This is a genomic window from Nocardia sp. 852002-51101_SCH5132738, assembly GCF_001665695.1.
Lineage (GTDB): Bacteria > Actinomycetota > Actinomycetes > Mycobacteriales > Mycobacteriaceae > Nocardia > Nocardia nova.
Map to the genome: position 1 here is coordinate 1 of NZ_LZML01000211.1, position 57671 is coordinate 57671.

56 protein-coding genes and 2 pseudogenes are annotated in these 57671 nt (G+C 68.2%); 32 read left to right on the forward strand and 26 right to left on the reverse strand.

All coding sequences use genetic code 11. The annotated features are described in order from the left end of the window. Nucleotides 1–122 precede the first annotated feature (122 nt). Nucleotides 123–680, reverse strand: coding sequence for a hypothetical protein (locus A5789_RS33455; RefSeq protein ID WP_064902426.1), 558 nt, complete (start codon nt 678–680; stop codon nt 123–125). 713 nt (nt 681–1393) lie between these two features. Between A5789_RS33455 and A5789_RS33460 the strand changes: the two genes are divergently transcribed. The 3 genes from A5789_RS33460 (at nt 1394) to A5789_RS37100 (ending at nt 2879) form a co-directional block, all read left to right on the forward strand. After that, nucleotides 1394–2272, forward strand: a complete 879-nt coding sequence (locus A5789_RS33460) for a helix-turn-helix transcriptional regulator (protein ID WP_064902425.1) — start codon at nt 1394–1396, stop codon at nt 2270–2272. Next, the gene (locus tag A5789_RS33465) at nt 2269–2481 is read left to right on the forward strand and encodes a DUF397 domain-containing protein (RefSeq protein ID WP_064902424.1); all 213 of its coding nucleotides are present in this window, start codon (nt 2269–2271) and stop codon (nt 2479–2481) included. Before A5789_RS33460 ends, A5789_RS33465 begins: the two co-directional genes overlap by 4 nt. Before the next feature lie 254 nt (nt 2482–2735). Continuing rightward, nucleotides 2736–2879: a hypothetical protein gene (locus A5789_RS37100; RefSeq protein WP_156747587.1), complete on the forward strand. Its 144-nt coding sequence runs from the start codon at nt 2736–2738 to the stop codon at nt 2877–2879. A 26-nt stretch (nt 2880–2905) separates the two neighbouring features. On the opposite strand, the gene A5789_RS33470 is transcribed toward A5789_RS37100, so the two are convergent. Continuing rightward, nucleotides 2906–3241 carry a cupin domain-containing protein gene (locus A5789_RS33470; protein WP_064902423.1) on the reverse strand — a complete coding sequence of 112 codons (336 nt, stop codon included), beginning with the start codon at nt 3239–3241 and terminating at the stop codon, nt 2906–2908. Between the two features lie 72 nt (nt 3242–3313). On the opposite strand from A5789_RS33470, the gene A5789_RS33475 reads away from it, so the two are divergent. Continuing rightward, complete coding sequence (locus A5789_RS33475) at nt 3314–4264, forward strand: GlxA family transcriptional regulator (RefSeq protein WP_064902422.1); 951 nt, start codon at nt 3314–3316, stop codon at nt 4262–4264. A 31-nt stretch (nt 4265–4295) separates the two neighbouring features. Here the strand turns inward: A5789_RS33475 and A5789_RS33480 are convergent, their stop codons facing one another. The 5 genes from A5789_RS33480 to A5789_RS33500 all read right to left on the reverse strand — a co-directional run bounded on the left by A5789_RS33480 (nt 4296) and on the right by A5789_RS33500 (nt 9388). Next, entirely contained in the window at nt 4296–5543 is a 1248-nt protein-coding gene (locus A5789_RS33480) for a cytochrome P450 (RefSeq protein ID WP_064902440.1), read from the reverse strand. An 11-nt stretch (nt 5544–5554) separates the two neighbouring features. Further along, on the reverse strand, nt 5555–6808 hold the full coding sequence (locus A5789_RS33485; RefSeq protein ID WP_063011230.1) for a cytochrome P450: 1254 nt from the start codon (nt 6806–6808) through the stop codon (nt 5555–5557). Nucleotides 6809–6979: 171 nt separating this feature from the next. Beyond that, complete coding sequence (locus A5789_RS33490; RefSeq protein WP_064902421.1) at nt 6980–7714, reverse strand: MerR family transcriptional regulator; 735 nt, start codon at nt 7712–7714, stop codon at nt 6980–6982. Between the two features lie 29 nt (nt 7715–7743). Next, nucleotides 7744–9132, reverse strand: coding sequence for a serine hydrolase (locus A5789_RS33495; protein ID WP_197516791.1), 1389 nt, complete (start codon nt 9130–9132; stop codon nt 7744–7746). Between the two features lie 61 nt (nt 9133–9193). Next, nucleotides 9194–9388, reverse strand: a complete 195-nt coding sequence (locus A5789_RS33500) for a hypothetical protein (protein WP_064902419.1) — start codon at nt 9386–9388, stop codon at nt 9194–9196. 176 nt (nt 9389–9564) lie between these two features. Here A5789_RS33500 and A5789_RS33505 point away from each other — a divergent pair, with 176 nt between their 5' ends. Continuing rightward, on the forward strand, nt 9565–10425 hold the full coding sequence (locus A5789_RS33505; protein ID WP_064902418.1) for a haloalkane dehalogenase: 861 nt from the start codon (nt 9565–9567) through the stop codon (nt 10423–10425). Nucleotides 10426–10826: 401 nt separating this feature from the next. Continuing rightward, a complete protein-coding gene (locus A5789_RS33510) occupies nt 10827–11270 on the forward strand; it encodes a hypothetical protein (protein WP_155525648.1) in 444 nt (147 codons plus the stop codon). 11 nt (nt 11271–11281) lie between these two features. Here A5789_RS33510 and A5789_RS33515 read toward each other — a convergent pair whose 3' ends face one another. Then, entirely contained in the window at nt 11282–12082 is an 801-nt protein-coding gene (locus tag A5789_RS33515; protein ID WP_064902416.1) for a nuclear transport factor 2 family protein, read from the reverse strand. A gap of 100 nt (nt 12083–12182) precedes the next feature. Between A5789_RS33515 and A5789_RS33520 the strand changes: the two genes are divergently transcribed. Together A5789_RS33520 and A5789_RS33525 are read left to right on the forward strand one after the other, a co-directional pair. Next, nucleotides 12183–13037: a class I SAM-dependent methyltransferase gene (locus A5789_RS33520; protein WP_155525647.1), complete on the forward strand. Its 855-nt coding sequence runs from the start codon at nt 12183–12185 to the stop codon at nt 13035–13037. A gap of 89 nt (nt 13038–13126) precedes the next feature. Beyond that, complete coding sequence (locus tag A5789_RS33525) at nt 13127–14074, forward strand: NADP-dependent oxidoreductase (RefSeq protein ID WP_064902415.1); 948 nt, start codon at nt 13127–13129, stop codon at nt 14072–14074. A gap of 8 nt (nt 14075–14082) precedes the next feature. Here A5789_RS33525 and A5789_RS33530 read toward each other — a convergent pair. The 3 genes and pseudogenes from A5789_RS33530 to A5789_RS33540 form a co-directional block, all read right to left on the reverse strand. Beyond that, nucleotides 14083–14454 (reverse strand): annotated as a pseudogene (locus A5789_RS33530) (LLM class flavin-dependent oxidoreductase); the annotation flags it as partial. Between the two features lie 106 nt (nt 14455–14560). Further along, nucleotides 14561–14899, reverse strand: coding sequence for a ferredoxin family protein (locus A5789_RS33535; protein WP_064902438.1), 339 nt, complete (start codon nt 14897–14899; stop codon nt 14561–14563). Beyond that, entirely contained in the window at nt 14899–16494 is a 1596-nt protein-coding gene (locus A5789_RS33540; protein ID WP_064902413.1) for an FAD-dependent oxidoreductase, read from the reverse strand. The genes A5789_RS33535 and A5789_RS33540 overlap by 1 nt, the downstream gene beginning before the upstream one ends. A 244-nt stretch (nt 16495–16738) precedes the next feature. Between A5789_RS33540 and A5789_RS33545 the strand changes: the two genes are divergently transcribed. Next, complete coding sequence (locus tag A5789_RS33545) at nt 16739–18067, forward strand: LLM class flavin-dependent oxidoreductase (protein WP_064902412.1); 1329 nt, start codon at nt 16739–16741, stop codon at nt 18065–18067. A gap of 27 nt (nt 18068–18094) precedes the next feature. Here A5789_RS33545 and A5789_RS33550 read toward each other — a convergent pair whose 3' ends face one another. Next, nucleotides 18095–19471: a lipase family protein gene (locus A5789_RS33550; protein ID WP_227462815.1), complete on the reverse strand. Its 1377-nt coding sequence runs from the start codon at nt 19469–19471 to the stop codon at nt 18095–18097. After that, nucleotides 19468–19683, reverse strand: a complete 216-nt coding sequence (locus A5789_RS33555) for a hypothetical protein (RefSeq protein ID WP_064902411.1) — start codon at nt 19681–19683, stop codon at nt 19468–19470. Before A5789_RS33555 ends, A5789_RS33550 begins: the two co-directional genes overlap by 4 nt. 240 nt (nt 19684–19923) lie before the next feature. Here A5789_RS33555 and A5789_RS38155 point away from each other — a divergent pair. Both A5789_RS38155 and A5789_RS38160 read left to right on the forward strand, forming a co-directional pair. Next, nucleotides 19924–21330, forward strand: a pseudogene (locus A5789_RS38155) (MFS transporter); the annotation flags it as partial. 18 nt (nt 21331–21348) lie between these two features. Beyond that, nucleotides 21349–22275, forward strand: a complete 927-nt coding sequence (locus tag A5789_RS38160; RefSeq protein ID WP_227462816.1) for a collagen binding domain-containing protein — start codon at nt 21349–21351, stop codon at nt 22273–22275. A 39-nt stretch (nt 22276–22314) separates the two neighbouring features. Here A5789_RS38160 and A5789_RS33565 read toward each other — a convergent pair whose 3' ends face one another. Further along, nucleotides 22315–23175 carry a helix-turn-helix transcriptional regulator gene (locus A5789_RS33565; RefSeq protein ID WP_064902409.1) on the reverse strand — a complete coding sequence of 287 codons (861 nt, stop codon included), beginning with the start codon at nt 23173–23175 and terminating at the stop codon, nt 22315–22317. Nucleotides 23176–23345: 170 nt separating this feature from the next. Here A5789_RS33565 and A5789_RS33570 point away from each other — a divergent pair, with 170 nt between their 5' ends. Both A5789_RS33570 and A5789_RS37540 read left to right on the forward strand, forming a co-directional pair. Continuing rightward, nucleotides 23346–24185, forward strand: coding sequence for an SDR family NAD(P)-dependent oxidoreductase (locus tag A5789_RS33570; protein ID WP_063011256.1), 840 nt, complete (start codon nt 23346–23348; stop codon nt 24183–24185). A gap of 93 nt (nt 24186–24278) precedes the next feature. Then, complete coding sequence (locus A5789_RS37540; protein WP_064902408.1) at nt 24279–24566, forward strand: hypothetical protein; 288 nt, start codon at nt 24279–24281, stop codon at nt 24564–24566. Here A5789_RS37540 and A5789_RS37545 read toward each other — a convergent pair. Further along, complete coding sequence (locus A5789_RS37545) at nt 24512–24940, reverse strand: helix-turn-helix domain-containing protein (protein WP_064902407.1); 429 nt, start codon at nt 24938–24940, stop codon at nt 24512–24514. The genes A5789_RS37540 and A5789_RS37545 overlap by 55 nt on opposite strands. Between A5789_RS37545 and A5789_RS33580 the strand changes: the two genes are divergently transcribed. Both A5789_RS33580 and A5789_RS33585 read left to right on the forward strand, forming a co-directional pair. Beyond that, nucleotides 24931–25428, forward strand: a complete 498-nt coding sequence (locus A5789_RS33580) for a hypothetical protein (RefSeq protein WP_082955823.1) — start codon at nt 24931–24933, stop codon at nt 25426–25428. The two genes, A5789_RS37545 and A5789_RS33580, sit on opposite strands and share 10 nt — an antisense overlap. Nucleotides 25429–25520: 92 nt before the next feature. Then, nucleotides 25521–26297, forward strand: coding sequence for an ATP-binding protein (locus A5789_RS33585; protein WP_063011259.1), 777 nt, complete (start codon nt 25521–25523; stop codon nt 26295–26297). On the opposite strand, the gene A5789_RS33590 is transcribed toward A5789_RS33585, so the two are convergent. The 3 genes from A5789_RS33590 to A5789_RS33600 are packed head-to-tail and all read right to left on the reverse strand — an operon-like array spanning nt 26290 to nt 29426. Continuing rightward, on the reverse strand, nt 26290–28155 hold the full coding sequence (locus A5789_RS33590) for a CheR family methyltransferase (protein WP_064902405.1): 1866 nt from the start codon (nt 28153–28155) through the stop codon (nt 26290–26292). The genes A5789_RS33585 and A5789_RS33590 overlap by 8 nt on opposite strands. A gap of 20 nt (nt 28156–28175) precedes the next feature. Then, nucleotides 28176–29213: a chemotaxis protein CheB gene (locus tag A5789_RS33595; RefSeq protein WP_064902404.1), complete on the reverse strand. Its 1038-nt coding sequence runs from the start codon at nt 29211–29213 to the stop codon at nt 28176–28178. A gap of 9 nt (nt 29214–29222) precedes the next feature. Next, entirely contained in the window at nt 29223–29426 is a 204-nt protein-coding gene (locus tag A5789_RS33600; RefSeq protein WP_064902403.1) for a hypothetical protein, read from the reverse strand. Between the two features lie 285 nt (nt 29427–29711). On the opposite strand from A5789_RS33600, the gene A5789_RS33605 reads away from it, so the two are divergent. The 4 genes from A5789_RS33605 (at nt 29712) to A5789_RS33620 (ending at nt 33626) form a co-directional block, all read left to right on the forward strand. Next, entirely contained in the window at nt 29712–30920 is a 1209-nt protein-coding gene (locus A5789_RS33605; protein ID WP_063011342.1) for an alcohol dehydrogenase catalytic domain-containing protein, read from the forward strand. Nucleotides 30921–31058: 138 nt separating this feature from the next. After that, nucleotides 31059–31571, forward strand: a complete 513-nt coding sequence (locus tag A5789_RS33610) for a hypothetical protein (RefSeq protein ID WP_064927429.1) — start codon at nt 31059–31061, stop codon at nt 31569–31571. Between the two features lie 34 nt (nt 31572–31605). Then, a complete protein-coding gene (locus A5789_RS33615) occupies nt 31606–32328 on the forward strand; it encodes a hypothetical protein (RefSeq protein WP_064902402.1) in 723 nt (240 codons plus the stop codon). A gap of 149 nt (nt 32329–32477) precedes the next feature. Next, on the forward strand, nt 32478–33626 hold the full coding sequence (locus A5789_RS33620; protein ID WP_063011265.1) for a cation:proton antiporter: 1149 nt from the start codon (nt 32478–32480) through the stop codon (nt 33624–33626). Nucleotides 33627–33633: 7 nt separating this feature from the next. On the opposite strand, the gene A5789_RS33625 is transcribed toward A5789_RS33620, so the two are convergent. Continuing rightward, the gene (locus A5789_RS33625; protein WP_064902401.1) at nt 33634–34440 is read right to left on the reverse strand and encodes a methyltransferase domain-containing protein; all 807 of its coding nucleotides are present in this window, start codon (nt 34438–34440) and stop codon (nt 33634–33636) included. A 21-nt stretch (nt 34441–34461) separates the two neighbouring features. Continuing rightward, entirely contained in the window at nt 34462–35010 is a 549-nt protein-coding gene (locus A5789_RS33630) for a TetR/AcrR family transcriptional regulator (protein WP_063011269.1), read from the reverse strand. 110 nt (nt 35011–35120) lie between these two features. On the opposite strand from A5789_RS33630, the gene A5789_RS33635 reads away from it, so the two are divergent. Beyond that, nucleotides 35121–35609: a hypothetical protein gene (locus tag A5789_RS33635; RefSeq protein WP_082941130.1), complete on the forward strand. Its 489-nt coding sequence runs from the start codon at nt 35121–35123 to the stop codon at nt 35607–35609. Between the two features lie 28 nt (nt 35610–35637). Here A5789_RS33635 and A5789_RS33640 read toward each other — a convergent pair whose 3' ends face one another. After that, nucleotides 35638–37032 (reverse strand): glutamine synthetase family protein, encoded by a 1395-nt coding sequence (locus tag A5789_RS33640; protein WP_227462734.1) that lies wholly within the window; start codon nt 37030–37032, stop codon nt 35638–35640. A 180-nt stretch (nt 37033–37212) separates the two neighbouring features. Next, the gene (locus tag A5789_RS33645; protein ID WP_063022904.1) at nt 37213–37710 is read right to left on the reverse strand and encodes a DUF6764 family protein; all 498 of its coding nucleotides are present in this window, start codon (nt 37708–37710) and stop codon (nt 37213–37215) included. Nucleotides 37711–38054: 344 nt separating this feature from the next. Here A5789_RS33645 and A5789_RS33650 point away from each other — a divergent pair, with 344 nt between their 5' ends. Genes A5789_RS33650 through A5789_RS33660 form a run of 3 tightly spaced genes read left to right on the forward strand, consistent with a single transcriptional unit; the run spans nt 38055 to nt 41675 of the window. After that, nucleotides 38055–39182, forward strand: coding sequence for a polyprenyl synthetase family protein (locus tag A5789_RS33650; RefSeq protein ID WP_321190225.1), 1128 nt, complete (start codon nt 38055–38057; stop codon nt 39180–39182). A gap of 11 nt (nt 39183–39193) precedes the next feature. Next, complete coding sequence (gene crtI / locus A5789_RS33655) at nt 39194–40732, forward strand: phytoene desaturase family protein (RefSeq protein WP_064902400.1); 1539 nt, start codon at nt 39194–39196, stop codon at nt 40730–40732. Between the two features lie 10 nt (nt 40733–40742). After that, nucleotides 40743–41675, forward strand: coding sequence for a phytoene/squalene synthase family protein (locus tag A5789_RS33660; protein WP_063011281.1), 933 nt, complete (start codon nt 40743–40745; stop codon nt 41673–41675). Here the strand turns inward: A5789_RS33660 and A5789_RS33665 are convergent. Genes A5789_RS33665 through A5789_RS33675 form a run of 3 tightly spaced genes read right to left on the reverse strand, consistent with a single transcriptional unit; the run spans nt 41670 to nt 45257 of the window. Further along, the gene (locus tag A5789_RS33665; protein WP_064902399.1) at nt 41670–43142 is read right to left on the reverse strand and encodes an SDR family oxidoreductase; all 1473 of its coding nucleotides are present in this window, start codon (nt 43140–43142) and stop codon (nt 41670–41672) included. The two genes, A5789_RS33660 and A5789_RS33665, sit on opposite strands and share 6 nt — an antisense overlap. A 24-nt stretch (nt 43143–43166) precedes the next feature. After that, entirely contained in the window at nt 43167–44489 is a 1323-nt protein-coding gene (locus tag A5789_RS33670; RefSeq protein ID WP_064902398.1) for a deoxyribodipyrimidine photo-lyase, read from the reverse strand. Nucleotides 44490–44546: 57 nt separating this feature from the next. Continuing rightward, on the reverse strand, nt 44547–45257 hold the full coding sequence (locus A5789_RS33675; protein ID WP_369817495.1) for a lipocalin family protein: 711 nt from the start codon (nt 45255–45257) through the stop codon (nt 44547–44549). A 222-nt stretch (nt 45258–45479) separates the two neighbouring features. On the opposite strand from A5789_RS33675, the gene A5789_RS33680 reads away from it, so the two are divergent. The 3 genes from A5789_RS33680 (at nt 45480) to A5789_RS33690 (ending at nt 48332) form a co-directional block, all read left to right on the forward strand. Next, nucleotides 45480–46346 (forward strand): MerR family transcriptional regulator, encoded by an 867-nt coding sequence (locus A5789_RS33680; RefSeq protein WP_064902397.1) that lies wholly within the window; start codon nt 45480–45482, stop codon nt 46344–46346. 179 nt (nt 46347–46525) lie between these two features. Further along, complete coding sequence (locus tag A5789_RS33685) at nt 46526–47557, forward strand: hypothetical protein (RefSeq protein WP_064902396.1); 1032 nt, start codon at nt 46526–46528, stop codon at nt 47555–47557. Between the two features lie 4 nt (nt 47558–47561). Continuing rightward, on the forward strand, nt 47562–48332 hold the full coding sequence (locus A5789_RS33690) for an SDR family NAD(P)-dependent oxidoreductase (protein ID WP_064902395.1): 771 nt from the start codon (nt 47562–47564) through the stop codon (nt 48330–48332). 8 nt (nt 48333–48340) lie between these two features. On the opposite strand, the gene A5789_RS33695 is transcribed toward A5789_RS33690, so the two are convergent. Further along, nucleotides 48341–50455, reverse strand: coding sequence for an MMPL family transporter (locus A5789_RS33695; protein WP_064902394.1), 2115 nt, complete (start codon nt 50453–50455; stop codon nt 48341–48343). 98 nt (nt 50456–50553) lie between these two features. Here A5789_RS33695 and A5789_RS33700 point away from each other — a divergent pair, with 98 nt between their 5' ends. The 6 genes from A5789_RS33700 (at nt 50554) to A5789_RS33725 (ending at nt 57562) form a co-directional block, all read left to right on the forward strand. Continuing rightward, nucleotides 50554–51069, forward strand: a complete 516-nt coding sequence (locus A5789_RS33700; protein WP_063011292.1) for a MarR family winged helix-turn-helix transcriptional regulator — start codon at nt 50554–50556, stop codon at nt 51067–51069. Nucleotides 51070–51202: 133 nt separating this feature from the next. Further along, nucleotides 51203–52402 (forward strand): CdaR family transcriptional regulator, encoded by a 1200-nt coding sequence (locus A5789_RS33705; protein WP_064902433.1) that lies wholly within the window; start codon nt 51203–51205, stop codon nt 52400–52402. Between the two features lie 174 nt (nt 52403–52576). Next, nucleotides 52577–54031 (forward strand): dihydrolipoyl dehydrogenase, encoded by a 1455-nt coding sequence (lpdA, locus tag A5789_RS33710; RefSeq protein WP_064902393.1) that lies wholly within the window; start codon nt 52577–52579, stop codon nt 54029–54031. Between the two features lie 11 nt (nt 54032–54042). Further along, the gene (pdhA, locus tag A5789_RS33715) at nt 54043–55218 is read left to right on the forward strand and encodes a pyruvate dehydrogenase (acetyl-transferring) E1 component subunit alpha (protein WP_227462735.1); all 1176 of its coding nucleotides are present in this window, start codon (nt 54043–54045) and stop codon (nt 55216–55218) included. Nucleotides 55219–55237: 19 nt separating this feature from the next. Beyond that, nucleotides 55238–56221, forward strand: a complete 984-nt coding sequence (locus A5789_RS33720; protein WP_197040003.1) for an alpha-ketoacid dehydrogenase subunit beta — start codon at nt 55238–55240, stop codon at nt 56219–56221. A gap of 12 nt (nt 56222–56233) precedes the next feature. After that, nucleotides 56234–57562, forward strand: coding sequence for a dihydrolipoamide acetyltransferase family protein (locus tag A5789_RS33725; protein ID WP_193615468.1), 1329 nt, complete (start codon nt 56234–56236; stop codon nt 57560–57562). Nucleotides 57563–57671: the final 109 nt, after the last annotated feature.

Genomic DNA, 57671 nt, shown 5'->3' on the forward strand with positions numbered 1-57671 from the left:
CACACCTGTCAGCACAACCAACCAAATGAAAGGGCCACGGCGCTACACGCCGCCACCACCCATTTCGCAACAGCCCGTTTTCCGCATAAGTGACGGAGGTTTGCACGAAAAGTTCGGCCACATCAGTCCACCTCGTCCAGTGCCGACAGCGCCGCGCTCGCGGCCAGTCCGGCCAGGCAGCCGGGGAAACAATCCCGGTGGATCTCCCACAATCGGCGCGCACAGTCTCGTTCGAGGTGGGTGGGCTCCCAGGTGCAGTCGTTCACCGGTGGCGGCTCCACGACATACGGTTGCGTCATTCCACGCAGCCACAACCGAGGTGGTGCGACCGTGGCCAAATCGAAGTCGGCGGTCACGCGTTCGGGCAGATCGTCGATGTGGGCCAGGTCGAACACGAGGATGGCCGCCGCGCCCATCCCCGCCGCGATCGCGAGGATGTCGCCGATCGGGTCGCGCATCCCCTCGGGTGGGCGCAATGTGCACAGCCAGCGAAATCCGAGTCGATGAGCGAAACATTGGATTTCGAGGTCGTGCGCCGCTGCGTCGGGACCCGAGATCTCTGTACGTACCAGCCCGACAGCTTTGCTGCGCGCGACCGACATCACTGCCAGCGCACCGGCGACCTTCCGCAGCGCGGCCAGCGATTCCGCCTCTTCACCGGTTGCGCTCCAGCCCGTCATGTCCCGGTCCTTCGCGATCGACGTTCGAACAGCAGCCCGTCCGACACGGCCGGGAAGGCGATGGCGAGGACCCTCGTCCGGTGCGGATCTCGCGCCGTGATCAGGCGAGCATGCGGCGCCTTCGGATGCAGCGCCTCGCATCGGGTTCGCATCTTTCACCGAAGGTTCTCCCCTCCTGTCACCGGTGCGCAGCCGGCCGAGGCGGCTATGTCTGCCCAGTAATCACGCTTTACGTTGTCCCACAATCGATTCCACTTCGGATGCCGTTCACGCGCCTGAGCGAGGTCCGTACCGGGCGCGAACGTCGCAACCTGCCGCGGTCGCGCGTCCGCATCGAGCACGGCCGTTATCTCGATGCGGCCGAGAGGATTTCGCGTCGATCGCCATACCGCACGCAATCCGTCGGCCTCGGTGATACGCTCGCCAACTGCCGCGTGATCTCGTCCGTGTGTGCGTGCCAACGAATCCTCCAACTCGGGCCGTTCCACTCGATCTGCTGTCATCACTGCGATGCCTCGGTTCGATGGGAGGGGCCGACGCTGTGCAGCAGGCTCGGCCCCAAAAGCGTTCCCAGCACAGTGAATTGACGGCGAGCTCACAAGCAGCGATGGATAATCCGTTCCGATTCATCAGAAGTCCAAGCTCGTCGTCCCAGAACCGCGCGGTGCCCATCCACAACCCCGGATCGCCGCATCCAAAGGAGGCAGCTCGTCATGGTGGATATCAGTTCGACGCTCCCCCGCCGTCAGCTCGGACGGTATCTGCGGGAGCTACGTCAGGGATCCGGACTGACGATCGCGGAACTCGCGCGCCGCATCGAACGCGGCGCCACGACGGTCCAGCGGCTCGAGACCGGCACCGCCGACCGGATCCGGTTGTGGGACGTCGACGCGATCTGCCAAGTCTGCGGCGCCGACGAGACGACAACCGAGGCGCTCAAAGGGCTTGCCCAGCAGGGAAACAGCAAGAGCTGGTGGCATCAGTACGGAGATCTGATACCGGTCAGCTTCGACGTCTACATGGGCCTGGAAGCAGCTGCCGCGAAGCTGATTTCATTCCAAGAACTCATACCTGGGCTGCTTCAGACACCCGACTACGCGCGAACCGTCACCCGGCAGGCGCATCCGTCGGAATCGGACGGCGAAATCGCCCGTCGGGTCGAGATGCGGGTGCGTCGCCAAGTTTTGCTGACCAAGAAGTCGGATCCCGTACCGGCCGACATCATCCTCGACGAGTCGGCGCTGCACAGGGTCATCGGGAACCGGCGAATCATGGATGCACAACTGCGCTACCTCGCCGATGCCGGAACTCGACCCAATATCCGAATCCGAGTTCTGCCCTTCGCCGCCGGCCTCCCGCTGGGTGACTTGACCGGTCCTTTCACGATCCTGAGCTTCGGAGAGTCCGGTGACGGCCGCCCGGTCGAACCTCCCGTCGTATATGCCGAGGGTTATACGGGAGCGATGTACTTCGACGATGCAGATCTCGTGCAGCGGTATCGCACTGCGCACGCGGCCCTTGGACAGGTAGCGTTGAACGAGCAGGACAGCAGAAAATTGCTGCGGGACAAGGCAAGGGAGTTCGCGAAGTGAGCGCTGATCTATCCACGGCTCGCTGGTTCAAGAGCAGCCACAGCGGCGGCAGCCAGGACTGCGTCGAGGTCGCCTTCCTCGCCGACGGCATGGTCGGTGTGCGCGACTCCAAGAATCCGACAGGACCCGCACTCGCCTTCACTCCAGCGGACTGGGATGCCTTCACCGCCGCCGTAGAACACGGCAGGCTCACCGATCCGACTGCCTAGCGGCCCCGCCGCGCATATTCGCAATCCCGTCACCGGCCACCGATTGTCACGCGTCTCGTAGGTCACGACCCCAATGAGACGCGTGCCGATCGACACCGGAGATGCGAAACGCTCCCGAATCCGCGCTGCGCGCAAACCAACACCGGGACACCGAGCGTTCTCAGGCGGCTTCTTCGTGAAGCTGTAGCCGGAACAGCCCTCGCGAAATGCTCTCTACGCCCGGGTTCCAACTCGCTTACACGCTTATCCCCAAAGTGAAGCCTCCGGACCCCGGCATCACCGTGCTGCACCGCGCCAACTACGTCCTGGCCGGCGCCTGGCCCCCCACCCACACCGGTGCGGTGACCATCAATCACCCGTTCCCGATCAGTATCCCGTGGTCCGACCTGGAGTTCTGAGCCGATTGCGGCCGTCGAGGACCTGACTACCCCTCGGGATAGAAGAGGAACAGGGTGCACCCCGTCTCGCTCGCCGGAACATGCCAGCTTCCCGCCGGGGCGTGGATGAAGGTGCCTGCCGGATAGTCGCGCGCGCCGTCGTTGAAGGTGCCGGTCAGGACGTAGACCTCCTCGGGTCCGGGTTCGTGCACGTCGCGGCGGGGCCAGGAGGTGCCGGGGTCCATTTCCAGGACGTGGGCGTGGGCGCCGTTGTCGCCTTTCCACAGTCGGCGTTGCCGGATGCCCGGGAAAAGTTCGCGGCTGGGCGCGTCTGCGAGGTTTGTCCAGGTGTAGCCGGGCTGGGCGAGGATCTCGGGGTTCATGGCTGCCACGGTGCCGGATGCCGATGGGTCCTCGACAGTGTCTGAGATGACGTCGAGGGGTACATTCTTGCCATGCATCGTGTGGTGGCGTTGGTGCGGCCGGTGCAGTCGACGTTCGAACTCGGTTGTGCCGTGGAGGTTTTCGGTACCCCCAGAGAGGGGGTGCCGCAGCACTACGAGTTCGAGGTGTGCACGGAGGCGCCGGGCGCGGTGCCCACTACTGCGGGCTATGCGATATCGGTGACTCGGGGGCTGGCGGCGCTGGACTCGGCGGATACCGTGATCATTCCGGGGTGGCTGCCGGTGGAGACGCCCCTGTCGGGTGCGGTGCGGCGGGCGCTGGTTCGCGCGCACGGCCGTGGGGCGCGGCTGGTGACGATCTGTTCCGGGGTGTTCGCGTTGGCGCGGACCGGACTGCTGGACGGGCGTTCGGCGACGACGCACTGGGCGCGGGCCGGGCATTTGGCGCGGGAGTTTCCGCGGGTTCGGGTGGAGCCGGATCGGCTGTATGTGGACCATGGCGATGTGGCCACGAGTGCGGGGGCGGGTGCGGGAATCGACCTGTGCCTGCACCTGGTTCGCACGGATCACGGGGCCGCGCATGCCGCACTGATCGCGCGGCACATGGTGATGCCGCCGCATCGGGATGGTGGTCAGGTTCAGTACGCGCCGCCGTCGCCGGTCGAGGACGGATTCGACGGTCTACTGCAATGGGCCGAGGCGCGGCTCGAGACATCGCTGTCGGTCGCCGATATGGCCGCGCATATCAACGTCTCCCCGCGGACGCTGGCGCGCCGGTTCGCCGATCAGCTCGGTACCAGTCCGGGCGGGTGGTTGCTGGAGCGTCGGGTGGCGCGGGCGCGAGTGCTGTTGGAGGACACGGACTTACCGGTCGACGCCATCGCCGTCCGGGCAGGGCTGGGCTCGGCGGTCAATCTGCGCCGCCGCTTCCGCGACCAGGTCGGCACCACGCCGGGCGCGTATCGGCGCGCGTTCCGCACACCGACCGCCGGCCCCGCGTAGATATCGCCTCTCGCACAGGCAGTCTCGGCGATCAGGATTTGTGCGCCGTCCGGTGAACCGGAACCTCGCGATGCCCATTGGTGACAATGCTCGGAATCGGCCGCAGCTCAGCAGGATCCACCGCGAGTTCCATATCGGGGAACCGCGTGAACAGAGCAGGGAGCGCTATCGTCGCCTCGAGCCGCGCCAGCGGCGCCCCCAGGCAATGATGCACCCCGTGCCCGAATGCGAGGTGTTCTTTCGACCGTCGCCCGGCATCGAACGCATCGGCGTTGTCGCCGTGCAGTTTCCGATCACGCCCCGCACCGGCCAGGGACGCGATGATCACATCTCCCCGGTTGATCCGCACATCGCCGGGATCACCGGCGATGTCGATGTCTTCCACCGCGAATCGCATCGGCATATGCGCCAGCGGCGCATTCCATCGAAGCCCTTCTTCGACCACCTCCGCCCACGGAATCTGTTCTGCGAGAGCGGCCTTCCGCTGTTCCGGATGGGTGAGCAGGCCGATAATGCTGTGGTCCAGTAGATTCGCGGTGGTTTCGTGGCCGGCGGTGATGATCAGCAGCAGTGTGTCACGCAACTCCTGTTCGTCGAGCCGTGATCCGTCCGCGTCGTCGTGGGCGTTCATCAGAACCGTCGTGAGGTCGTCGCCCGGGTTCTCGCGCTTGTGCCGCAACAGTTCCTCCATGAGGACGAACAGTGCCCCGAAATGCGCACCGACCTCGGCGGGGTCGAGGCTGGTATCGAGAATTCCGGCCGCGTGGATGCGCAGTTGATCATCCATCCCGTCCGGAACGCCCATCAGTTCGCCGATGACGCGAATCGGCAGCGCGGTGGCGAAACCCGCACGCAGATCGACGATTTCGCCGTCGGTGACAGCGGACAATTCGTCGAGCAGTTCGGTGACGAACGCTTCGATCCGCGGCCGGAGTGCCTGGGTGCGTTTGTTCGTGAACGCCGGTGCCACGAGTTTGCGCAGCCGCTGATGCTGCTCGCCGTAGGTGGTGAGCATATTTCTCGCCGCCACCCACGGAAACATCACCCAGTCCGGGCCGATCTCACCGTCGATGAACCGCGGCCAGTGCTGATGTGCGTCCTTGGAGACACGCGAATCGGTGAGCAGCTGCCTGAGCACGGTGGCGTCGGTGACCGACCAGGCCGGCACGCCGCCGGGCAGCACCACCTGGGCGACCGGGCCGCGAGCGCGAATACGGGCCAGCTCGCCCTGGATGTCGGCGGCGCTGGGATCCAGCCCCAGCGGCTGCGTATCTGTCATCGGACCCTCCATCAGGTGAGACGCATCGGCGGGCATGCGGGAAACACCACCGGCAGGGCTGCCAAGGCGCGGTGAAACTGCCCGGTCCTCCAACTTAGTTGCTGCGCAGGAACTTCCGGGCGAATATCCGGAAGCGCATCGAGTAGCAGGTCGACGGCATGCCGCGCGATCGTCTGCGCGAGCTGCTGCGCCGGGCACGAGTGCGGGCCGACTCCCCACGCCAGGTGAGACCGGTTTCCGCGCCGGTCACCGCCGACGATACGCGGATCGGTGTTGCATGCCGCCAAGCTGACGACCACCGGCTGATCGGCGGGCAACCACACGTCGCCGATGAGTTGCGGCTGTCTGGGATACGTCATGCAGAAATTGGCCAGCGGCGGGTCCGCGAACAGCACCTCGTCGATGGCATCGCGGGTGTCCATGGCGCCGCTGAGCACGTTGCCGCCGTACTCTTCGTCGGCCATCAACAGCAGCAGGGTGTTCAGGATCAGATTGCAGGTCGGTTCCGTGCCCGCCGAGAACAACAACGCGGCCTGGTTCACCATCTCCATGGGGTCGAGGCCCTCGGGGTGGGTCAGCAGTCGCGAGGTCAGGTCGTCGCCGGGGCGCTCGCGCTTCTGCTCGACCACCGCGAGCAGCGCCTCGATGAACCGCTGCTGACCTTCTTCGGCGCCGACCCCGTCCAGCATCGCGGCCATCCCCTGGTAGGCCGCCGATGCGGCGTCTTCGGGGAAGCCCATCAGCTCACTGAGAACCCGGAAGGTCAGCGGGAAGGCGTAATCCATCCGCAGATCGGCGGTGCCGCGCTCACAGAAGGAGTTGACGAGAGCGTCGGCCGCGCGTGCGACCGCGCCGTGCACCTTGTGCAAATTGACGGTGTCCAGCGCGTCGGTGATCGTGCGCCGGTAACGGGCATGTTCCGCGCCCGCGGTGCGCAGGGCGTTCTGCCGATAGCCGAGCATCGGGGTCACCGGGCAGTCCGGCGGAGCGTTCTTCTCCCATCGGCGCGGATCGGCGGGAAAGCGAGCCTCGTCGTTCAAAATTTGCAGCGCTGCTTGATATTCGATCACCAGTGTGGCCGGCACACCGGGCGCCAACTCGATCGGCACCAGCGGCCCACGGCTGCGCATGGATTCGTAGGCGCGGTGCGGGTCGGCCGCGAATTCGGTGGTGTCCAACCGGATCTGTGGTTCGGCGGAATGCGCCGGAGAACCGTGATCGGCCGGCCGGGCGCTGCTACGTACCGCGTCTGCGTCGTTCAGCATGCTTCCCCCGCGCGAGATGTTGCGTGTCCTGTCCGATGTCCTGCGAGATTGCCTGCCATTCGTTGTATGGGCACGGCCGACACCCTAGCGGAAACCGTTGTAATTCAATGTTTTTGACAAAACAGACAGCACGGTAGTTTGTTGCGTGCAGGTTGCTGCGGCGAGCTCCCGTCACTTCCCCTCGTCCGGCTCCCGCATCAGCTCGGCGAGCCGATCCCACGCCGGGGACGTCGCGCCCGGCTGCGACCGGACCGCCAGCTGGGCAATGGTCGCATCGTGGTCCGGGACGACGGTCGTCGCATTGTCCCTGCGCGCGAACCACTCTCGCGTCCGCGCCGCCAGCTCGGGCAGGCGCGGGTCCGCCGGGGAACAATCGTAGACCGCGTCGTAGTCGAGATAGATGGCGCGGAATTCGGCATCGTCGAGCAGTGTGCGCTTTTCGGCGATCCATGCGGCGGCCGCCGTGGGTGAGGCGGTCTGCATGAGGATCCAACCATCGCGTTCGAGTTGGATCTGGCGTTCGCTGACGCCGAGTTCGCGCAATTCATCGAGGTGGTCGGCGACGTCCGCGGACACATAGAGGCGGTCCCCGCCGCGCAGCTGGGTGAGTTGCTCCCGGGTTCGCCGCAGCTGCTCGATGCGTTGTTCGAGGTCGTGGTCGATCTCGGTGAGGGCCGCCGCGAGGGCGCCGGGGTCGGCGTCGAGCAGATCCTTGACGCGGGCCAGCGGCACCCCGGCGTGGGCCAGTGTTCTGATCTTGACCAGGTCGATGGCGTGCTGCGCGGTGTAGCGGCGGTAGCCGGAGGCGTCGCGGTCGGGTTCGGCGAGCAGGCCGCGCTGGTGATAGTGGCGCACGGCCTTGACGGTCACCCCCGCATAGTCCGCGAGCTGTCCGATCGTGAGCATAGGAGACATCCTTCCGCGCGCCGGGACGATCAGGAACGCCGGGTCAGGCGGCCGCCGGCATTGCGGAAGCGGGCGCGACCGTCGCGAATGTCGTGGTAGGAGACGAGCAGCAACCGCAGGTAACCGTCGAAGATCTCCGGCGGATAGCCCGCGGGGGCGAACAGGCCGGGCCGGACCGGGACGTAGCGTTGCGGCGGCGCCGAGGTCGCGCCACCGGCGAACGCGGTGAAGATGCGTTCCTGCGTCGCGTCGTCGGGTTCGTAGGTCACGCGCTCCTCGAGCTGCCCGGACCGGTAGGTGCCCGCATACGGGGTGAGGTCGACGTCGGTGTCGAATGCATCGACGAGCGTGGGGATTTCGATGCCGAGATGCTCGGTCAGCAGCCACCGCAGCAGCCGGTCGTGCAGCAGGATCGCTCCCGAGGTGTTGCCGAAGGCGGTGAAGACCAGGTCGTGTTCGGGGACGACGCACAGGATGGACACCCCGCCCGGCGACGCGCCCGACATCGCCATCACCGTGGTGGCGCCGAACGGGTATCGCACCCACCCCAGTCCCATCGGCGGGACGTTCGGGGTGTTCATATCGTGGGTCACTCGTTGCATCGTCGCGGTCGACTCCGCGGACAGGATCCGGGCGCCGGTCGGCGCGACGCCACCGGCGAGGTGCGTGCGTCCGAACGCCAGCAGGTCGGCGACCGTGCCGATCGGGGTGCCGCCGGCCGGCCCCCAGGTGTCGGGAAGCATGAACATGCCGGTCGGCTCGACGCCCCCGGTTTCCGGATCGATGAAATGCCCGACCGCCGTGCTGCGCAGAATCGCTTGTCGCGCAGAGGTACTCGAGTTCGTCATGCCGACCGGTCCGAACAGCTCCCGCTGGAGCAGATCCGGATAGGACGTGCCGGTCACCACTTCGAGCAGTCGCCCGGCGACGATCATGCCGCCGTTGGAGTAGCTGAGCTGCTCGCCGGGTTCGAACAGCGTGGCACACCTCGCGAGGCCCTCGACGTAGTGTTTCAGGGCATCGCGGCCCTCCGCATCGGGGAAGAACAAGTCCGCATCGATGCCGTTGGTATGTGAGATCAAATGCCGGACAAGGATTTTGCCAGCGGCGCAAGGATCACCGAGCGCGAATTCGGGCAGGTAGTCCACCACCGGCGCATCGAGTGTCAGCAGCCCGCGTTCGACCTGCTGCAGCACGAGCGTGGTGGTGAGCACCTTGGTGACGGAACCGAAGAGAAAGCCGGTGTCGTCACGCATCGGAGCGCCGGTCGCGAGGTTCGCGGTCCCGTGCGAGACGACGACCTGCTCGCCCGCGTGACAGACCCCGGCGACGTAGCCGGGAACCTGGTCCGACTCACAGAAGGCGGCCACCTGCGGACGGATCCGGTCGGCGACGGTGTGCAGTGCGTTGTTGTTCATGCGAACCATCGTCGAACCCTGCCCCAGGGTCAAGGTCAAGCCGAAGACGGAACTTTTCCGTTCAGGGGATGTGGTAGACGCATCCGCCCATGCCGAGATAGTCACGGAACTGGCAGATCAGATTGCTCAGCGCATCGGCCGAACCCGAGGACGAACCCGTGCCGGTCGTCGCCGCGGATGCGGACGGTGCGGTGGCTGCGAGCGGCAGTGCCAGCGCGGCAGCGGTCAGGACGGTGACCGCGAATCGCTTGCTCATGGGAATTCTCCAATTCAATAGGTGTTAGGGCCGACTCCGGCCCTGGTAACACCTCGAAGCGTAGGAAGCCCTCGAACACCGAAACAGCCCCGAGTTTCCAGGTCTCGCGATCAGGGTGATTCGGGTCGCAGCGCGCGCCGGGCGGCCGGGATAACCTGGCCCGAAGGGAGGGCAGCATGATGATCGAATTCATTCCGGACAAGAGTCTGTACCCGTTCGAATCGCACTGGTTCGACTCGTCGGCCGGGCGCGTGCACTACATCGACGAAGGTTCCGGGCCGGCGATCCTGTTCTGCCACGGGTCTCCGACCTGGAGTTTTCTCTACCGCCACATCGTGACGGGGCTGCGGGATCGGTATCGATGTGTCGCGGTGGACTATCCGGGGTTCGGATTGTCCGAGCGGCCCTCCGGTTTCGGTTATACGGTCGCGGAGCACACCGCCGTGCTCGGCGAGTTGATCGATCATCTGCGGCTCGACGATTTCATCGTCATGGGACAGGATTGGGGCGGGCCCATCGGGTTGGGCGCGGCGGTGGCGCGTGCAGATCGGGTACGGGGAATCGTGTTGGGTAACACGGTGTTCTGGCCGATCGAAGCAATGGCGAACAAGGCGTTCAGCGCGATTATGAGCAGCCGTCCGATGCAGCGCCGGATACTCGAGCAGAATTTTCTCATCGAGCGCGTGCTGCTCTCGGAATTGGGCCGCACGCTCAGCGCGGCCGAAGCCGAGCACTATCGCGCGGTGCAGCCCTCCGTCGAGGCGCGGTGTGGGCTCGCGGTGATGCCCGGCGAAATTCGTGCTGCGGCCCCGCTGCTGGCGCAGCTTTCCCGAGATGTTCCCGCGCTCCTCGGAAACAAGCCGGCGCTGGCGGTGTGGGGGATGCGCGACATGGTGTTCCGGCCGAAAGCATGTCTGCCTCGCCTCCGAGCCGCTTTCGGCGATCTGGAAATCGTCGAATTGCCGGATGCTCGGCACTTCATCCAGGAACAGGCGCCGGATGCGATCGCGACGGCCATCGCGAATCGCTTCCGGTGAGGGGGCGCGTCCCAGGAAGACGCTGTTCACCATCGGATTGCCGACGCGCCGTCCGACACACCGCGCGGCGAACCGAACCGCACAAAGACCTGCATGGCTGTAGGTCGAACGGCTTATTGTGGACGCCGCCCAGCCCGGCGATAATCGGTAGCCGTTCTGCGGCAAGTCGGCCGACCACTCGAACCTGATGAGACCGTGAGGGTTTCGGAAAGCGTGCGATGAACAGGCGTGCACTTCTTTCACCGTTCGTCACGATGTCGATCTGCTTGCTGACGATGGGCGTTGTCGGGTGCGGTGGTTCGGCCGGCGAGACGGTCGGCGACGGCCAGCCAGTATCCGATGGTCGGAGCGTCGGGACGATTTCGCCCGCAAGCACTTCGGTTGCGTTGTCCAATATGGCCGTGCCCGGCACAGCGGTGGCCGATGCCCGCACGTACTTCGCCAACTCCGGCGGGATCGACGGCTATTACTTCACCACTCCGACCGGCCGGTGGCATTGCGCGATCATCGTCGGCGGTGAACCGCACATGGCCGGGTGTCAGCCCTCGACGAACACCGGAGCGGGGATCGGGGTGAAAGGTGCTCCGACGGTCGAGAGCAACTACTCCCACAAGCAGGTTCCGCCCGACACGATTCTGATCGAGCGGGGCGGCGAACCACGTTTCGCCGTGCTGAGGCAAGCGGTGTTCCGGCTGGCATCCGGGCAGGCAAAAGTCCTGCCCTACAACACATCCCTGTCGGCCGACGGCTTCACCTGTACGGCCCGAGATTCCGGTGTGTCGTGCGCAGACGATGCCTCCCGAAAGGGCTTCACCTTCTCCACCGAAGGCTTCTCGATGAATTGACGCGAACCGGTTCAGTCCTCGGCGACGAAGCCGCGCAACGCGACCACCTGCCGGCCGTCGACCTCCAGCTCCGCGATACCCCGTTCGGCCGGGGTGCGCACGCTGACGGTCACGAACCGGCCCGCCGCGATCGTTTTGCCGACCTCGAGCCCGCGTACCCGCTTCACGAATTCGGCGTGCCCCACATCGGAACCGGTCGGCCATTCCACCACCGCGCGCGGGCTGAGTACCGCGCGCACACCGGCGACATCGCCGCGACCGGCCGCTTCCAGCAACCCGGTGGCGGCCCGCTTTCCCGCCGCGCCGACGCGGACGAAACCGCGGGTGAAGCCCAATGCACCGCCGACGCCTTGGTTTCCGAGCAGCTGCGGGGCGAGTTTCGCGGCCGCGCCGAGCCCGCGACCGCCGGCGGCCAGGAGTTGACCGACCATGACCGATAGCTCCCAGTGGGCGTAGAGGCGGCCGATCTTCCATTCGCCGCCGACCTCGGTCAGGTCGTAGCGCAGGTGCATCGGCACGTGCAGCGTCACACCGGTGGACATGGTGGTCGCGAGGGCGAGGTCGCGAAAGACCGTGGTACCGCGCACGACGTCGTGGTCGACGTGGAAGACGATGTCGTTGGGACCGATGAAGGTGTCGTAGAACCGTTCGATCGCCGCGCGGCCGGTGTGCGGGCGCGAGCCGACCGGATCCTCGACCCGGCCGTCGGGTGCGAACAGATCCACCCAGGCCGCGCGATCGTGCACCGCGACCGCCTGCGGGGATCGTTCCACCGTGGCGAGCAGCTCCGCCGCCGACGCATTCGCGGACATCGTTCCTCCAGACTCTCGACTCCCTCCAATCTATAACCTGTTCCAGTTTTGCACGGACTAACCAGCGAACCACCGGCAAGTGCGCGTGACGGATCTCGCGATGATCACGTCCTGGCCCGGGCGTACGGTGACCGGTATGCAGGTCGGGCAACCCAGCACAACCGCGATGGCCACCGCGCAGGCACGGGCCTATCACCAACTCGCCGACGAACCACGGATCTTCACCGATCCACTGGCGGTGCGACTCGTGGGCGAGGACGCGGCCCGCAACAATCCGTTCGACAAGGGCGTGGATCCCGAACTGGCCCGGCGGCGCCGGCTGTTCCTGGCCACGCGCAGTCGCTTCGCCGACGACACCGTCGCGGAGGCCGTCGCCGACGGGACCCGCCAGGTGGTCGTGCTCGGTGCGGGCATGGACACCGCCGCCTACCGCAATCCCCATCCGGATGTGCGCTTCTTCGAAGTCGACCATCCCGACACCCAGGCGTGGAAGCGAAATCGCCTGGCGGAAGCGGGAATCGAGGTGCCGGACTCGATGACGTTCGCCCCGGTGGACTTCCACCGCGACAACCTCGCCGACGCGCTGGCACAGGCCGGACTGGATCGCGCCCGCAGCGCGGTGTACGTCTGGCTCGGCGTGGTGGTCTACCTCGAACACGCGGCCATCGCCGAGACGTTGCGCTATATCGCCGGCCAGGGCGGCGGTGCGGTCGTGGTGTTCGACTACTCCTACCCGCCCGACGAGGGGCAGCAGGCACGCGGGAAACGCGTTGCGGCCGTAGGCGAACCGTGGATCAGCTTCTTCACCGAGGAGCAGATGCGGAGCGAACTGGAGTCGGCCGGATTCACCGACATCGAGGATCACCCGGGGATCGCATTGGTTCGGTCCTACGCCGACCTCCCCGGCACCGGACCGGCACTGTCGGGCCCGCATCTCATTCGCGCGCGGACCTGATCCGAGCTCACGCACCGCCGTCCCCGGAACAATCACCGGCAGACGACGGTTGCCCCGAGAGAAACACGACTGCGAACTCGGGAGGTGCGATGCTGGCGATCGGATTCGAGAAGCCGGGTGGTCCGGAGGTACTGCGACCGGTCGAGGTGCCCGAACCGCACGCCGGCGCGGGTGAGGTGCGGATCCGGGTGGCCGCGGCGGCCGTGAACCCCTCCGACACCGTGACCCGGTCCGGCATGGCCCACGATCGCTACCGCGAGGTGACGCCGCCGTACGTTCCGGGATGGGACGCCGCGGGAATCGTCGACGAGGCCGACCCCGAGACCGGCTGGCACAGTGGCGACCGGGTCGTCGCGATCACATTGCCGGTGCTCGCCGGTGGCGGCGCCTATGCCGAAAAGATCGTGGTACCCGCGACGCAGGTGGCGAGCCTGCCCGAGGGAAGCGACTTCGTCTCCGCCGCAACGCTTCCGATGAACGGTCTCACCGCCTGGTTCGCCTTGGACGCGCTCGACCCGCGAGCGGGTCGCACGATCGCGGTGACCGGGGCAGCGGGCGCGGTCGGCGGGTACGTGATCCAGCTGGCGAAAACGCGCGGCTACACCGTGATCGCCGACGCGAAACCGGCCGATGAGCAGCTGGTCCGCGACTTCGGCGCCGACGTCGTCCTGCCGCGCGGCGACGACCTCGCCTCGCGCATCCGGGCGCACGCTCCCAACGGGGTCGACGCGCTGATCGACACCGCGCTGCAAGGCGATGCGGTACTCTCGGCGGTACGCGACGGCGGCGCGTTCGTCATCCTGCGGCCCGCGGCCCTGGGCGGCGGGGCCACACCGGAGCGCGGTATCTCGGTCCACCTCGTGATGGTCGGCGATCACCTGGACGAACCCCATGCGCTCAGCGAATTGAGCCGCCTCGCCTCCGAGGGCGCGCTGACCCTGCGGGTGGCCCGAACCTTCCCCGCCGAACAAGCCGAGCACGCTCACGAACTACTCGAAGCGGGCGGCGTCCGGGGTCGCATCGTCCTCGAATTCTGAAGGGCGCGTTATTCCTTCCGGGGCGGCAGGGGCGGCAGCTCGAGGTTGTCGCGGAAGGTCTCGCCCACGTGGTCCGAGCCGACGATGCCGCGGCGGCGAAGTTCGGGGAGCAGGCCCGCGAGCAGGAAGTCGCGGTTGCGCGGGTCGTCGAGCCCGCCGAGGCCGATCACGTCCAGAACGCCGGCGTCGTAGCGTTCCTGGATCGCGTCGGCGAGTTGACCGGGTGTGCCGGCCGCTGCCCAGTGGCCGGTGTCCTTGGCGGCGATGATCAACTCGCGCAGCGTTTTTCCGGATCGAGCCAGGGCGGTGAAGATCTCCACGCGGCCGCGACGCCGATTCACCGCGTGCGCATCGGGCAGCAGCGAGTCCGGGATCGGCCGGATCATTTCGGGCCGATCGGGAATTACGTTGCGAGCCAAGTTGTTTCATGGCGTCGCGCAAGAGCCGTTCACACCCGGCGAGCGATGTCGGCCGTCGCAGACCGGGTCACGGTGCCGAGGGTCGCGGCGCCGGGCCGGGCGGAAGTTCCGGGCCCACCGCCGTGAGACTGCCCGGCCGACGCCCCTTCCCCCAGCCGATCTCGCGCCGGTACGCGCCGATGTGCTCCCGCGGCAGCTCGTGTCGCGACGGCAGCGGCGTGGACTGCGGGTCCACGTACAGTGCGTCGGTCGGGCAGTACGCCTCACACATGAAGCACGTCTGGCAGTCCGATTGCCGTGCGATGACGGGGATTCCGTCGCTGCCACGATCGAAGACGTTCGTCGGGCAGACGTCGACGCATTTGTCGCAGGCAATGCAGGCCTGGGCGTGAACCAGTTCGATCATCAGGCCACCGCCGCGACCGCGGATACGTCGGCCGACCGCAACGCCGCCGCCACCGTCCACACCTCGTCGAGGCCGCCGCTGAGGATGTGGTGGTGCTGCGCGGGATCCAGCGCCGGATGGTCGGCCCACTTGCTCATGCCGCGAGATTCCGTGCGTGCCAACGCCGATCGGTACATGAGCCGCCCGACCGCGGTGATCGCGGCGGCCTGGCGCGCCCGCACCCGCTCGGCGCCGGTGGCCCGCAGCCCCGCGGCCGCCTCCGCCCACACGGCGTCCAGGGCGGCCAGTGCCGGACGGACCCGATCGCCGTGGCGCAGATAGTTCTTCTCGACCGGCAGCAGTTCGGCGCGTGCCGCGGCGAGCACCTCGTCCGCACCGATGCGTCCGGAACCCGTGGGCCGCAACCCGGTTCGCCCTGCGCGGGTCAGACCGTCCGGACGGCCACCTCGCTGTGCGAAACGCGCCGCACCCCGCCCGGCCCAGCTGCCCGACGACATCGCCCATGCCGCATTGTGACTGCCGCCCCCGGTGAATCCGCCACAGATGCGTTCGCGGGTGGCCGCGTCGCCCGCGGCATACAGCCCTCTCACCGAGGTCGCGCACTCGTCGCCGACCACCTCGATCCCGCCGGTCCCCCGTACCGTTCCCTCGGCCAGCAGATCCACCTCGAAACGCTGGGTGAACGGGTCGATCCCGCGGCGGTCGAATTGGAGGAAAAAGTTCGGCTGTCCGCGCCGCATCTGCTCCCGCGTGGTTGGGTCCGCTCGATCCAGTTGCGCGAATACCGTCTCCTGCAACAGAGTTCGCGCGATGACCGACCGTCCCTGCACCGATCCGGCGCCCTCCAGAATGCTGCCGTCCTCGTGGAAGAAGGTGGCGTATCGGTAATAGGCGGTCTTGGTGACGGTCGCGCCCTTCGCGGCGATGCCGTAGGCGTTGGAGAACTCCATCCCGGAGAATCGTGCGCCCACCTCCGCGGCCATCAGCGCGCCGTCACCGGTGTCGACGTTGGTGCCCAGCGCGCGCGAGAGGAAGGCGCAGCCGCCGGTGGCCAGGACCACCGCGCCGGCGTGCACGCGGTAGTCCCGATGCTCGCGCAGCAGGTAACCCGCCGCGCCGCGGACCGTGCCTTCCCGGTCGACCAGTAGTTCCAGGGCCGGGGCGTGGTCGACGATCCGCACGCCCAGCCGCCGCACCCAGGCCCGCATGCGGCGCATGTATTCCGGGCCCTGCACGCCGGTGCGAATCGGGTTGCCGGTGTGCGGGTCGACCGGGAACGGGTACCTGCCTTCCTCGCCCAACCGATGCATATTCGCGTAGGTCTGATCGAGCACGCGGTCCATCCAGTGGTGGTCGGCGAGGAAGCCGCCCAATTCCTCGCGACTGGCCTTGGCCGCCGCCCGGGCCGCCGGATCCGGCGCCACGTACCAGACACCGGTCCCCGCGGGTGCGGTCGCGCCGCTGGTGCCGCAGTACCCCTTGTCGACCAGCACCACCTCGGCTCCCGCCTCACGGGCGTGGATCGCGGCCCAGCAGGCGGCCGGTCCGCCGCCGATCACCAGCACATCGGCATCGATCTGCCATGCCTCGCTCATCGTCGTACTCCTTCGAAAACGGGGCCGAAACCGTTGCCGACACATGCCCGACAGAAATCCTCGCCGGTGCCCCGGCCACGGAGAATCCTTACGATCAGCAGGATTCTGTGGAGCGGCCGCGGACGTCGGCCGAGTTCGAATCACGCGTCGCACAAACCGTTTACGCGACCGCAGGCGTTTGGTTGACTGCCGTCGCCCGGTCCGGAGACCGGGATCATCGCGACTATCGGACGGGTGTGCTCGTATGAGTGAACGGCAACTGCATCTGAACGCCTTCATCTATCCCGCGGGCCATCACGAGGCCGCGTGGCGGCATCCCGACAGCCGCCCCGATCGCATCTACGACGTGACCTACTACCAGGAGATCGGCCGCACCGCCGAGGCCGCCACGCTCGATGCGGTGTTCTTTGCCGACGGGCCCGCGCTGCGTACCGACGTGCGCTACAACGCCGCGCCCGGCCTGGAACCGATCACGCTGCTCACCGCGATCGCCTCGGCCACCACCCACCTGGGCCTGATCGCGACCGCGTCGACGACGTATTACGAGCCCTACAATCTGGCGCGGCTGTTCTCCTCGCTCGATCACATCTCGGGCGGGCGCGCCGGATGGAATATCGTCACCACCGGAACCGATCTCGCCGCCGCCAATTTCGGCCTGGACCGCCACCCCGATCACACCGAACGTTACGCGCGGGCACGCGAATTCGTCGACGCGGTCGTCGGATTGTGGAACAGCTGGGACGACGACGCGGTGCTGCTCGACCGGGCCGCCGGCATCTACGCCGATCCCGGCAAGATCCATCGCATCGATTTCCGCGGCGACTATCTGCGCGTACGCGGACCCTTCAACGCCGCGCGCACTCCGCAGGGCCATCCGGTGCTGGTGCAGGCCGGCGCCTCCAACGACGGACGAGCCTTCGCGGCCCGCTACGCCGAGGCCATTTTCACCGCCCACCAGCGGCTCGAGGACGCCCAGACGTTCTACGCCGACATCAAACGCCGGGCGCGCGAGTTCGGCCGCGACCCCGAGCATGTGAAGATCCTGCCGGGTATCAGCCCGTTCATCGCCGATACCGAAGCGCAGGCGAAACAGCTGCAACGCGAATTCAACGAGCTGACCGTGCCCGAATACGGCCTCGGGCAGTTGGAAAGCCTGGCCGGGCAATCGCTGCGGAATCTGGCTCTCGACGAACCGGTGCCCGTCGAATTGTTCGCCGGCGCGGGCGATGTCACCGACAACGCGGCCAGCCGCCAGCAGGTGATCGCGGGCATCGTCACCCGCGATCGGCCCACACTGCGCGGACTGTTGCACCGGCTCGCGGGCGCACGCGGGCACCGCGTCTTCGCGGGCACGCCCGAACAGGTCGCCGACACCATCGAGGACTGGTTCCGCCACGGCGCCGCCGACGGATTCAACGTCATGCCGCCCTACTATCCGGGCGGACTCGAGGTGTTCACCGGCACGGTGGTGCCGATTCTGCGCAGCCGCGGGCTGTTTCGCACCGAATACACCGGCACTACGCTGCGCGACCACTTCGGGCTGCCGCGCCCCGGATCGCCCGCGGCGAACTGACGCCGAAACCGTTGCACTGCTTCGTTTTCAGCGTGTCGGGCATTCGTTCGGCGCGGGCAGGCCGCGCAGTCGCTGGTCGAGCCAGTCGATCGCGCCCGGGAATCCGGCCATCAGGGTGATGGAATGCTCGCCCAGCACGTTGCGGAATACGGCGGGCACGCCACGAGCGCACTGCGCGCGGAACAGATCGGTCGACTCGACCTCGGGAATCCAGATGTCGAGTATGCCGTGGTAGATGTACAGCGGCGCAGCGGATTTCCGGTCGCGCACGTCGGTGGCGGCGAACAGGGCGCGGGCCGCGTCGGTGTCGAGCGGATGGGCGGTGTCGGTCGCCAGCTCGATCGGCACACCGGTCACGCCGAGCGGTCCGTTGCTGTCGCCGCAGGTGTCCTTCACCGGGGAGGTGGCCAGCCACTCCCCCAGATGGTTCAGCTGATCCAGCAGTTCCGGATGCTCACGAGCGAAGGCCAGCGCGACGACCATCAGAATGCCCGACGCGATATTGCCGTTGAAGTGACGGGCCACCTCGCTGTAGTCGGTCGCCAGGCCGCCGACCGACACTCCGACGATCGACCCCGCCAACTCGGGCGCGTACTCGCCGAGCAGCATATCCGCCGCATAGGCCGCGATCGCGCCGCCGGAGTAACCGCCGATCGCGAACTTGCTGTCCCCCAGCGTCTTCGGTTCGACCGTCCGCACCGCGCGCATCGCGTCGAGGATCACGTGACCCGCGACATGCGGTTCGGCATAGGCCATCCACGGACCCTCGTGGTCGGGAACGAGCACTCCGTAGCCGTGCGAGAGGGCCCACCACGTGGTCGGCGGGAAGAGATCACCCGCACTGAATTTGGGATGCAATCCGTGCGCCAGGGCATACCCGGGGGTGCAGCGCAGGCCGAGCGAATTGATCGGGATGGCGTTCACCAGCAGCGGTCGCTGTCCGGGACCGGTCCAGTTCGCGGCGGGAATCAGCAGGGTCGCTGTGCCGAACGAGGGCGCACCGGTCGCGCCGGTGGAGCGGAATTTCAGCTGCAGTGCGCGGGCGATCGGCACCACGGCCAGCGGCGCGGCCGTGGCCGTCACATCGCGCACCTCGATCGGATCGCCGGGACGCATGGCGTCGAGTCCGGCCGGCCACTGATCGAACAGCGGATCGCCGGCCGGCGGCGACAACACCGCCCGCCACAGTGCGGCGAGTTCGGGCCGCAGCTGGGCATTGGGCGGCGACGGCGCGGGTGGCAGGTTCGGCGCCGGAATCGAACGATCGATCCACTGCTGCCATTCGGTCGAGTCCGTGGGCGCGGGGCCGTCGTCCGCGCGACTCGCCGGCAGGCGAACCGTCATCGACACCAGCAGGGCACATGCCGCGAGCACGACGAGCAGCAGCGTCCGGGCTCGTTTCACAGCAACCTCCACAACAGATCGACCAGCCCCGTTCCGGGGCGGTAGTGACTGGAGCCGAGATCGGGTTCGAGATACCCGCTGGGCACCACGATATCCCCAGCTGACGGCACCTGCGCGCAACTCACCGACGTGCCGCCGACAGCGTCGGCCACGACGATGCCGGCGGCGAGTACGACCGCCTGGACAATCCGCCGGAAAGGTCTCCGTCTCACGCCGAAAATCACTGTGCCCCTTTATGAACGACCGCCCCGACGCACGCACACCATACGGTCGGCCGCGACGGCGCAGCGCGCCTCCGGACGCGGTCGTTGAGAACTCACGAAACCGGGCCGTCGATACCGGTGCCCGGCACAACGATTCGAGAAGCGAAAAGGTCGCGTTTCATCAAATGTGCATGATGCACCCCATATGTATTATGCAAACGTCGGCTCGTGACATTCGAGGAGTAGGGCGTGGAGAAAGCACAAACCGCCGGGCGTTCCGGCGCGATACTGGCGGTGCTGGCATTCGCCGGCATCGTCGTCTCGCTGACGCAGACGGTGGTCGTGCCGTTACTCGGCCAGCTGCCGCAGATCCTGCACACCAGCCCGGCCAATGCGACCTGGGTGGTCACCGTGAGCCTGCTGGCCTCCGCGGTCACCACACCGGTGTCGGGACGGCTGGGCGACCTCTACGGCAAACGCCTGGTGCTGCTCGGCTCCACCGTGCCGCTGCTGATTGGGTCGGTGATCTGCGCGGTGTCCTCCTCGCTGTGGCCGATGATCGTCGGGCGCGGCCTGCAGGGTATGAGCGCCGGCATCGTGCCCGTCGGTATCGCCGCGCTGCGCGATCTGCTGCCGCGCGAGCGCCTCGGATCGGGTATCGCGCTCATCAGCTCCTCACTCGGTATCGGCGGCGCGCTGGGTCTGCCGATGGCGGCCGCGGTCATCCAGTACTCCGACTGGCGAGTGCTGTTCTGGACGATGGCCGCGCTCGCGGCGGTGATCGGCGTCCTGATCTTCACCCTGATCCCCGCCGCCCCACCGAGTTCCGCCACGACCGGACGGTTCGACGTGCTCGGCGCCCTCGGCCTCGGCGTGGGCCTGGTGTGTTTGCTGCTCGCGGTGTCCAAGGGGTCGAGCTGGGGCTGGGGCAGCGGCCTGACCATCGGCTTGTTCGTCGCCGCCGTCGTCGTCCTGCTGCTGTGGGGCTGGTGGGAGCTGGCCGCGCGCAACCCCCTCGTCGACCTCCGGGTCACCGCGCGGCCGCAGGTGCTGCTGACCAATGCGTCCTCGATGGTCGTCGGCATGGCTATGTACGCCCAGTCGCTGGTGGTGCCGCAGCTGCTGCAGCTGCCCAAGGCCACCGGATACGGCCTCGGGCAATCGATGATGGCCATGGGCCTGTGGATGGCACCGGCCGGACTCATGATGATGCTGGTCTCCCCCATCGGCGCCAAACTCTCCGCCCGCAGCGGGCCCAAGATCACCCTGATCGTCGGCTGCGTCATCATCGCCGCCGGATACGGGTCCTCGATGGCGTTGATGGGCAGCGCCTGGGGCCTGCTGATCGTGACGCTGATCATCAACACCGGCGTGGGATTCGCCTACGGCGCCATGCCGGCCCTGGTGATGGCCGCGGTACCGCAGTCGGAAACGGCCGCCGCCAACAGCTTCAACACGCTGGTGCGCGCGATCGGCACCTCGGTCGCTGCGGCCGTAGTCGGCGCGGTCCTGGCGCAGATGACGATCTCGCTCGGCGGGCATGCCGTCGCCAGCGAAAACGGATTCCGGGTCTCACTGCTGATCGGATGCGGTGTGGCCGTGGCCGGCGCACTGGTGGCGATGTTCATTCCGGGGCACCGGACGGCCGCGATCGCCGCCACCGCCGCCGTGGATATGGATGCCGAGCACAGCTCGCACCCGGCCGCGCACGTCGACGAGCCCGCGTCCGCGATCGGCGCGAACGCGGTGCAGCGCAACGACATCGGGCAGACCCTGCGCGAACCGGCGGTGTCCGGACCGGTCGCCTACGGTCGCGTCCACGACTCCCGCGGTGTGGCGCTGCCGAATGCGGTCCTGACCCTGATCTCGATGTCCGGCCGCCAGATCGGCCGGTCGCTGACGGATGCCGCGGGCTACTTCGAACTCACCGCCCCCGAACCCGGCTCCTTTGTATTGATCGCCTCGATCGACGGCCGCCGTCCGGACGCCTCCACCGTGCAGCTCGCGCACCATCCGGTGCCGTGCGATGTGGTGCTCACCGCGATGGCCGGACTGACCGGCACCGTCTCGCGCGATGACGACGGCACCGCCATTCCGGGTGCCCGGGTGTCGGCCCTCGACGCGCGCGGTGAGGTACTCGCCTCCGCGGCCACCGCCGACGACGGCGCGTTCGGCCTCGCGGAACTGCCCGAAGGCGATTTCACGATCGCGGTGAGCGCCAACGGCTTTCACCCGGCCGCCCTCCCGGTGCGAGCCGGTGGCAGCGAGACGCCGCGCCTCGACGTGTCGCTGCGCCCCTGCGCCCGCCTGCACGGCGTGGTGCGCGGACGCGACGGCCGCCCCCTGCCCGACGCCCTGGTCACCCTCACCGACTGGGACGGCACCGTGGTCGACACCATGGTCACCGGCCCCGACGGCGCCTACACCTTCGCCGACCTGCACGACGGCACCTACACGGTGGTGGCGAGCGGTTACGCACCCGTGCACACTCCCGTGGTGGTCGGCGCCGACACCGAGGAGCTGAACGTCGAACTGGGGCACGGCAATTCGAGCGAACACGGATCCGCCGACCAGCTGGCAAGCCGGTATTCGGGCAATTAGTTCCCGTCCCCCGTTCTGTCGAACGGCCTCGGGCACGCGTCAGGGAAGAGTCGCGGTTCCACCGGGCACCGACCAGCTGGCCAGCATGCGCAGCGCCTGCTGCGACGGGCTGCCCGGCTCGGTCGTGTACAGGTACAGCGTCTGGTCGGAATCGCCAGGGAGCGTGAGAGTTTCGTACTCCACCGTGAGCTCGCCCGTCACCGGGTGACGCAGCCGCTTGGAGCCGTGCGTCCGCTGCAGCACCTGGTGCTCGGCCCACCATTGCCGAAATTCACCGGCGGCGGCGCTCAGCTCCTCGACCAGGGCGAGCCCGGCGCGATCCTCGGGGTTGTTGCCGACATCGAGGCGCAGGCTCTCGACCGCCGCACGGGCCTGCGTTTCCCAGTCGAGGAACAGCTCGCGCGGCTCGCTGCCCAGAAACATCCAGCGCACGTAGTTGCGCTCCCTGGCGGGCAGGGCGGCGAAGTCGGTGAACAGGGCGTGCGCCATCCAGTTGCTCGCCAGCACGTCGGCGCGGCGGCCGAGGACGAGGGCGGGCACCGCGCCGAGGGAGTCGAGCAGCTGGTACAGGCCGGGGCGAACGCGCTGCACCGGCACACTGCGCCGGGCGATACCGCTCGGACGGCCGATCAGCTGCCCGAGGTATTCGCGCCCCGCGGCGTCGAGGTCGAGCGCGCGGGCGATGGCGTCCACCACGCCGACCGACGGTGTGATCCGCCGGCCCTGTTCGAGCCGGGTGTAGTAGTCGGCGGACACGCCCGCGAGCCGCGCGACCTCCTCGCGGCGCAAGCCGGGGACCCGGCGCACGCGGTTGTCGGCGAGGAGCCCGGCGCGGGCGGGATCGATCTGGGCGCGGGCGCGGCGCAGGAAGTCGGCCAGCTCCCGATTGGGCTCGCTCATACGTCCAGTGTCGCCGGAACCCGCCCGCGCTGCCTGGGTCGCCGCGTCCTACGTTCCGCCGTCCCAGGCCGAAGCGGGCCGGTTATACCGCCTCGACCAGCGGATACGGCGGCCAGACTGGGATCACCGGACCTCGGAGGGAGGTCCGCGAAACCCGAAGGAACGCAACGATGACCGCACCCGCAACCTGGTTCGTGACCGGCGCCTCCCGCGGCCTGGGCCTGGAACTGGTGAAGCAGTTGCTCGCCCGCGGCGAGAACGTCGCCGCCACCACCCGCTCGGCCGAGCGGCTGCTCGCCGCACTCGACGGCATCGACATCGCCCGACTGCTCCCGCTCACCGTCGACCTCGCCGACGAGAGCCAGGTGAGCGCCGCCGGGCGGCACACGCTGGACCGCTTCGGCAGTGTCGATGTCGTGGTGAACAATGCCGGCTACGGCTACCTCTCCGCAGTCGAGGAGGTGTCCGACGCCGACGCCCGGCGCATGTTCGACATCCAGGTCTTCGGCGTCTGGAACGTGCTGCGGGCACTGCTGCCGCACCTGCGCACCCGCGCTCGGGGACACGTCGTGAACATCTCCTCGGTGCTGGGCATCACCACGGTGCCGGGCTGGGGCCTCTATTCGGCCGGCAAGTTCGCGCTGGAGGGACTGACCGAAGCCCTGGCGGGCGAGGTCGCCGAGCACGGCATCCGGGTCACTCTGGTGGAGCCGGGCTACTTCCGTACCGATTTCCTCACCACCGATTCGCTGGCCCTGCCCGCTGCCACCACCGACGGCTACGAGTCCATCCGACGGATGACCAGCGAGCACCTCGCGATGCAGGGCACCCAGCTCGGTGATCCGGTGCGCGGCGCAGCCGCGATCCTCGCGCTCGTCGACCGCGGCGACGGACCGCTGCGGCAACTGCTCGGCTCCGATGCCCGCGCCTACGCGACAGCGAAGGTGGAGGCGCTGCGCGCGGATATCGAAGCAGGCGCGGAGCTGGCGCTCAGCACCGATACCCGATAGTCGGACCCCTAAGCTGCGCAGCGCGGTGTGCAGCCGGGCCGTGGCGACGGCTCGGCGGCCGTCGCCGGTGGGTAGCAATTCCAGTGCGCGCTCGTGGATTTCGATATCGTCCGGCATGCGTTCGCCCAACGCCAGCGCATGGCCGGCATCGCCACCGGCCACGACCGCCGTGCGGACAGCGACATCGAGATGTTCCCGCCATTCCACGATGCCGGGCGTCTCCGAATCCGGAAGCAGCGGACCGCGATACAGCCGCAGCGCCGCATCGGTATCTCCGGCGTCCAGCGCGGTGAGCAGATCGGCCGCGTCGCAGCGGATCGGCGCGGTCAGCCGGTAGACGCGGTTGGCGATGGCCGCGTCGGTGGCGCGGCGCAGATGTGAGACGTCGGCCTCGAGGGTGCTCGACACACCACTGGGCGGTCGCCGTAGATCGCGTAGTGCAGGCGTTCCGGGGTGAAGCCGCCGGGTTCGAGGGCGAGCAAGGTGAGGATTTCGATCTGCCTGGGGCGCAGGCGAATCGGAGTGCCGTCCCGGGTGGCGCGTGCGGCGCCGAGACAGCTCAGCCGCAGGCCGGTCGCGGGCGGGGCGAGGGTGCGCAGACGATTCTCGATCGCGGTCACCAGCGATTGCACGGTCGCCATCGCCAGCGGATGGGTGCGATCCCAAGCCGAGGACAGATCCAGGGAACCGAGCCGGCGGCCGTCGGCGCCGTGCACGGGTGCGCAATAGCAGACCCAGCCGTGCAGTGCGGCCACCAGATGTTCGGCGGAGAATACGCGGTGGGGCGCCGGGGCTGGGCCTGTGCATCGCCGAACCGCTGGCCGAGGGCTGGCTGCTGCGTCCCACGACCGGCGACATCCGCATCCGCATGACCCTCGACCTGTCCGGCGCACCGGTGGTCCACAGCACCGGCGGCGAATCCGATTGGTACACCCCCCTTTCCCAGCGGCACGCGGAGATCCTGCTGCTCCTGCACCGGCACGGCCGCCGCGGCATGTCGGTCACCGAACTCAGCACGGCGGTCCACGGCGACCCCGACCACGCGGTGGCGATCCGCGCGGAACTGTCGCGGCTGCGCCGCATTCTCGGTTCGGTGATCGAAAGCCGGCCCTACCGGATCTCGGCGGCGGTGGAATTCACTCTCGAACTGGGCGATTGCGACACGCTCGCCGACTACGCGGTCCTCCGCGAGGCGAATGCGCCGCCCGAAAATGACGAGTTTCGGAGGCGCCCCCACGGGTAAGGTCCGAGTATGCGCAGGACGCACTCGTCCGCGGCTGCCGATCACCGCGCGGGCCCGGCTGCCGGGGTGAGAGCACTCGAATGCGATTCGCCATGAGTACCGTTCCGCCCATCTGCTGGGAGCCGACGGAAATCGATCGCTGTGTGGTGCTCGACCCCGATATCACGCTCGACGCGGTGACGTACCGCCGATTCACCGACGACCTCGTGAAGTTCGTCGTCGAACAGCCCCGCGCGGTCATCGTCCGCGTCGACCGCATGACCATCGCCACCGAAACCGCCCTCACCGCGTTCACCAGCGCCCGGCTGCGCACCGCGAACTGGCCGGGCGTGCCGATTCTCCTCGTCGCCGAGGACACCGAACTACGCCGCCGGCTCGGACGCAGCGCGATCCGCCGGTTCCTCGCGGTGCAGCCGAGCGTCGCCGCCGCCGTCGCCGCCTCGGGCGAACCGCCGATCCGCCGCCGGGCCGCCATGACCATGACGCTCTCCCCGGTCACCGGGCATCGAGCGCGCCGGCTCATCGACGACATCTGCGCCGAATGGGACATCGCCGAGATCAGCGAGGCCGCGCAGATCATCGCCACCGAATTCATCGACAACGCCGATCTGCACGGCCACTTCACCGGCGTGCCCGATATCGACGTGCGGCTGGAATATCGCGAAGATCTGTTCACCATCGCGGTCGCCGACCCCGACCCCCGCGAAGCGGTGCTCCGCGAACCGGGACCAGGTTCCGTCGGGCGCCGACTGCACGGCCTGCACATCGTGGCGGAGCTGGCCTCGGCCTGGGGATGCGCGCCGCGGTGGCCGACCGGCAAGGTGGTGTGGGCGACGCTGGCGACCGCGCGGAACCGGCAGGTCAGCTGACCGCTGCCTCGGGTTCCACTGGCTCCATGAGCAATATCGCGCCCGACGGTTTACCGTTGCGGTCGCTCAGCGATGTGCAGACCACCCGGATCACGACCGCCCGGCCACGCCGGTTGACACTGTCGAGACGAACCTCGCGCTCATAGGCCGGATCGGACAGCGCGGGCCGTACCACCGGCCGCAATTCCGCGACCGGGAGGCCGATATCGAGATTGAGCAGATGCTCTCCCTCGGCCTCGTCGGGCCGCAGGCCCCACAGATCCTCCGCGCCCGCATTCCAGACCACAATCCGCATCGACGTATCGACCACCGCGACACCCGCGTGCCAGGAACTCATGATCGAGGCGAAGAATTCGTTCACGTCGTCGAGTTCGGTACTGCGCTCGCGCAATTCGGTATTGATCGTCTGCAGTTCGTCGTTGGTCGACTGCAATTCCTCGTTCGTGGTCTCGAGCTCCTCGTTCGTGGACTGCAGTTCCTCGTTGGTCGTCTCGAGTTCCTCGACGGTCGACTGCAATTCCTCGTTCGTGGTCTCGAGCTCCTCGTTGGTCGACTGCAGTTCCTCGTAGGCCGATTCCCGTTGTTCGTTGGCATGATGCAGTTCGGACAGCAACCGGCGAGTCGCGCTCACATCGTGAAATACCAGCGAGATCCCGATCGCCACATCGTCGGCCAGCAGCGGCGAAACGTGCACTTCGAGTGCCAGCACCTCCCCGGGCCCACGCTGCCACTCGACATCCTTGACCCGCACCGCGCGGCGGTCCGCACGCACCTGATCGATATAGCCGCGCAATTCCAAAGGGCGATAGGACAATTCGAGGTCGCGCAGCGGCCGGCCCACATCCCGGTCCGACAGGCCGAACAGATGCTTGCCCTGATCGTTGGCCAATACGATCACATCGTCGCGGCCCAACACCACCTGCGCGACCGGCCCCGCGGAAAAGGCCAGGGCGCACAGGGATTCGATCTGCTCGGTGTCGCGGCGGTCGTGCACCAGGGTGCGCCCGAACACCGAGCCGACATCGACTCGCGCAGCCGGGACCTTGCGGAATATCCGTCGCTTGAGATCCACGGCGTCGAAGATCCGGCTGTGGCTCAGCAGCATCTCGGCCTTGCCCAGAAACAGCAAACCGCGCTGCGAGAGGGCGAAATGGAATTTGTCGAGCACCTTGGTCTGCGTCTCGGCGTTGAAATACATCAGCGTATTCCGGCACGCCAGCAGATCGATCCGGGAGATCGGCGCGTCCTGCACCAGATCGTTGCGGCCGAAAATCACCGAGCGCCGCAGATCCTTGCGGAATGCGTATCGCCCCGCGGCCGGCTCGAAATAGCGCTGGATCAGGTCCGCACCGAGCGGGCTGATCTCCTTCTCGGTGTAGGTGGCGTGCCGCGCGACGCTCAGGGCCTCCTCGTCCACATCGGTGGCATAGATCTTGACCCGCTGCCGGAATTCCTCGATGCCCATCGCCTCCGCGAGCACGATGGCCAGGCTGTAGGCCTCCTCGCCGGAGGCGCATCCGGCACACCAGACCCGGATCGGTTCCTCGGGGCCCCGCTCGCCCAACATGGTGGGAATGATGTCGGACTGCAGGTAGTCCCACGCGTCGGGATCGCGGAAGAATCCGGTGACGTTGATCAGGATGGTGTTGAACAGCGCAACGAATTCGTCCGCATTGGCCTGCAGCACATCCAGGTATTCGACATAGTCGCTCACCCCGAGCTGGGACATGCGCCGGTCCACGCGCCGCATGAGGCTGCTGCGTTTGTAGCCGGTGAAATCGAATCCGCGAGCTTCCTTCAGATACTGGAGGATCTCCTCGAATCCGCGGGCACTGCCGAGTGCCTTGTCCTCGTCCACCCGATCAACCTACCGCTGCCTCAGTTCGTGGAACGGTCGACGAGCAGCTTGCGCAGCGTTTCGATCGCGGCGGCCTGCTCGGCGCCCTGATCTCGATAGCGCTGGGCCAGCCGGTCGTCGCCGTGGCGGGTGGCATCGTCGGTCATCCGCTCGGCCAGCCGCTGTTTCTCCTCGAGGGCGCGCAGGGCCGTCCACAAGGCCTTGTCGACCTCGACCTTCTGCTGGATCAACAATGCCTCGGCGGTCCACGCGTGCCCGACCCGGCACCGGTAGCGGCCACTGTCCTCGAGCACATAGAGAACACCGTTGCAGTCCGGGCAGGTGAGTCCGGACGGCCGGGCCATCGCCGCTACGCCTTCGTTACCGGGTACGGCACCGGCATCGATACTCGCTTCCAGAACCTGAAGTTCGGACGCGTCCGGCGGATCGGGCGCCCGATGGCGAGTGCGGAGCCGATCGGCGACGGCCTTGCCCAGGTCCCGCGCCGGCAGCACCATATCGGCTGCGACGGAATCCAATACGCTCTGCGGCATACCGCGATACAACGCGTCGTGCGGCTCCTGCGCGGCCACCACACCGCCACGGTTGGCCACCAACGCGGCGCCGGCGGTTCCGTCGTCCAAGGTCCCGGAGAGCACGACACACGCCACTCGCGGCGCCCACGACATGGCCGCGGACCGGAACAGCGCGTCCACCCCCGGCCGATGGCCGTTCTCGGTGGGGCCTCGCGACAGATGCAGATGGGTCGACGTGACGACCAGATGGCGATCGGGAACCGCCACGTACACCACACCCGAACGCAGCGGCATGCCGTCGGCGGCCGCGACGGCCGGAAGCGGCCCGATCCGGTTGAGAATGGCCGGCAACGCGCTCGCGCCGTGCGGCGGCATGTGCAGGACGATCGCGACCGCGGCGTCGAGATCCTGCGGGAGCCCGCCGACGAATTCGCGCAGCGCCTCCACACCGCCGGCGGACGCACCGGCGACGATCAGATCCTGCGGTGGCCGCGCCGTCCCGGCCTCCGATTCGGGCCGGTCGCCGACCAGAGATTCGTCCATGAGCAGCGATCACTCGGCTTTCGGGCAGGCGGTCCGGACCGAGGGCCGGCTGCGCCCGCGAGACGAAACGGACGGGGTGGCCGAGGCCGGTCGCGGGGGTCCGACGGGCCCCACCGGCCCCAGCGCCTCCAGATCGGGCTGCGGGCCGGCCTGGGCGTCCGCGGCGCCGTCGAACAGCGGCCCCGGTTGCGGCTCCCCTTCGCTCGGAAACATCGCTCCTCCAAGCAGATTCGAATACGGCCCCGTTCGCCACGCTACCCCTGCGCCTGACGCGGACCCACCTTCCTTTGTAACAGAGAACCGGGTCCCGGATGGTCGCCCGAGCGGCTGTGCGAGCGCCTCGACGACGCCTGTTCACCGCATACCCGGCGGGTGCGAATCGAACCTTTTCCCACCGGCCGCGCCGGAATACCTCGCCGCCCGCGGGGTAGGGCGTCCAGTGACCGGCCCAGCGCCCGCCACGAACACCACATCCGACCCCGCTATCGAGGAGTGAACGTGAAAGCAGTTGTCTGGCACGGTGTCGGCGATATCCGTCTCGACGTCGTCGACGATCCGAAAATCCAAGAGCCCACCGACGCCATCGTGCAGATCACCTCGTCCGCGATCTGCGGTACCGATCTGCATCTGGTGCGCGGCACGATGCCCGGCATGGTGCCCGGCACCGTCCTCGGCCACGAGGCCGTCGGCACGGTCGTCGACACCGGTGCGGCGGTACGCGGATTCGCGCCGGGCGATCGCGTGGTCGTGTGCTCCACGGTGTCGTGCGGGCACTGTGCCTACTGCCGCAGCGGCTATACCGCCCAATGCGATACGGCCAATCCGAACGGCCCCCTGGCCGGCACCAGCTTCTTCGGCGGACCGGAGACCACGGGACCGGTCGACGGCCTGCAGGCCGAGTACGCACGCATCCCGTATGCGAACAACACCCTGGTCAAGGTGCCCGAGGGCGTCTCCGACGACCAGGCGATCATGGTCTCCGACGTGTTGCCGACCGGCTGGTTCGGCGCCCGGCTCGCTCAGGTCAGCGAGGGCGACACCGTTCTGGTCCTCGGCGCGGGTGTCGTCGGGCAGTGCGCGATCGCCTCGGCCTTTCGCCAGGGCGCGGGCCGGGTGCTCGTCGTCGACGGGATCGCCGACCGGCTCGAAACCGCACGCGCCCAGAACGCCGAACCGATCGACTTCCACCGGGAGGATCCGGTCGAGGTGACGCGCGAGCTGACCGGCGGGATCGGCGCCGATCGCGTCATCGACGCGGTCGGAGTAGACGCCCAACGGCCCGAGCAGGGACCGGCGGCAGACCACCTGCCGGTCGAGACCGACGTCTTCGAGGAAGAACGCCGCCTCGCCGCACCCGAAGGCAATATCGATTCCGGTCAGTGGCTGGTCGGCGACGCACCGAGCCTGGCCGGGCGCTGGGCGGTGCAGGCGGTCGCGAAGGCCGGGTCGGTCGGTGTGATCGGCGTGTATCCGCCCACCTTCGACCGGTTCCCCCTCGGGGTCGTCGTGAACCGCAATCTGACCGTGCAGGGCGGAAATTGCAACCACCACCGTTACGTGCCCGGTCTGCTCGACAAGGTGGGACGTGGCGATCTCGATCCCACCCGGTTCATCACCCAGCACGCCGAACCGCAGTCGATGATCGATGCCTACGAGGCCTTCGATCTCCGGCGCACCGGCTGGCTGAAAACCGTGGTGCCGATGTAGGTCTGTCCGCCTGATCATCTCCGGCTGCCCCCGCGCCGGCGCGAAGCGCGGGTGGCTAATGTACGGACAGCTCGTGAGAACCCCCGGTTCACCAACCGAGAGGGCACGGGCGATATCAGGCATCGAGAAAGAAGAATCATGCGTCACGTCATTCGCGCAGCCGCGATCGCGGTTCTCGCCACATCCGCCACGGTCGGCGTCGCCGCTCCGGCCTTCGCCGAGTCTGGGTCGCCCGCGACCGCGGCGGTCGCGGGCGACCAGGGCACACCGGCCGATCCCGCCGCCCCCGCCGGAACACCGGTCGATCCGACCACGGAATATCTGAACGCGTTCGACACCATCGCCGGTGCGTGGGCCAACGACTCCACGGTCGGCCAGGTCGTGGGCACGGCGGCGGGCCTGGCGGTCGGCTGCCCGCTCGGCGCGATCACCGGCGGCACGCTGACCATTCCGGTGCCGGTGCTGACTCCGATCGGCATCGTGGGCGGATGCATTCTCGGCGCGGGCACGCTCGGATTCCTCGGTGGCATGGCCGGCGGCATCGCCACCGGCGGCCCGAGCTTGGCGAACGCGGTGGGTGACCAGTACAACTCGCTCCATTCCAAAGGCCTGATCGCACAGTCGATGCCGGCCGAGAGCAACGCGCGGTAATCGACACTCCCCACCGATCAGAGCGGAAGAATTCATGAAGACCACCACCCGGACCATCGCCGTGTCCACCTTGCTCGCCACCGCCGTCGTCGCGGCGGCCGGGGCCGCCCAGGCCGATGTCGTCGCTCCGGCACCCTCCACCCCCGCACCCGTTGCCCCGCAATCGGAGTGGACCAGCACCGACCTGGGCCCCGGCATCCGCTATCAGGACGACACGACCACCGGAACCGCGGCCCTGCAGACTCCGCTCGGCGCGGTGGCGGTGCGCCCCGGACAGTTCGACATTCGCGACGGTGGGGGCAGGACACTGCTCGGAACCCCGATCGAGGTTCCCGCGGCCGCCGATCCGGCTCGCCCGACGGCGCCGTCCCAGCCCGTCGCCGGCGCCGTGGAATCGACTGCGGCACAGTCCGGCTCGGTCGCCGATACCCAAATGTCGGATCTCAACCAGGCCGTCGCCGCGGCGGCACCGCACATGGGTCTGGCGATGGCGGTCGGCGGGATGGCCGGTTCGGTGATCGGCGCGGCCGTCGGCTGCCCCCTGGGGATCGCCACCGGCGGCAGCCTCATCTCCGTCGCCACCGCCGGCACCATGACCGTGCCCGCGATGGCCGCGGCCTGTCTGGTCGGCGTGGTCGCGGTGGGTGGCCTCGGCGCGAGCGTCGGCGGCGTCGCGGTCGCCCTTCCGGTCGGAATCGCCGCGGGCACACAGAAGTACAACCAGCTGCAGGCCGAGCACGCGCAGAACGCGCACTGAGCCACCGCCGTGCCCGGCCCTCCGCGCAGGCGGCCGGGCACGGCGCCGGACGGCAGGCGACGGCGTGTCGGCGTGACCGGGAGTGGTGCGCGGCGGACAGTGTGCACGACGTCGAGCGGCAGCAGATCGAGCGGAAGAAGTAAGCACCGATGAGTTTGTCCACCCTGGCCCTGGTGCTGGCGCTCGGGCTGGCGGGACCGCTGCTGGCGTGGCGCGAAGCCTGGCACATACCGGTGATCGTCGGCGAGCTGCTGGCCGGAATCGTCTGCGGCGTCACCGGATTCGGGGTGCTCGATGCCTCGGATCCGGTATTCGCCTTCCTGGCCGATATGGGTTTCGCGCTGGTGATGTTCGTCGCCGGCACCCATGTCCCGATTCGCGATCCGCGGATCCGCTCGGCACTGGGGATCGGTGCCCTCCGAGCCGTGCTGGTCGGGTCGGCCGCGGCCGTGATCGGCTATCTGCTCGCCGGCTTCTTCGATACCGGGCACGGCGCGATCTATGCGGTGCTGCTCGCCTCCTCCTCGGCCGCGCTGGTGCTGCCGATCATCGATTCCCAAGGGCTGCAGGGCAGATCGGTGCTCGAACTGACGGCACAGGTCGCCATCGCCGACACCGCGTCGATCGTCGCGCTACCGCTGGTGATCGACGCGGGTAACGCCGGACGCGCCGCGCTGGGTGCGCTGGCGGTGATCGGCACCGCGGTGCTGCTGTTCTTGCTGCTGCGGTGGCTGGAACGCTCCGGGCTGCGCCGGCGTGCGCACCGAGTCTCCGAACGCCGCAAATTCGCCCTCGAACTGCGGGTCAGTTTGGCCCTCGTATTCGGGATGGCCGCCATCGCCACCCGCACGCACGTGTCGATCATGCTGGCCGGCTTCACGGCCGGACTGGCCGTCGCGGCAGTCGGCGAACCGCGCCGGGTGGCACGGCAATTGTTCGCCGCGACCGACGGATTCCTCGCTCCCCTGTTCTTCGTCTGGCTGGGCGCTCGGTTGAACCTGCGGGAATTCGCCGATCGCCCGCGGTTGATCCTGCTGGGGCTCGCGCTCGGAGCCGGCGCACTGCTGGTGCATCTGCTCATGCGTCTGCTGGGCCAGCCGGTCACATTCGGCGCGCTGGCCGCCGCTCAGATCGGTGTACCGGTGGCCGCCGTCACCGTCGGCACCCAGCTGCATGTGCTGCACCCGGCCGAGGCGGCGGCGATGATGCTGGGCGCGCTGGTGACGATCGTCGCGGCGGCGGTGGCTGCCGCACTCGCGGCGCGACGGCCGCCGGTGGCGGATCCCGTCGCGCCGTGAACGAGGGTCAGGGTTTGTGCGCCACCACCGCGAACATGGTCACCGAGAAGTGATAGTCGCCGGTCTCGGCACCGCGCCGGATTTCGGTCAGAACGTAGTCGCGCTGGGCAGCGGTGATCAGCCCGTCGGCCACACCCCGGTCGGTGACCGCCATGAACATCGGGAGGATCGACTCGGGTTCCCAGATCACGGCCTCGGAACCGATGTCGTCGATCAGCAGGCCGGCGTCGACCAGCCGTCCCCGTAAATGCCTGCCGGAGTTGCGATTCGGACTGTTGGTTTCCATCCGCTGCTGCAACGCCGCGACGACCTCGGGATCACCGGGATGGAAGATCGCCGTCGACCAGTCGCTGTCGATCAGCACCACCCGTCCGCCCGGTCGCAGCACCCGCGCGATCTCCGCGGTGGCCTTCGCCGGATCGTCGAGGTGCTGATAGACCCGCTCACAGCGCACCGCGTCGACGGATGCGTCCGGCAGCGGCAGATCGTAGGCCGATCCCTCGATGAATTCGGCCGATACGTCCGCGGCGCGCTCGCGCGCCACCGCGAGCATCGACGGATTCGGATCGATACCGATGGCCCGCCCGGCCGGACCGACCAGAGCGGCCAGCTCCACCACTTCGGTGCCGGTGCCGGAGCCCACATCGAGGGCGGTTTCGCCGGGTCGCAGCGCCAGCGCGGCGCGCGCCCACTCGCGCATCCGCACCACGCCGGGTAAGGCGGCCTGATTGTCGAGTATCCGGACGATCAGCTCCTGCTCCGGGTGGTCGACCTGGTCGATGTGGAAGGAAGGAACGCCTCGTTGATCGCTCACCCCGCCAGTATGCCCGCGCGATCAGTCGAACAGCAGGCGTGCGGCGTGGGCGAGCACATCCGATCTGCTCTCGCCGGGATGCTCGGCCTTGATCAGGCGATTGGCGATGACCATCGAAAAAGACAGCAGCGCAACGGCTTCCACATCCTCGGGTGCGACGCCGGAGTTCCGCAGCAGCGTGCGCAGATAGTCCATTCTGGCGTTGTCCACTTTCCGCAGCCGCGCCTCCACCGCCGGGTCGCGCCGAGCCCATGCCCGGATGGCCAGATCCAGCGGCGTCAGATCCTCGGCGAAGGTCAGCGTGCCCGCCCGCCGGATCTTGCGCTTCGGATCGCCGCCCTCGCGCTCGACCTGTTCGCGCACATCGTCGACGGCGCGCCGTTCCCAGTCGTCGAGCATCGCCTCGAGTAGTTCGTCGCGGGAGCGGAACTGCCGGTAGAAGCCGCCGCGGGTCACGCCGAGTTGCGCCGCCAGCGCCTCCACCCGGACCGCATCGGGGCCGTGGTGCTCCAGCACGGAGAGCCCGGCATCGATCCACGCCTGCCGCGGAGTTCGCACCGGTGGCGCCATCACGTCCTCCTTCTCGACCGGCTCGATATGCCCTTGATTAGATCACCCTCCAATAGATACAGTACTGTTCTGTATCTATCGTGCAGTACCGAAACCAGAAGGTTCTCGTCATGTCCGTGCACACCTCCCCCACCGTCCGCCAATGCGGAATCACCGCCGACCTGCTCGCCCTCACCACCCTGGACGACGTCGTCTACATCGACAGCCACGTGCTGGAAACCCCGGCCGCCACCGCCCGGACCGCCGAGCAGTGGGCCCGCGCGATCATGGAGGACGTTCCCGAGGACGTTCGTAGGCGATTGCGGGCGGCGTGGGCCGGTATCGAACTCGGCCTCACCCCCGGCGCGCCGGACACCGTCGCCGGTTGGCGCATCACCTTCTCCGCACCGGAATGCCTTCTGCTGCGGGCCGATTCGGGTCTCGGATTCCACGGCGAACTGGCGCTCGAGATCCGTGACGGCGTCGTCGCGCTGGCCACCTTCGTGGCCATGCGCGGGACACGCGCGCCGGATGTGTGGTTCGGCGTGGTCCCCGGCCATCTGGCGTTCGTGCGCTCACTTCTCGAACGAGCCGGCAGTGCGGAGCCGGCGGCGAGGTGATCGAGCGGTCGGTACCTCGCGACGCGGCTCAGTACCTCCACCTGCAGGCGTCGGCGATCTGCTCGGGCGTGGCATCGGCGAACAGCGCGATCTCACCGCGCCGCACGCTGCCGATGGTGTCGGCGAGGTCGTCGCCGAATGCCGCGCACAGCGCCTCGTCGGCTTCGAAGGCCGCCACCGCGTCGGCGAGTGTGGTGGGCAACGGGGTGATCCCGCGCGCGGACCGGGTGGCGGAGTCGAGTCGCGCCGGATCGCCGGCGACCGGCTCGGGCAGGGTCGTGCCCGCCTGCAAGCCCGCTCGGCCCGCCGCCAGCAGGCCCGCCAACGCCAGGTACGGGTTGGCGGCGGCGTCGAACGTCTTGATCTCGATATTGGCCGCGCGGTCGCGCTCACCTTCGCTTCCGGTGATGTAGCGCAGGGCGGCCTCCCGGTTCTCCAATCCCCAGCATCGGAAGACACCCGCCCAGTGACTGGGCTGCAAGCGCAGGTAGCTTGCCACGGCCGGGCAGCCGACGGTCAGTAGCGCGGGCAGACGGTCCAGGATTCCCGCGGCGAAGTGCTCCCCCTCCGCACCGATTCCGAAAGGACCGGGACCGCCGTACATCCGGTTCAACCCTTCCCGCCACAGGCTCAGATGGACGTGGCCGCCGTTACCGACGACACCGGGCACGACCACCGGGCTGAACGTCGCCCGCAAGCCGTGAGCACCGCTGACGGCCCGGACGATCTCGCGCACCAGCACCGCGTTGTCGGCGGTGCGGACGGGATCACCGGAGGCGATGGAGAGTTCGAACTGTCCCACCTCGTATTCGGGATGTATCTGCTCGACGCCGATACCGCTGTCGCGCACCTTCGACACCACATCGCGCAGATACGCGGCCAGTTCGCTCAGCCTGGCCATCCCGTAAGCGGGCGCCGAGGTGGCGGGGCAGAACGTGTCCGGGTCGGCCGGGTCGGGGCGCGACAACGTCCATTCCAATTCGATCGCGGTGCGCAATTCGTAGCCGTCGTCGGCCAGCTCGGCGACGAGCCGGCGCAGCAGCAACCGGGAATCGCGGGGATGCGGCGTACCGCTTTGCGTATAGCGATCCGCGGGCGCCCATGCCCATCCCGGAAGCGCGGCCACGGCGGTGACCCGATCGAGGTCCGTGTACAGCCGTAGGTCACCGGTCGGGCCGCCGGCGACATGCTCGGTCAGGATGGAATCGTCGACCAGGAATGCGTCGAAGACCGGCGAGGCGCCGATCCCCCAGGCCGCCGCGTGGGAGAACCGTTCCACCGGAACGGCTTTCATCCGGACGATGCCGCTGGTGTCGACCCAGGTGACCGCCACGGCGTCGATGTCGCGGGCACTCAGCGTGGCGGCGACGGCGCTCGCCCGATCCGCACGGTCGCGGCGCAACTGCTCGGTCAGTGGTTCCACGTCGACTCCCGGGAGTTCGATGGAAGCCGGCACAACCAGACACAATCGCCGGCGGGTTGCCGCGTTCGAGACTACGCGCCGATGTCTCGATCGCCCGCACTTCCGCCGCTACCACGCCGGATCACTCGACGGCACCCACTCACCCGGAACCTACTCGAGGACCATCCGCGACGCCCGAGATCACCGCATGGACAGGCAGCCCTGGAAGGTCTGGAAATCGCCCGCGAAACCGGGGCCGCCGCTGCATACCGGCGTCCCGACGCCGGAGACCGTGACCGTGGCGCCCGGCCCGGCGATGCCGATGGCCAGCCCGGGACGGACCCCGCTCAGGTCGGCCGTCGCGCCGGGTCCGACCGCGATAGCCGCGGGCCCCGACCACGGCCCCGACGTGGAGCGGGCGATACCACCGCCCTGCGCGATGGCCAGCGACAAACTCGTCGGCCCGGCATTCGCCGTGGCCGTACCGTTGATGCCGTAGGCGGCCGCCGCGCTCCCACCGGCACTGGTGGCCGAACACGCGGCATCGGCACCCGTCTGGGCGACCGAGCTGGCGCCCGGGGCCGGACAGCTGGTGGAGTCGGCTTGGGCCGGCGCGGCCAGCAAGGCGGCCGAGGTCAAGGCGATACCTCCGCCGGAAACGAGAGCGAACAGCGCGCGTCGCGCGGAAGAACGAGACATGAGGGCCTCCTCTGATTGGATGGTTCTCGGCCAGGGTACCCCGGAATTCGATGCATAAACGATGCGTCTCGTCTTTTTGTTGCGTCGATTGCAGCATGACGTCGTCCGTCCGTCCCTACCTCGCACGAAGCCGTTCCGAACCGCTCATCGAGGTCACCCGGCGCATGCCCGGCCGAGACGGACAACTTCCGCTCATGTGCATCATTTATGCATCGTTTGCTGTAGCCTTGGGTTCAGACGTCGAGGGAGGATCCCCGGACGGGCCGGAATACGCGGTCTCGATCCCCGCCTCGGAGAGCCAGCCGGCACCCCATATCGCTGTACCGCCGAACCGAGGAGTGGACGTGAGCGTCACTATCGACAATTCGCACCGATTGTGTTCCCCTGCAACAATTCTGGCCGATCACCCGGTGAATACCGTGGACGGTGTCGCGCGGTGGCGTACCGCGGTACGGGATCGAGTCCTGACCGAACTGGACGCGTTCCTGCGCGAGAACCGCATAGGCGCCGTCCAGGAAATCGCCGTCGACGACATCGCTCGCCGATACGTGGCAGGCGGCAAATGCCTGCGATCGACATTCATGTACATCGGCTGGCTGTGCGGCGAGGCCCCCGACGCCGCCGCACTGCGAGCCGCCGCCGCGCTGGAACTGGTCCATGCCTTCGCGATGATCCAGGACGATGTGATGGACGAGTCGGAGCTACGCCGCGGCGCGCCCACGGGGCATGTCGCCTTCGCCGACGCACATCGGAACCGGCGAATGCCCGGCGACGCGGGTCGTTTCGGCGAGTCGGCGGCCGTGCTCCTCGGCGATATCTGCCTGGTCTGGGCGGACAAGATGCTGCGCGAGAGTGGGATTCGCCCCGATTGCCTGTACCGCGTGTGGCCGCGCTTCGACGAGATGCGCATCGAGCTGGCGGTGGGACAGTTCGGCGATCTGCTCAACGACGTCCGCACGGAACCGGATTTCGGGCAGGTATTGGCGCTGGCACGCGCGAAATCCGGCAACTACACCGTGCGCCGGCCGCTCGAACTCGGCGCGGCGATGGCCGGATGCGACGAATCGACCCTGTCGGCGCTGAGCCGGTACGGACGCGCCGTCGGCGAGGCATTCCAGATGCGCGACGACCTGCTGGGAGTATTCGGAACCCCCGATGCCACAGGCAAACCCGGTGACGGAGATCTGACTCAGCACAAGGCGACCACCGTGGTGATCGCCGCCCGCCAGCTCGCCGACCCCGCCGCCCGCCGCGAACTCGACACGCTGCTGTCCGCACCGGTCGTCGACGCCGGCGCCACCGACAGACTGCGCGCCCTGATCACCGACTCCGGAGCACCCGCCCGGATCGAGGCGATGATCAGCGATCGCGTCGGCGAGGCGCGGCGCACCATCGAGAGCACGACCCTGCCCGAACCGATGCGCCGCGTACTCGACGGTATGGGCCTCATCTGCGTCACCCGGCACCCCTGAGGAGGAAGACCATGCGCACGACCATCGGTCTCAGCAACCATATCGTCGTAGTCGGAGCGGGGCTGGCCGGACTGTCGGCGGCGCTGCACCTGGCCGGCCGCGGCCGCAAAGTCACCGTGCTGGAACGGGATTCGGTTCCCGGCGGCCGCACCGGTCGCGTCGATGTGGACGGCTACCGTCTCGACACCGGCCCTACCGTGCTGACCATGCCACACCTGGTCGAGGAGACGTTCGCCGCGGTCGGCGAGCAGATGGACGACCGCCTGTCGCTGGTGCCGGTGGATCCGGCCTACCGGGCCCATTTCGCCGACGGGCGTCAGCTCGAGGTTCACAGCGACGCCGAACGCATGGCCGCGGCGATCACCGAGTTCGCCGGAGCCGGGCAGGCGGCCGGATACCGGCGACTGCGCGCGTGGCTGACCCAGCTCTACCGGACCGAGTTCGACTCGTTCATCGGGGCGAATTTCGACTCGCCGCTCTCGGCGCTGCGTCCTTCGCTGGCCCGACTGGCGGCGATGGGAGGATTCCGCCGCTGGGACCGTGCGGTCGCACAGCACATCGACGATCCGGAACTGCGGCGGCTGTTCACCTTTCAATCCCTGTATGCCGGCGTCGCGCCCAGGAGGGCGATAGCGGCATACGCGGTGATCGCCTATATGGACACGATCGCCGGCGTCTGGTTCCCGCGCGGCGGGATGCGAGCGCTACCCGACGCGCTCGCCGCGGCGGCGCAGGACGCCGGCGTCGAGATCCGCTACGACACCGCCGTGGCGAGCCTGGACCGCACCGGATCCCGGATCCGCACAGTCGTCACCGATACCGGCGAGCGCATCCCGTGCGATGCGGTCGTGCTCACCACCGAGTTGTCCGACACCTACCGGCTGACGAGCCATTCCCCGCGCCGCCCGCTGCGTCCCACGGCGGCACCGTCCGCGGTCGTGCTGCACGTCGGCTGCGAGGCGATGCCCCGAGCGGCGCACCACCATCTGCTCTTCGGCCGCGCCTGGGACGAAGCCTTCGACGACATCATCGCTCGCGGCAGCGTCATGACAGATCCGTCACTGCTGGTCACCAGGCCCACCGCGGGTGACCCGAGCCTGGCCCCACCCGGACGCGACCTGCTCTACATCCTCGCTCCGGTACCGAATCTCGTTCGCGGACCGATCAATTGGGACCGCTTCGGCCCCGCCTACGCCGAGGAGATTCTGACCACCGTCCAGGATCGCTTGCCGATCCCACTGACCGATCCCCGGTTGCTCCACATCACCACTCCTGCCGACTGGGCGCGGCGCGGCATGCTGGCCGGAAGCCCCTTCGCGTTGGCCCACACCGTCACCCAAACCGGCCCCTTCCGCCCGGCCAATATGATCCGCGGACTCGAGAACGTGGTGCTGGCGGGCGGCAGCACCGTCCCCGGTGTCGGCATACCGCCCGTGCTGATTTCCGGCCGGCTCGCCGCGGACCGCGTCACCGGACCGATGCCTTCTGCACTGCCCGCACGCCGACGCGCGTCCGCCCTGTCCACTTCGACCGCCGCCATCATCCGCTGATCGGAAACTCATGTCCCCCATCGCCTTTCTCGACAACGGCCGCGCCGATACCCAACTGCAGCAGTCCTATCGCGCCTGCCGGACGCTCAACGCCCGCCACGGCAAGACCTTCTTCCTCGCCACCCGGTTACTCGCCCCCGACCAGCGTCCGGCGATCCACGCGCTCTACGGCTTCGCCCGCCGCGCCGACGACATCCTCGACGACATCGACCCGAGCCGTCCGGTCACCGAGCGAGCGGCACGACTGGACGCGCTGGCCGCGCAGTTCACCAGCGAGGACGCCGACGCCGACGCCGTCCTCCCGGCCGTACTGCACACGGCGCACTCCTACCGCATCGCTCCGGCGCTGTTCGACTCGTTCCTGGAGTCGATGCGCATGGATCTCACCGTCACCGACTATCCGGATCGGCGCGCGCTGGACCGCTACGTCTACGGTTCCGCCGAAGTCATCGGGTTACAGGTCTTGCCGGTGCTGGGCACGGTGTGCCCGGTGGACGAGGCCGCTCCCTACGCCGCCGCGCTCGGAAAAGCCTTCCAGCTGACCAACTTTCTGCGCGACGTGGACGAGGACCTGGTCCGAGACCGGGTGTATCTGCCGGCAGACGAACTGGCCGCCTACGGCGTCGACCGTGACCTGCTGCTGTGGTGTCAGGCGCACCGCCGCACCGACCCGCGCGTCCGGCGCGCTCTGGTCGCCCAGCATGCGCACACTCGCGACATCTACGACTACGCCCGCGCCGGTATCGCCTTGCTCGCGCCACGGTCGCGGCCGTGCGTCACCACCGCGCTCACCCTCTATTCGGAAATTCTGGATCGCATCGAGAGTCTGGATTTCGACATCTTCGTTCATCGTGCCCGCGTCGGTATCCCACGGCGTGCCGCGGTGGGCAGCCGCGGTCTCGCCCGCGCGCTCCGGTCCAGGCAGGCGCAGCCGGGGCTATGAAACCGGCTGCGCCGCAGCCTCTTCGGCCGCGCCCGTGATGTTGCGGGTCATCCCGCCGAAGATGAGCGCATGGAAGGGAACGATGGCCTTCCAGTACAGATGACCGGCCAGACCGTGCGGGTCGAATACGGCCCGCTGCCGGTAGACCGTGCCGCGCGCGTCCGTGTCCACGCTCAGCTCCAGCCATGCCCGCCCGGGCACCCGCATCTCCGCGCGCAACACCAGAGTGTGCGGTCGTTCGATGCGTTCCACACGCCACCAGTCCAGCGCCTCGCCGGCGTGCAGCCGATGCGGATCCCGCCTGCCCCGCCGCAAACCGACGCCGCCGGCCAGTCGATCGATCCAGCCGCGCAACGACCACGCCAGCGGAAACGAATACCAGCCGTATTCGCCACCGATGGATTCGATCACCGACCACAGCGTCGCCGGATCGGCCCGGGTGTGGCGTTCTCGCACATCGACGTAGAGGGAACCGCCCGACCACGCGGGATCGGTGGGCAGCGGGGACGACGGTTCACTACCGAGCTGATCGGCATCCGACCAGCGGGTGGGGACATCGAGGTCGCGGATACGCGTCAACGCCAATTCGACCGCCGTGCGGTAGTCGATCAATCCCCGCGCCGGATCGGGGATGTGCTCGGCGATCGCGTGATCTTCGCAGACCACGTCGTTGACCAGCGATTCCATCAGCGGCACCGCGATCGCCTTGGGCACCGGGGTCACGAGATTGACCCATTGTGCCGAGAGCCACGGTGTGAGAACCGGGACCGGGACGATCACGCGCCGCGGCAACCGCGCCACTTCCGCGTAATCGCGCATCATCTGTTCGTAGGTGAGCACATCCGGACCGCCGATGTCGAAAGCACCGCGCACATCCGGCGGCAGTTCGGCCGCCCGCGTCAGGTAGTACAGCACATCGCGCACCGCGATCGGCTGGATGCGGTTGCGGACCCATCGCGGCGTGACCATCACCGGGAGCCGTTCGGTGAGATAGCGCAGCATTTCGAAACTGGCCGAACCGGATCCGATGATCACGGCGGCCTGCATCGCAATCGCCGGAACCGATCCCGCGAGCAGGATGCGACCGACCTCGGCGCGGGAGGACAGATGCCGCGACAGTCGCTGGCCGGGCGGCACGATGCCGCCCAGGTACACGATCCGGCGTACCCCCGCTCGGGCGGCCTGCTCTGCCACCAGTGTCGCCGCGCGGCGGTCGACCTCGTCGAAATCCGTTCGCGTCAGCGAATGCACCAGGTAGTAGAGCACATCCGCGTCGGCGCAAACCGCGGCCACATCCTCGGCGCTGAGCACGTCACCGCGCAGGACTTCCACACTGTCGCGCCACGCGGCGTCGTCGAGTTTGGCGGGTGTGCGGGCCAGCACCCGCACCTCGTGCCCCGCGGCCAGTAGCTCGGGCACCAGGCGGCCGCCGATGTAGCCGGTCGCACCGAACACCACACATCGCATACCGTCTCCTGATCACCGAATCGACTACATGCCGGGCACTTCCACAATCGGCGCCGGATAGGTCGCGTCATCGACGTCCTCGCGCCACGGCCGGTGCACCGCCGCACCGGACAGGTGGGCGAGTTCGGGCAACCAGCGCCGTACGTACGCACCCTCGGGGTCGAAGCGGTTTGCTTGCCGCAGCGGATTGAGTGTGCGATTGGGGCGGGTGTCGGTTCCGGTGCCCGCGACCCATTGCCAGTTCATCTGGTTGTTCGCCACATCACCGTCGACCAGCCAGTACCGGAAATGGGCCGCGCCGATCCGCCAATCCAACCGTAGCGTCTTGGCCAGGAACGATGCGGTGATCAGCCGCGCGCGGCCCGGCATCCACCCTTCGTCACGAAGTTGGCGCATCGGCGCGTCGACGATCGGGAAACCGGTGCGACCGTGCGTCCACGCCTCGAACGCCTGCTCGTCCTTGCGGACCTCGACCGGCCCCGGGCGGTAATCGGACCATGCCGCCGCGGGCCGGGCTGCCAGTACCTGATGATGAAAATCGCGCCAGGCCAACTGCCGGGCGAAACTGTGCGCACCCGGATCCGACAGGTCCAGGCGCGACACCACCTCCGCGGCGGACAGGCATCCGAAGTGCAGATACGGCGAGAGATGCGAGGTGGCGTCGGCCGCGAGATCGTCGTTCGTATCCGCGTACGCGGTGACCGCATCGGACAGCCAGCGGCGCAACATCTTTCGCCCCGTCGTCTCGCCTCCGACCCGCAGGTTGGGCGAAGCCCGCGCGGCGCGGAGCTTGTCGAGGTCGGGTTGTTTCCCGTCCAACGACGGCACGGTGAGATCTTTCGGCGGTGGCAGCGGACTGCGGTGGCGAGCGGTTTCCCAGCGCCGGAAGTACGGCGTGAACACCGCGAAATGATCGCGTCCGGTGCTCGGCTCGATCGCATCGATGTCCACGCTGGTCACCGTCGCGGGGTGCGTCTGCACGCGGCAACCGTGAGATTCGAGCCTGTCGCGCAGAGCCGATTCGCGGCGCTTGCCGTAGTGGCTGACCTCGGCGGCGAGATGCACCGACTCCGCCTGTGACTGGGCGACGATCCGCTCCACCTCGTCGACGACCTTGCCGCGCCGCAGCACGAGATGCCCGCCGCGCGCTCGCAATTCGCCGTCGAGCTCGTCCAGCGCGGCGGCGAGGAATCGCACCCGGTTGGGCGCGGCCTCCGAGCCGGTGACCAACGATTCGTCGAGGACGAACAGCGGGACAACCGCATCGCCTGCACGCTGCGCCGCGGTCAGCATCGGATTGTCGTGCACCCGCAGGTCACGGGTGAACAAAGCTATCGCCACACCCATCGCCACTCACCTCCACTCACCGGACTCGCCAGGCTGATAGGTCGCATCGAGCCGAGCTCAGATCCGGCACAGCGGGGTGATGTCGTCTCGCCCACCGGTCACCGGCGAGGTCAGGTACAGGCACGGCTGCTCACCGGCGGCGACGATCGCCGCGACGATCTGATTCCACTGGTCCGCGTCCAGTGCGGGCGTGCGAGACAGCACGAATCCGGAGATCCGGAAGGGGTCGGTGACGAGAGCCCAGGAGTAGTCCGGCCCGAGCGCGGTCACGATGTAGTTGGGCGGGCCGTCCAGGCTTTCCTGTGTCGGCACCCCGGGGAACGCGACGCGCAACTGTGCCCCGGTCACCGGATCGACCACGCGCGCCGCACCCTGAATGTCGTTGGGCGCACCCGACCAGGTGGTGCACGAATTGTGAACGGACACATCACCGTTCGGAAGGGCGGCGTACTCGGCGCGCGTATCGCGAGCACAGACGAGATTGAAAAACTGCGGAACCGCGGCGAGCTGATACCACGTTCCCAGGTAACGGTTCAGATCGAGCGAGGGAACGGGAGCCGGTCCCGCCGCGGGCGTCGGGCTCGCCCCCGCCGGTGCCGCGACGCCACCGAACACGACCGCCGCCAGGACGGCGACACCGGCCAGCCGTGCCGGGCGCATCGCTGTCGCAGCGAAGAGGACCAGCCGACGGGCACCACCGGCCAGCATTCTCACCACCTTCCCGTCGATACCTCCGGGGCGGTCTACCTGCGAGCGATGTTCGAGCACCTGCGACTCCTCCGTTCGATGAGCATGGGTTCGACAACACTGCCGATCCTACAGCAATCGATGCGGAATCGATGCATAATGGGAGTGTCGTCCCCACGCCGCTCCGTCGTCGCCTACCGCCGTCCCCTACCGCCGCCCACTACCGCGCGGGCACCGCAGCACTGCGACCTCGAGCACTGCGACCTTGCGGCGCCCATGCCCGTGAAAGGCAGAATGATCGTCATGTCCGATGCCTTGCCCCCCGACAACGACGCAGCCGGATTTTCGGTACGTACCGTCGCGGAACGCATCGGCATTCCCACCGCGACGCTGCGCAGTTGGAATCAGCGCTACGGCATCGGCCCCTCCCAGCATCGGCGCGGGCGCCACCGCCTGTACTCCGAAGCCGATATCGCCCGGCTCGAGCGCATGGTCGTGCTCGTCCGAGGCGGATCGAGCCCGGCGCGAGCGGCCGAATCCGTGCGCGCGCCACTGCCGGTCGCCGGAGACCACGCATCACTTCTCGATGCCGCCTTCGCCTCCGACCCGACCACACTGCAGGCGTTGCTCTTCGCCCACATTCGCGCGTTCGGCGTGGCCGACACCTGGGACCGGCTGTGCCGCCCGGCCTTCGCCGAGATCGTCCAGCGGCAAGGAGCGGGCATCGGATGCATCGACGTCGAACACCTTCTGTCCTGGTGCATTACGGCCGCACTGCACCGCGCGGTCCCGCCCCCGGCCGACGCGTCCGCAGCACCCGTACTGCTCGCCTGCACCAGCGGCGAAGCCCACTGCCTGCCACTCGAGGTCCTGCGCGCCGCACTCGCCGAACTCGACGTCCCGGCCAATATGCTGGGCCCCAACGTCCCCACTCCAGCCCTCGGCGATGCCCTCGATCGCAGCGCGTCGAGCTCGGTAGCGGTGCTGTGGTCACAGCAGGAATCGACCGCGCTCCTCTCGGCCGTGCGCACCTGCGCCGACCGCGGCACGCGCGTCCTGCTGGCGGGCCCCGGCTGGCAGCACGTACCCGCCCCGGACACCGCCGATATCGTCGACGACCTCCGGTCCGCGCTGAAAGAGCTGACCGGCGCCCACCCGGCGGAGGTGTAGCCGCAACGAGGCTGATCGGCGTCACCCGCCGGCCGGCGCGGCAGCAGAACTCCGCGCCCGGACAGCTCGGCAAGAGCCCGAGGGGCCTTGTCCCACCGCACGCGTAATGCTAATTTTCGTAGAAGAGAATAACATTCTCATTCTCGCCGACACCACCGGCAGCTCGAAAGGTCGATCACGTGCGCGTCATTCAATGGACCACCGGGAAGGTCGGAAAGCTCAGTCTGCGCGGGATTCTCGACGATCCGCGGCTCGAGTTGGCCGGTGTCTACGCCTATTCCGACGACAAGGTCGGGGTGGATGCGGGCAGGCTGTGCGGCCGGCCGGATACGGGGGTGCTCGCCACCGCCGATATCGATGCGCTGCTCGCGCTGGACGCGGATACCGTCCTCTATACGCCGTTCATGGCCGACCTCGACCATGCGACGCGGCTGCTCGAAAGCGGCCTCGACGTCATCAGCACCAACTTGTTTCTCAACGTCGGCGGGATTCGGGGCGAGACGGAGCAGAAGCTTGCCGCCGCCTGCGAACGCGGGAACAGCTCGCTGCACATCACCGGCATCAATCCGGGCTGGATCAACGCCGTGACCACCGCGTTGACCGCGGTGTGCCGTGACGTCCGGTCGATTTCGATCTCCGAATCGGCCGATGTCTCCGTCTACGAATCCGCGGAAACGTGGCAGGCCCTGGGTATTTCACGTCCCGAGGCCACCCCGGAACTGATCGAGATCGCGAAACTGTGGATGAGTACGTTCCGCGATTCCGTCCAGCGCATGGGCGTAGCCCTCGGCTACGAATTCGACGATATGGACTTCGCCATCGAGTACGCGACTGCCGCCGAAACGGTCGATCTGGGATGGATCCGCATCGAGAAGGACACCATCGCCGCGGTGCGTGGCGGATGGGCCGGAAAGGTCGGCGAGAAATCCGTCGTTCGCTCGAACGTCGCGTGGTACCTCACCGACAAGCTCAATGAGAGCTGGGAATTCGACGACGACCACTACCACATCGTCATCGACGGAGAGCCCGAGGTACGGACACGGATCAGGTTCGTCCCGCCGGACAGCTGGGGAAATCACGAGTGGGACACCATGACCGCGATGCCCGCGGTGAATTCCGTCTTCGACGTCGCCCGAGCGCCCGCCGGTATCTCGACGCTGAAAGAGGTGGGATTGCCCTGCGCGCCCGCCGATCTGTGGCTGACGCGGTGACGCCATGGGATATGCCGACGAACTGTTCGATCTGACCGGCAAGGTGGTGCTGGTCACCGGCGGCAGCCGCGGGCTGGGACGAGAGATGGCCTTCGCCGCCGCGCACTGCGGTGCCGATGTGATCATCGCCAGTCGCAACTACGACAATTGCGTGGCGACCGCCGGGGAGATCGCGGAGAAGACCGGCCGCGCCGCCATGCCCTACGGCGTGCACATCGGTCGCTGGGATCAACTCGACGGGCTGGTCGACGCCTGCTACGACCGGTTCGGCCGGGTCGATGTCCTCATCAACAATGCCGGAATGCAACCGGTGTACGACGATCTGCCCTCGGTGAGCGAGAAACTGTTCGACGCCATCATCGCCCTGAATCTCAAAGGGCCGTTTCGATTGTCGGCACTCGTCGGCGAGCGCATGGTCGCGGCGGGCCGCGGATCCATCGTCAACGTCAGCTCCACCGGTTCCATCCGGCCGCGCCCGTCGATCGTGCCCTATGCCGCCGCCAAGGCGGGACTCAATGCCATGACCGAGGGTTTGGCCCTGGCCTTCGGCCCGGCCGTCCGAGTCAACACCCTGATGGCAGGGCCCTACCGCACCGATGCCACGGCCGGATGGGATCTCGACAACCTCGCCCCGGACGACAACCCGTTCGCCGCCCACGCCCTCCAACGCATCGGCCGGCCCAGCGAAATCGTCGGAGCCGCACTGTTTCTCGCCTCCGACGCCTCCAGTTACACCACCGGATCGATCCTCCGCTCCGACGGCGGCATGCCGTAGAGCCCCGTTCAGCGGCTCTGTTCCGACGTCGACGCGCTCGCGGCGACCGACGGCGCCGACGGTCCGGAATCGGCCGGCGCCTCTCGGATCCAGCGCCCCGGCCACCAGATTCCCGGACCGATCAGCGCGAACAACGCGGGTATCACCAGGGTTCGAATGACGAAGGTGTCGAGCAGGATTCCGACGCCGACCACGATGCCCAGCTGGGTCAGCGTGATCAGGGGCAGGACGCCGAGGACAGCGAACACCGCGGCCAGCACGATTCCGGCGCTGGTGATCACCCCGCCCGTGGAGCCGACCGCGCGGACGATGCCGCCGGTCACGCCGTGGCCCGGTGTCTCCTCACGGGCTCGGGTGACCAGGAAGATCGTGTAGTCGACGCCCAGCGCCACCAGGAACAGGAAGGCGAACAGCGGCACGTTGTTGTCCAGTGCCGGAAAGCCGAACACGTAGGTGCTGAGCAGGCTTCCGATGCCCAGTGCGGCCAGGGCGCTGAGCACGGTGACCGCGACCAGCAGGAACGCGGCCGGCACTGCCCGCAACAGCACCAGAAGTACCAGCAGGACGACCACCAGAACGAGCGGCATGATCACGAGCTGATCGCGCCGGGCCGCGTCCCGGGTGTCCAGGGCGACGGCATCGGAGCCGCCGACCAGCGCCTCGGCGCCGGGCACGGAGGACAGTGCGGTGCGCAGGCGACTGACATCGGCGAATGCCGCCTCGGAGGCGGGTGGCGCGTCCAGGATCACCGACCAGCGCGTCAACCCGTTGTCCGAGACGCCGGTCGGTATCGCGCGCACGACGCCGGGAGTGCTGTCGAGGGCCGACTGCACGGCCGGCGCGGCGTCGGTGCGCGCCAGCACGACCGCGGGATCGCTTGCGCCGGAGGAGAAATGCTCGCTCACCGCACGCAGGCCGTCGACCGATTCCGCCTGCACGCGGAACTGCTCGGACTGTGCGAGCCCGACATGGGCGAACGGAAGCGCGGCAGCACATGCGGCCGCGACGAGCAGAAAGACGCCGGCCACCACGCCGGGCCGCCGTACCACCTTCTCCGCGACGGTGTGCCAGGCGCCGGAGGTCGCGGTGTCATGGCCGTCGACACGAGGAACGAACGGCCAGAACACCTTTCGACCGCACAGCGCCAGCGCCGGAGGCAGCGCGACGAGGACGAAGACCGCCGCGATCAGAAGCCCCACCGCCCCGAAGGCGCCCAGTCCGCGAGTGTTGGGCAGCAACGCGAGCAGCAGTATCAGCAGGGCCAGCACAACCGTCAGATTGCTGGCGAGCACCGCGGGCCCGGCTCGCCGAACGGCGATCCGCAGCGCCGCCCGATGGTCCTCGGTCCGATACAACTCGTCGCGGTAGCGCGACACCAGCAGCAACGCATAATTCGTGCCGGCCCCGAAGACCAAGACGCTGGTGATTCCCGCGGTCGAACCGTCGAACGTCAGACCGCTCACCTGGGCGAGGGCATTACCCGCCGCCGATGCGACGCGGTCGGCGACCGCCACCACCGACAGCGGAATCAGCCACAGCACCGGCGAGCGATAGGTCGCTATCAGCAGCACCATCACCACGGCGGCGGTAACCGCGAGCAGCAGAGTGTTGGCGCCGGAGAAGGAATCGGCGATATCCGCGCCGAAGGCCGGGCCGCCGGTGATGCGCACCTGCAGGTCGGCGGGTGCGTCCGCACGCGCGGCCGTGCGCAACTCGTCGATCCGGTCGGTCAAGGCGAAGCCGTTCAGCTCGGCCGGGATCGGCGTCTGGCCGAGTGCGGCGCGCTGGTCCGGCGACATCACGATCCCCGGCCCGCTCGCACCGGAACGTATCCGGGTCAGGGCCGCATCGGCCTGCGCTCGATCTTCCGGGGTGAGGACTGCCCCGTCGGCGCGCGTGACGATCAGGACCGCTGCCGCCGAATCCCCACCGGGGAACTGCGGCAACAAACGCTGTACCTGCGCGGATTCGGCGTCGTCGGGCAGCGAATTCGGCGCCGAGCCACCCGATTCGCCGCCACCGGACAAGCCGAGCACCGCGACGGCGGCGACCACCATGGCTACCAGGACGAGCCACCCTTTACGCCCGGAGACGATCTGCGCATATCGATCCCATCCGCCCATGCGCAAACTATTTCAGAAACTGAAATAATTTGCAAAGGGTCGGGCTCCGATCCGATACGCTGTGTGCACTGCGCGCAGGAACGAGAAGGGAGACAGAGGTGACCGAGAGTTCGATCGATGCGTCACCCACCGATCGCGACGAACTCGAGACGGCGATCGCCCGCGACATCCGCGCGCTCACCGCTGTCTCGGATCGGATCTCGCATCTCTTCGCACATTCGAACGAATTGCGCCCCAACGACTTCCGCGCGCTCATGCATATCGCCACCGCCGACGCGGAAGGAACGCCCCTCACCGCCGGAAGGCTCGGAACGCTGCTGGGCGTCTCTCCCGGCGCGATCACCTACCTGATCGAGCGCATGATCGAGTCGGGCCATATCGAACGCGAACCCGACGACACCGACAAACGCCGGGTGCTGCTGCACTACAGCGATCACGGCATGAGCGTGGCCGCGGGATTCTTCACCCCGATCGGCATGCGCACCCGGACCGCACTCGCCGGCCTGCCGGACGCCGACCTGCAAGCCACCCATCGCGTCCTGACCGCCATAGTCGGCGCCCTCCGCGACCACAGCGCAGCGATCACGTCCGAATCCGAGAAGCCGAACCGATAGGCGTTCCGGCCCGGTCACAGCACCGCGTCGCGTAGGTCGTCCGACAGCCGACCGGTAACAGTGCGCAGGTCGAGGCCATCGGGCGACCGGCCGGTTGCGTCTGCGCGCCCACGCTGGACGTACTGTGACCGACGTGGCGCCCGTAGCAACCCCGGAACCCCTGCCCGACTCCGCGGAGTTGGCGAGGGCGTGCGGGAGCGACATCGACCAGCTCACCGCCCGGCTCATGGCGGCCGTGTTCACCGACGATCCGGAGTGGACGGACTATTCGGCGGTGAGCCGAGCGGATCTGCGGGACGGATGCCGGCGGTTCCTGACACGGGTGCTGGAACTGCTCGCGGCGAAAGGGGCCGGCGCCGAACGAGACGATGTGGCTGCCGCGATCGGCCGGCAGCGCGCCGCGCAGGGCGTTCCGCTCGAGGCGATGCAGCGCACCTTCCGCCTGGGCGGGCGCATCGTGTGGGAAGCCCTGATGGATCGCGGCGGAGCGATGTCACCTGCCGATTTCCGCGAAATCGGGACTGCCATGTGGGCGGTGGTCGACGGGATGTCCTCGGCGCTGGTGACCTCCTATCGCGGTGCCGAACTCGATCGCGTTCGACGCGACGAACGCCGCCGCCACGCTCTGATCGAAGACGTCCTCTCCGGGCGCGGCCGCGATGCCGTCTTCGCCGCGCACGCGGCACGCGAACTCGACATCCCCGCCGGCGGCGACTACCTGGTGCTCGTGGCTCGCGGTGAACCGCAGCCGCTGCGGCCGGGGACCGAAAGCGCGTTGGCGGCCATGGGGATTCGCTCGGTCCGCCACGATCGCGGCGATCACACGGTCGGCATCGTCGCACTCGAACAGCATTCCCCGCAGCAGGCGGCGGAGGTGCTGGAACCGCTGGTTCTCGGACGCGCGGGCCTTTCTCCGGCGGTCGAGGGGTTGGCCGAGATCGACGTCGCCCACGCACTCGCCACGCTCGCACTGGATACCGCGCCGCGAGCTCGCGACGCCACCCTCACCCGGCTGGACGATAACTACCCGGAAGCCCTGCTGGTGCGCGCGCCCGATCTGGCGCAGCGATTGGTGCAGCGATCACTGGGACCGATCCTGGCGTTGCCCGCGAAGGAGCGCGACATCCTGCTGCACACGCTGACGGTGTGGCTGGCCCAGAACTGCTCGGCAGCCCATGCCGCACCGCTGCTGCACTGCCACCGCAACACGGTCATCAACCGGCTTCAGCGCGCGACGACACTGCTCGGGCGCCCGCTGGAGGGCCCCCGCCACCAACTCGAACTCACCCTCGCGCTCACCGCCCGCGAACTGCTCGAACGCCCGGCCGGCTGAGCCCTCGGCGCCGAGCAGCCGCGAGCGGAATTGGGCGCAGCGCCCAATCCCGAGCCGCAATTCCTGGGCTTGCCGGGAATTGTCGGGCGTCGGCGCACGGATAAGACTCCACACCTGATGACCCACACCGCAACCGGATTCGGGTCGAACGATTCAGGACGAGGAGCACCACAAGTGCCGGAATTCGATCTCTTGATCATCGGCGGCGGGCCGGGCGGGTATGTCGCGGCGATCCGCGCCGCCCAGCGCGGCCTGCACGTCGCCGTGGTGGAAAAGGAACGCCCCGGCGGGGTGTGCCTGAACTGGGGGTGCATACCCACCAAGGCCATGCTGCGCTCGGCGGAGGTATTCGAAACACTCAGCACAGCAGCCGATTTCGGGGTTAACGCCGACAACGTTCGCTTCGACTTCGCCGCCGTCCGCCGGCGCAAGGACGGCATCGTCGCGGAGCTGACCGGCGGCGTGGCGGGGCTACTGAAGGCCAACGGCGTCACCGTGATCGAGGGCCATGCCCGCTTCACGGGACCGACCACCGTGGAGATATTCGAGCCCGGTCCCTCGCCGGTCTTCGCCGACGGGCCCCGCTACGGCGCCGCCCCGGCCGGCACCGCGAGCCGCACGGTGACGGCCACCGACGTGATCGTCGCTACCGGGTCCGTGCCCGCGCACCTGCCCGTTCCGGGCGCCGAGTTGCCGGGCGTGATCACCTCCGACGGCGCGTTCGGATTGTCCGAGGTGCCCGAGCGGCTCGTCGTCATCGGTGGCAGCGCGGTCGGCGCCGAGTGGGCGGGGCTGTTCGCCACCTTCGGCGCGGACGTGACGATCGTGGAGATGCAGGATCGCCTGGTCCCGTCGGAGGACAAGGAGATCGGCGCCGCGCTGGGCCGTGCGTTCACCAAACGCGGCGTCAGCGTGCTGACCGGATGCACCGTCACCGGCATCGAGCAGAGTGGCGAGGCGCTGACGGTCGACGTCGACGGCGCGACGACTCGGAAAATCCAGGCCGACGTCGTGCTCGTCGGCGTGGGCCGTCGTCCCAACACCGCCGATCTCGACCTGAAGTACGCCGGAATCGACACCGACGCACGGGGATTCATCACCGTCGACGGCCGGCTGCGGACCACCGCCGAGCATGTCTACGCCATCGGCGATGTCACCGGCAGAGCCCTGCTGGCGCACGTGGCGTCCCATCAGGGCCTCACCGCCGCCGACGTGATCGCCGGACACGACGCCCGCATCGACTACACCGTGATCCCCGCGGCGACGTTCACCCATCCGGAGATCGCGAGCGTCGGCCTGACCGAGGAGGCGGCGCGCGCCGGCGGCCACGAGGTGATCACCGCGAAATTCCCGTTCGCCGCACTCGGACGAGCCAAGGCGCTCGGCGAGACCGAGGGCTTCTGCAAGATCGTGGCCGGGGCACGCCATCGGGAAGTACTCGGCGTGCACATCATCGGGCCCTCGGCCAGTGACCTGATCGCCGAAGGCGCACTGGCGATCTCGCTCGAAGCGACACTCGACGAACTCGCCGACACCATCCACGCCCACCCCACCCTCGGCGAGATCGGTATGGAAACAGCCCTGACCGGGCTCGGCCTGCCGATACACACCGCGCCGCGTTCACGTTGAGGAGCACCACCGTGACCACCACAACCCCGCAGCAGGCCACCCGCACCTCGGCCCGCCGCGCACCGAAGCGACCGGCCGTGTCGACCGCGCCGGAGCAAGCTCGATCCGCAGCGAGCGATTCTCTGCCGGCCGATCGAACCGCCACGCAGACAGCATCATTCGAGTCCCGTGTGGCGGCCGAGCATCCCGATACGCTGCGAAAGCTGTATCGCGACATGCTGTTCGTGCGCCGGTTCGAGGAGCGCACCGCACAGAGCTATCAGCAGGCCCGGATCGGCGGCTACTGCCACCTCAACCTCGGTGAGGAGGCCACCGTGGTCGGCCTCGGCGCGGCGATGCGCCCCACCGACTACCTGTTCACCAACTACCGCGAACACGGCTACGCCCTCGCCAAGGGCATCGCGCCCGGCCGGGTCATGGCCGAGCTGTACGGCCGCTCCACCGGCACCTCCAAAGGGTGGGGCGGATCGATGCACATGTACGACACCGAGACTCGGCTGCTCGGCGGCTACGCCATCGTCGGCGGCCAGGTACCCCTCGCCGTCGGCGCCGCACTGGCGATCGACTACCGCGGCGGCGACGATGTCGTCGTCTGCCAAATGGGTGAGGGCACAACGAATATCGGCGCCTTCCACGAATCGCTCAACCTCGCCGCACTGTGGAATCTGCCGATCGTCTTCCTGGTGGTCAACAACCAGACCGGCATGGGCACCACAGTGGAGAAGTCCTCCGCCGAACCCGATCTGTGGAAACGCGCCGCCGCCTATCGCATGCGCGGTGAACGCGTCGACGGCACCGACGTCCTCGCCGTCCGCGACACCGCCAGGGATCTCATCGACACCGCACGCCGCGACGGCCGGCCGGCACTGCTGGAGGCGGTCAGCCACCGGCTGAAAGGCCACTCGGTGGTCGACCCCGCGAAATACCGCACCGAGGAAACCGTGACGGCCGCACGATCCCACGACCCCATCGAGATCTGGAAGACCGCGCTACTGAAAGCCGGTGCGCTGAACGACGATTCGGCCGTTGCCCTGGACGCGGAGGTCCTCGCCGAGGTCGCCGCCGCCGTCGAGTTCGCCGACACCAGCCCGCACCCGCAGCCGTCGAGCCTGTTCGACTACACCTACGCCACCCCGGTGCCCGGCGATTCCCGCCGCCTGCCCGCCGACCCGCTCTTCACCGCCTGAGGACCGCCCCGTGCCTGTCATGACCTACCGCGAAGCGCTGCGCGAAACCCTGCGCGAGGAAATGCGCCGCGACGACGACATCTTCCTGATCGGCGAGGAGATCGGCGTCTTCGAAGGCTCCTACAAGATCACCGCCGGACTGCTGAACGAATTCGGCGAGCAGCGCGTCCGCGACACTCCCATCGCCGAGGAAGGATTCGTCGGCGCGGCCATCGGCGCCGCCATGCTCGGTCTACGCCCGATCGTCGAGATCATGACGATCAACTTCTCCCTGCTCGCCCTCGACCAGATCGTCAATCACGCCGCCAAGATCTACGGCATGTTCGGTGGGCAGACCAGCGTGCCGATGGTCATCCGCACCCCCGGCGGCGGCGGACAACAACTCGGCGCCACCCATTCCCAGAACATCGAGCTCTACTACGCGTTCGTTCCCGGCCTCAAGGTCGTGGCACCCAGCACACCCGCGGACGCCCGCGCCCTGCTCAAGGCCGCGATCGATGACGACGACCCGGTGCTGTTCCTCGAGAACCTGTCGCTCTACAACACCAAAGGCGAAGTACCGCAGGACCTTCCGCCCGCACAGATCGGCAAGGCCGCCGTCACCCGCGAAGGCACCGACATCACCCTCATCGGCTACTCCCGCATGGCCACCGTCTGCACCCAGGTCGCGGACGAACTTGCCGCCGAGGGCATCTCCGCCGAGGTGATCGACCTGCGTAGCCTGCGCCCGCTCGACCGCGACACCCTCGTCCGCTCGGTCCGCAAGACCGGCTGCGCGGTCATCGGTGAGGACGACTGGCTCACCTACGGCATCGGCGCCGAAATAGCGGCATCGATCTCCGACGGCGCCTTCGACTATCTCGACGCTCCCGTGCGCCGCGTCGCCATGGCCGAAGTGCCGCTCCCCTACGCCAAGCCGCTGGAGAAGCTGGCCCTGCCGTCCGTCGAATCGCTCTACACCGCCGCCGTCGAAACCCTTGCGGCCGTGGGCAAGCGACGCTGAGAGGAAAGACCGTTGTCCGAAATCACCATGCCCCGCCTCTCCGACACCATGGAAGACGGCGTCGTCGCCAACTGGCTCAAACAGGTCGGTGACACCGTCACCCGCGGCGAAGTGCTCGCCGAAATCGAGACCGACAAAGCCCTGATGGAACTCGAGGCCTACGACGACGGCGTCCTCCAACACATCATCGCCGCACCCGGAACGCGGGTTCCGATCGGCGAGCCCATCGCCATTCTCGGCGACGGCAGCGGGACCGCCGCCGCACCCGCGCCGTCATCGGCGGCTGTTCCGCAGACCCAGCCCGCATCGGCACGGCAGAGCATCGAGCAGCAGCCGGAACCGGCCGACATCGCATCGAAACGACGGCAGACCGCGCCACAGCCCGGCCCGTCCCCTGCCGACGCGGCGCCAGCAGGGTCTGTTGCGTCCTCCGCCGCAGATACCGTCCGCCGCAAATCCTCACCGCTGGCGCGCAAGATCGCGCAGGAACTCGGTGTCGACATCGCGACCGTCACCGGGACCGGCCCCGGCGGACGCATCACCCGACTCGATGTCGAAAATGCGCATGCGGCAGGCACTTCCGACGACGTGCACGCTGTCGCCGCATCGGAAACCTCGGAACCGGGCACCCCCGGCATCTCGGCCTCCGGCGACTACGACGAGATCCCCCTGACCACCATCCAACGCGTCTCCGCCACCCGCCTCACCGAGAGCAAACAGCAGGCGCCACACATCTATCTGACCAGCGCCATCGACGTCACCGAACTCCTGGCCTTCCGCGCCCGGATCAACGAGTCACTCGCCGACACCGGGGCCGGCAAGGTCAGCGTCAACGATCTGCTGGTCAAAGCCGTCGCCACCGCACTACGCGCCAACCCCGCCGTCAACGTCTCCTTCGCCGGCGACACCCTGCGCCGCCACCACGGCATCCACCTCGGCGTCGCCGTCGCCACCCCCGCCGGCCTGCTCGTCCCCGTGATCCGCGACGCCGACCGCAAACCCGTCTCGGCCATCGCCGCCGAAACCCGCGACAAAGCCGAACGCGCCCGCGACCGCAAACTCCGCGCCGAGGAAATGACCGGCGGCACCTTCACCATCTCCAACCTCGGCATGTACGGCATCGAACACTTCACCGCCGTCATCAACCCGCCCGAAGCCGCCATCCTCGCCATCGGCGCCGCCACCGACGAACTCCGCCTCGACGGCGACGAAGTCGTGAGCCGAAAGATTATGCGCGTCACCATGTCCGCCGACCACCGCGCCATCGACGGAGCCGTCGCCGCCCAATTCCTCGCCCAACTGAAGGAGCTGATCGAACACCCACTGCGCATCGTGATGTGAGGCCGGTGCGGCGTGGGCAGGCGGCGGAGGCTCCCCCACGCCGAATCGCCGTTGAGCCAGAACTTGAAGTTGACGTCAAGTTCAGATTAAATGGCAATCAGTCCAGTTG

Bases quoted from the DNA above. Each gene is read 5' to 3' on its own strand.
- A5789_RS33455 (WP_064902426.1), bottom strand. From the start codon at position 680: ATGACGGGCTGGAGCGCAACCGGTGAAGAGGCGGAATCGCTGGCCGCG.
- A5789_RS33460 (WP_064902425.1), top strand. From the start codon at position 1,394: ATGGTGGATATCAGTTCGACGCTCCCCCGCCGTCAGCTCGGACGGTAT.
- A5789_RS33470 (WP_064902423.1), bottom strand. From the start codon at position 3,241: ATGAACCCCGAGATCCTCGCCCAGCCCGGCTACACCTGGACAAACCTC.
- A5789_RS33475 (WP_064902422.1), top strand. From the start codon at position 3,314: ATGCATCGTGTGGTGGCGTTGGTGCGGCCGGTGCAGTCGACGTTCGAA.
- A5789_RS33480 (WP_064902440.1), bottom strand. From the start codon at position 5,543: ATGACAGATACGCAGCCGCTGGGGCTGGATCCCAGCGCCGCCGACATC.
- A5789_RS33485 (WP_063011230.1), bottom strand. From the start codon at position 6,808: ATGCTGAACGACGCAGACGCGGTACGTAGCAGCGCCCGGCCGGCCGAT.
- A5789_RS33490 (WP_064902421.1), bottom strand. From the start codon at position 7,714: ATGCTCACGATCGGACAGCTCGCGGACTATGCGGGGGTGACCGTCAAG.
- A5789_RS33495 (WP_197516791.1), bottom strand. From the start codon at position 9,132: ATGAACAACAACGCACTGCACACCGTCGCCGACCGGATCCGTCCGCAG.
- A5789_RS33500 (WP_064902419.1), bottom strand. From the start codon at position 9,388: ATGAGCAAGCGATTCGCGGTCACCGTCCTGACCGCTGCCGCGCTGGCA.
- A5789_RS33505 (WP_064902418.1), top strand. From the start codon at position 9,565: ATGATGATCGAATTCATTCCGGACAAGAGTCTGTACCCGTTCGAATCG.
- A5789_RS33515 (WP_064902416.1), bottom strand. From the start codon at position 12,082: ATGTCCGCGAATGCGTCGGCGGCGGAGCTGCTCGCCACGGTGGAACGA.
- A5789_RS33520 (WP_155525647.1), top strand. From the start codon at position 12,183: ATGATCACGTCCTGGCCCGGGCGTACGGTGACCGGTATGCAGGTCGGG.
- A5789_RS33525 (WP_064902415.1), top strand. From the start codon at position 13,127: ATGCTGGCGATCGGATTCGAGAAGCCGGGTGGTCCGGAGGTACTGCGA.
- A5789_RS33535 (WP_064902438.1), bottom strand. From the start codon at position 14,899: ATGATCGAACTGGTTCACGCCCAGGCCTGCATTGCCTGCGACAAATGC.
- A5789_RS33540 (WP_064902413.1), bottom strand. From the start codon at position 16,494: ATGAGCGAGGCATGGCAGATCGATGCCGATGTGCTGGTGATCGGCGGC.
- A5789_RS33545 (WP_064902412.1), top strand. From the start codon at position 16,739: ATGAGTGAACGGCAACTGCATCTGAACGCCTTCATCTATCCCGCGGGC.
- A5789_RS38160 (WP_227462816.1), top strand. From the start codon at position 21,349: ATGGATGCCGAGCACAGCTCGCACCCGGCCGCGCACGTCGACGAGCCC.
- A5789_RS33565 (WP_064902409.1), bottom strand. From the start codon at position 23,175: ATGAGCGAGCCCAATCGGGAGCTGGCCGACTTCCTGCGCCGCGCCCGC.
- A5789_RS33570 (WP_063011256.1), top strand. From the start codon at position 23,346: ATGACCGCACCCGCAACCTGGTTCGTGACCGGCGCCTCCCGCGGCCTG.
- A5789_RS33585 (WP_063011259.1), top strand. From the start codon at position 25,521: ATGAGTACCGTTCCGCCCATCTGCTGGGAGCCGACGGAAATCGATCGC.
- A5789_RS33595 (WP_064902404.1), bottom strand. From the start codon at position 29,213: ATGGACGAATCTCTGGTCGGCGACCGGCCCGAATCGGAGGCCGGGACG.
- A5789_RS33600 (WP_064902403.1), bottom strand. From the start codon at position 29,426: ATGTTTCCGAGCGAAGGGGAGCCGCAACCGGGGCCGCTGTTCGACGGC.
- A5789_RS33610 (WP_064927429.1), top strand. From the start codon at position 31,059: ATGCGTCACGTCATTCGCGCAGCCGCGATCGCGGTTCTCGCCACATCC.
- A5789_RS33615 (WP_064902402.1), top strand. From the start codon at position 31,606: ATGAAGACCACCACCCGGACCATCGCCGTGTCCACCTTGCTCGCCACC.
- A5789_RS33620 (WP_063011265.1), top strand. From the start codon at position 32,478: ATGAGTTTGTCCACCCTGGCCCTGGTGCTGGCGCTCGGGCTGGCGGGA.
- A5789_RS33630 (WP_063011269.1), bottom strand. From the start codon at position 35,010: ATGGCGCCACCGGTGCGAACTCCGCGGCAGGCGTGGATCGATGCCGGG.
- A5789_RS33635 (WP_082941130.1), top strand. From the start codon at position 35,121: ATGTCCGTGCACACCTCCCCCACCGTCCGCCAATGCGGAATCACCGCC.
- A5789_RS33645 (WP_063022904.1), bottom strand. From the start codon at position 37,710: ATGTCTCGTTCTTCCGCGCGACGCGCGCTGTTCGCTCTCGTTTCCGGC.
- crtI (WP_064902400.1), top strand. From the start codon at position 39,194: ATGCGCACGACCATCGGTCTCAGCAACCATATCGTCGTAGTCGGAGCG.
- A5789_RS33660 (WP_063011281.1), top strand. From the start codon at position 40,743: ATGTCCCCCATCGCCTTTCTCGACAACGGCCGCGCCGATACCCAACTG.
- A5789_RS33665 (WP_064902399.1), bottom strand. From the start codon at position 43,142: ATGCGATGTGTGGTGTTCGGTGCGACCGGCTACATCGGCGGCCGCCTG.
- A5789_RS33670 (WP_064902398.1), bottom strand. From the start codon at position 44,489: ATGGGTGTGGCGATAGCTTTGTTCACCCGTGACCTGCGGGTGCACGAC.
- A5789_RS33680 (WP_064902397.1), top strand. From the start codon at position 45,480: ATGTCCGATGCCTTGCCCCCCGACAACGACGCAGCCGGATTTTCGGTA.
- A5789_RS33690 (WP_064902395.1), top strand. From the start codon at position 47,562: ATGGGATATGCCGACGAACTGTTCGATCTGACCGGCAAGGTGGTGCTG.
- A5789_RS33695 (WP_064902394.1), bottom strand. From the start codon at position 50,455: ATGGGCGGATGGGATCGATATGCGCAGATCGTCTCCGGGCGTAAAGGG.
- A5789_RS33720 (WP_197040003.1), top strand. From the start codon at position 55,238: ATGACCTACCGCGAAGCGCTGCGCGAAACCCTGCGCGAGGAAATGCGC.